The organism is Catenulispora sp. GAS73, assembly GCF_041262085.1.
Taxonomy (GTDB): domain Bacteria; phylum Actinomycetota; class Actinomycetes; order Streptomycetales; family Catenulisporaceae; genus Catenulispora.
In genome coordinates this window covers 1-56362 of the sequence record NZ_JBGCCM010000045.1, presented here as the reverse complement: position 1 = coordinate 56362, position 56362 = coordinate 1, and the positions used below count along the sequence as shown (strand labels likewise).

49 protein-coding genes and 1 pseudogene (1 of these 50 cut by a window edge) are annotated in these 56362 nt (G+C 71.1%); 28 read left to right on the top strand and 22 right to left on the bottom strand.

Going from position 1 to position 56362, the window contains the following annotated elements; genetic code table 11:
- The 7 genes from ABH935_RS43815 to yidC form a co-directional block, all read left to right on the top strand.
- Positions 1 to 4224, top strand: partial view of an FtsK/SpoIIIE domain-containing protein gene (locus tag ABH935_RS43815; RefSeq protein ID WP_370383920.1) — the 3' portion only. 189 nt of this gene lie to the left of the window's left edge; the window shows 4224 of its 4413 coding nt (coding positions 190–4413); the start codon falls outside the window, past its left edge; it ends in the stop codon at positions 4222 to 4224.
- On the top strand, positions 4224 to 4508 hold the full coding sequence (locus ABH935_RS43810; RefSeq protein ID WP_370383919.1) for a hypothetical protein: 285 nt from the start codon (positions 4224 to 4226) through the stop codon (positions 4506 to 4508). Before ABH935_RS43815 ends, ABH935_RS43810 begins: the two co-directional genes overlap by 1 nt.
- A gap of 16 nt (positions 4509 to 4524) precedes the next feature.
- Positions 4525 to 5961, top strand: coding sequence for a WXG100 family type VII secretion target (locus tag ABH935_RS43805; protein WP_370383918.1), 1437 nt, complete (start codon positions 4525 to 4527; stop codon positions 5959 to 5961).
- Between the two features lie 13 nt (positions 5962 to 5974).
- Positions 5975 to 6754: a hypothetical protein gene (locus tag ABH935_RS43800; protein ID WP_370383917.1), complete on the top strand. Its 780-nt coding sequence runs from the start codon at positions 5975 to 5977 to the stop codon at positions 6752 to 6754.
- Positions 6751 to 7431 carry a hypothetical protein gene (locus ABH935_RS43795; RefSeq protein WP_370383916.1) on the top strand — a complete coding sequence of 227 codons (681 nt, stop codon included), beginning with the start codon at positions 6751 to 6753 and terminating at the stop codon, positions 7429 to 7431. Before ABH935_RS43800 ends, ABH935_RS43795 begins: the two co-directional genes overlap by 4 nt.
- 63 nt (positions 7432 to 7494) lie before the next feature.
- Positions 7495 to 7794 (top strand): DUF6412 domain-containing protein, encoded by a 300-nt coding sequence (locus ABH935_RS43790; RefSeq protein WP_370383915.1) that lies wholly within the window; start codon positions 7495 to 7497, stop codon positions 7792 to 7794.
- An 81-nt stretch (positions 7795 to 7875) separates the two neighbouring features.
- Positions 7876 to 8661 (top strand): membrane protein insertase YidC, encoded by a 786-nt coding sequence (gene yidC / locus ABH935_RS43785; protein ID WP_370383914.1) that lies wholly within the window; start codon positions 7876 to 7878, stop codon positions 8659 to 8661.
- On the opposite strand, the gene ABH935_RS43780 is transcribed toward yidC, so the two are convergent.
- On the bottom strand, positions 8652 to 9149 hold the full coding sequence (locus ABH935_RS43780; RefSeq protein WP_370383913.1) for a DinB family protein: 498 nt from the start codon (positions 9147 to 9149) through the stop codon (positions 8652 to 8654). The genes yidC and ABH935_RS43780 overlap by 10 nt on opposite strands.
- A 168-nt stretch (positions 9150 to 9317) precedes the next feature.
- Between ABH935_RS43780 and ABH935_RS43775 the strand changes: the two genes are divergently transcribed.
- From ABH935_RS43775 to ABH935_RS43760, 4 genes are read left to right on the top strand one after another with little or no spacing between them, the layout of a single operon-like run.
- Entirely contained in the window at positions 9318 to 10280 is a 963-nt protein-coding gene (locus tag ABH935_RS43775) for a metal ABC transporter solute-binding protein, Zn/Mn family (protein ID WP_370383912.1), read from the top strand.
- A 50-nt stretch (positions 10281 to 10330) separates the two neighbouring features.
- Entirely contained in the window at positions 10331 to 11410 is a 1080-nt protein-coding gene (locus ABH935_RS43770; protein ID WP_370383949.1) for a metal ABC transporter ATP-binding protein, read from the top strand.
- The gene (locus tag ABH935_RS43765) at positions 11400 to 12302 is read left to right on the top strand and encodes a metal ABC transporter permease (protein ID WP_370383911.1); all 903 of its coding nucleotides are present in this window, start codon (positions 11400 to 11402) and stop codon (positions 12300 to 12302) included. The genes ABH935_RS43770 and ABH935_RS43765 overlap by 11 nt, the downstream gene beginning before the upstream one ends.
- Positions 12299 to 13237 (top strand): metal ABC transporter permease, encoded by a 939-nt coding sequence (locus tag ABH935_RS43760; RefSeq protein WP_370383910.1) that lies wholly within the window; start codon positions 12299 to 12301, stop codon positions 13235 to 13237. Before ABH935_RS43765 ends, ABH935_RS43760 begins: the two co-directional genes overlap by 4 nt.
- An 18-nt stretch (positions 13238 to 13255) precedes the next feature.
- On the opposite strand, the gene ABH935_RS43755 is transcribed toward ABH935_RS43760, so the two are convergent.
- Complete coding sequence (locus tag ABH935_RS43755; protein WP_370383909.1) at positions 13256 to 14278, bottom strand: nitronate monooxygenase; 1023 nt, start codon at positions 14276 to 14278, stop codon at positions 13256 to 13258.
- Between the two features lie 25 nt (positions 14279 to 14303).
- On the bottom strand, positions 14304 to 15569 hold the full coding sequence (locus ABH935_RS43750; protein WP_370383908.1) for an MFS transporter: 1266 nt from the start codon (positions 15567 to 15569) through the stop codon (positions 14304 to 14306).
- An 86-nt stretch (positions 15570 to 15655) separates the two neighbouring features.
- Between ABH935_RS43750 and ABH935_RS43745 the strand changes: the two genes are divergently transcribed.
- On the top strand, positions 15656 to 16006 hold the full coding sequence (locus tag ABH935_RS43745; protein ID WP_370383907.1) for an ArsR/SmtB family transcription factor: 351 nt from the start codon (positions 15656 to 15658) through the stop codon (positions 16004 to 16006).
- A gap of 947 nt (positions 16007 to 16953) precedes the next feature.
- Here ABH935_RS43745 and ABH935_RS43740 read toward each other — a convergent pair.
- Positions 16954 to 17460 (bottom strand): nuclear transport factor 2 family protein, encoded by a 507-nt coding sequence (locus ABH935_RS43740; protein WP_370383906.1) that lies wholly within the window; start codon positions 17458 to 17460, stop codon positions 16954 to 16956.
- Between the two features lie 100 nt (positions 17461 to 17560).
- Here ABH935_RS43740 and ABH935_RS43735 point away from each other — a divergent pair, with 100 nt between their 5' ends.
- Positions 17561 to 18118: a TetR/AcrR family transcriptional regulator gene (locus tag ABH935_RS43735; protein ID WP_370383905.1), complete on the top strand. Its 558-nt coding sequence runs from the start codon at positions 17561 to 17563 to the stop codon at positions 18116 to 18118.
- Positions 18119 to 18141: 23 nt separating this feature from the next.
- Here ABH935_RS43735 and ABH935_RS43730 read toward each other — a convergent pair whose 3' ends face one another.
- Positions 18142 to 18864, bottom strand: a complete 723-nt coding sequence (locus ABH935_RS43730; RefSeq protein WP_370383904.1) for a Type 1 glutamine amidotransferase-like domain-containing protein — start codon at positions 18862 to 18864, stop codon at positions 18142 to 18144.
- Positions 18865 to 19096: 232 nt separating this feature from the next.
- Here ABH935_RS43730 and ABH935_RS43725 point away from each other — a divergent pair, with 232 nt between their 5' ends.
- Positions 19097 to 19918: an SAM-dependent methyltransferase gene (locus tag ABH935_RS43725; RefSeq protein WP_370383903.1), complete on the top strand. Its 822-nt coding sequence runs from the start codon at positions 19097 to 19099 to the stop codon at positions 19916 to 19918.
- Positions 19919 to 20005: 87 nt separating this feature from the next.
- Here ABH935_RS43725 and ABH935_RS43720 read toward each other — a convergent pair whose 3' ends face one another.
- Complete coding sequence (locus ABH935_RS43720) at positions 20006 to 23998, bottom strand: Pls/PosA family non-ribosomal peptide synthetase (protein WP_370383902.1); 3993 nt, start codon at positions 23996 to 23998, stop codon at positions 20006 to 20008.
- Positions 23999 to 24210: 212 nt separating this feature from the next.
- Here ABH935_RS43720 and ABH935_RS43715 point away from each other — a divergent pair, with 212 nt between their 5' ends.
- A complete protein-coding gene (locus ABH935_RS43715; protein ID WP_370383901.1) occupies positions 24211 to 24984 on the top strand; it encodes a class I SAM-dependent methyltransferase in 774 nt (257 codons plus the stop codon).
- 62 nt (positions 24985 to 25046) lie between these two features.
- Positions 25047 to 26039: a zinc-binding alcohol dehydrogenase family protein gene (locus ABH935_RS43710; RefSeq protein ID WP_370383900.1), complete on the top strand. Its 993-nt coding sequence runs from the start codon at positions 25047 to 25049 to the stop codon at positions 26037 to 26039.
- 14 nt (positions 26040 to 26053) lie between these two features.
- Here the strand turns inward: ABH935_RS43710 and ABH935_RS43705 are convergent, their stop codons facing one another.
- From ABH935_RS43705 to ABH935_RS43695, 3 genes are all read right to left on the bottom strand, one after another.
- Complete coding sequence (locus ABH935_RS43705; protein ID WP_370383899.1) at positions 26054 to 27508, bottom strand: copper resistance CopC/CopD family protein; 1455 nt, start codon at positions 27506 to 27508, stop codon at positions 26054 to 26056.
- A complete protein-coding gene (locus tag ABH935_RS43700; RefSeq protein ID WP_370383898.1) occupies positions 27499 to 28038 on the bottom strand; it encodes a hypothetical protein in 540 nt (179 codons plus the stop codon). Before ABH935_RS43700 ends, ABH935_RS43705 begins: the two co-directional genes overlap by 10 nt.
- 77 nt (positions 28039 to 28115) lie before the next feature.
- A complete protein-coding gene (locus tag ABH935_RS43695; RefSeq protein WP_370383897.1) occupies positions 28116 to 28829 on the bottom strand; it encodes a hypothetical protein in 714 nt (237 codons plus the stop codon).
- A gap of 411 nt (positions 28830 to 29240) precedes the next feature.
- On the opposite strand from ABH935_RS43695, the gene ABH935_RS43690 reads away from it, so the two are divergent.
- Positions 29241 to 30149: a LysR family transcriptional regulator gene (locus ABH935_RS43690; RefSeq protein WP_370383896.1), complete on the top strand. Its 909-nt coding sequence runs from the start codon at positions 29241 to 29243 to the stop codon at positions 30147 to 30149.
- 74 nt (positions 30150 to 30223) lie between these two features.
- Here the strand turns inward: ABH935_RS43690 and ABH935_RS43685 are convergent, their stop codons facing one another.
- Positions 30224 to 30976 carry an SDR family NAD(P)-dependent oxidoreductase gene (locus tag ABH935_RS43685; protein WP_370355212.1) on the bottom strand — a complete coding sequence of 251 codons (753 nt, stop codon included), beginning with the start codon at positions 30974 to 30976 and terminating at the stop codon, positions 30224 to 30226.
- A gap of 152 nt (positions 30977 to 31128) precedes the next feature.
- On the opposite strand from ABH935_RS43685, the gene ABH935_RS43680 reads away from it, so the two are divergent.
- Positions 31129 to 32025, top strand: coding sequence for an aldo/keto reductase (locus ABH935_RS43680; protein WP_370383895.1), 897 nt, complete (start codon positions 31129 to 31131; stop codon positions 32023 to 32025).
- A 7-nt stretch (positions 32026 to 32032) separates the two neighbouring features.
- Here ABH935_RS43680 and ABH935_RS43675 read toward each other — a convergent pair whose 3' ends face one another.
- Positions 32033 to 32803 carry a TetR/AcrR family transcriptional regulator C-terminal domain-containing protein gene (locus ABH935_RS43675; protein ID WP_370383894.1) on the bottom strand — a complete coding sequence of 257 codons (771 nt, stop codon included), beginning with the start codon at positions 32801 to 32803 and terminating at the stop codon, positions 32033 to 32035.
- Between the two features lie 99 nt (positions 32804 to 32902).
- On the opposite strand from ABH935_RS43675, the pseudogene ABH935_RS43670 reads away from it, so the two are divergent.
- Positions 32903 to 33061: pseudogene (locus ABH935_RS43670) on the top strand (VOC family protein); the annotation flags it as partial.
- 100 nt (positions 33062 to 33161) lie between these two features.
- On the opposite strand, the gene ABH935_RS43665 reads toward ABH935_RS43670, so the two are convergent.
- Positions 33162 to 33863, bottom strand: coding sequence for an alpha/beta hydrolase (locus tag ABH935_RS43665; RefSeq protein WP_370383893.1), 702 nt, complete (start codon positions 33861 to 33863; stop codon positions 33162 to 33164).
- A 145-nt stretch (positions 33864 to 34008) separates the two neighbouring features.
- On the opposite strand from ABH935_RS43665, the gene ABH935_RS43660 reads away from it, so the two are divergent.
- Positions 34009 to 36765 carry an AAA family ATPase gene (locus tag ABH935_RS43660; protein WP_370383892.1) on the top strand — a complete coding sequence of 919 codons (2757 nt, stop codon included), beginning with the start codon at positions 34009 to 34011 and terminating at the stop codon, positions 36763 to 36765.
- A gap of 106 nt (positions 36766 to 36871) precedes the next feature.
- Here ABH935_RS43660 and ABH935_RS43655 read toward each other — a convergent pair whose 3' ends face one another.
- Together ABH935_RS43655 and ABH935_RS43650 are read right to left on the bottom strand one after the other, a co-directional pair.
- Positions 36872 to 37966, bottom strand: a complete 1095-nt coding sequence (locus ABH935_RS43655; RefSeq protein ID WP_370383891.1) for an ABC transporter ATP-binding protein — start codon at positions 37964 to 37966, stop codon at positions 36872 to 36874.
- 231 nt (positions 37967 to 38197) lie between these two features.
- Positions 38198 to 38620 carry a nitroreductase family deazaflavin-dependent oxidoreductase gene (locus ABH935_RS43650; RefSeq protein ID WP_370383890.1) on the bottom strand — a complete coding sequence of 141 codons (423 nt, stop codon included), beginning with the start codon at positions 38618 to 38620 and terminating at the stop codon, positions 38198 to 38200.
- A 125-nt stretch (positions 38621 to 38745) separates the two neighbouring features.
- On the opposite strand from ABH935_RS43650, the gene ABH935_RS43645 reads away from it, so the two are divergent.
- A complete protein-coding gene (locus ABH935_RS43645) occupies positions 38746 to 40257 on the top strand; it encodes an MFS transporter (RefSeq protein WP_370383889.1) in 1512 nt (503 codons plus the stop codon).
- A 13-nt stretch (positions 40258 to 40270) separates the two neighbouring features.
- On the opposite strand, the gene ABH935_RS43640 is transcribed toward ABH935_RS43645, so the two are convergent.
- The 4 genes from ABH935_RS43640 to ABH935_RS43625 all read right to left on the bottom strand — a co-directional run bounded on the left by ABH935_RS43640 (position 40271) and on the right by ABH935_RS43625 (position 43086).
- Entirely contained in the window at positions 40271 to 40723 is a 453-nt protein-coding gene (locus ABH935_RS43640; protein ID WP_370383888.1) for a MarR family winged helix-turn-helix transcriptional regulator, read from the bottom strand.
- Positions 40724 to 40809: 86 nt separating this feature from the next.
- Positions 40810 to 41253, bottom strand: a complete 444-nt coding sequence (locus ABH935_RS43635) for a universal stress protein (protein ID WP_370383887.1) — start codon at positions 41251 to 41253, stop codon at positions 40810 to 40812.
- Positions 41254 to 41399: 146 nt separating this feature from the next.
- Complete coding sequence (locus tag ABH935_RS43630; protein ID WP_370383886.1) at positions 41400 to 42110, bottom strand: TetR/AcrR family transcriptional regulator; 711 nt, start codon at positions 42108 to 42110, stop codon at positions 41400 to 41402.
- Positions 42111 to 42120: 10 nt separating this feature from the next.
- Positions 42121 to 43086, bottom strand: a complete 966-nt coding sequence (locus tag ABH935_RS43625; protein WP_370383885.1) for an aldo/keto reductase — start codon at positions 43084 to 43086, stop codon at positions 42121 to 42123.
- Positions 43087 to 43256: 170 nt separating this feature from the next.
- Between ABH935_RS43625 and ABH935_RS43620 the strand changes: the two genes are divergently transcribed.
- A complete protein-coding gene (locus ABH935_RS43620; RefSeq protein ID WP_370383884.1) occupies positions 43257 to 43769 on the top strand; it encodes a VIT family protein in 513 nt (170 codons plus the stop codon).
- Here ABH935_RS43620 and ABH935_RS43615 read toward each other — a convergent pair.
- The 3 genes from ABH935_RS43615 to ABH935_RS43605 all read right to left on the bottom strand — a co-directional run bounded on the left by ABH935_RS43615 (position 43762) and on the right by ABH935_RS43605 (position 47914).
- A complete protein-coding gene (locus ABH935_RS43615; protein WP_370383883.1) occupies positions 43762 to 44247 on the bottom strand; it encodes a hypothetical protein in 486 nt (161 codons plus the stop codon). The two genes, ABH935_RS43620 and ABH935_RS43615, sit on opposite strands and share 8 nt — an antisense overlap.
- Before the next feature lie 65 nt (positions 44248 to 44312).
- Positions 44313 to 45191: an LLM class F420-dependent oxidoreductase gene (locus ABH935_RS43610; protein ID WP_370383882.1), complete on the bottom strand. Its 879-nt coding sequence runs from the start codon at positions 45189 to 45191 to the stop codon at positions 44313 to 44315.
- A gap of 104 nt (positions 45192 to 45295) precedes the next feature.
- Positions 45296 to 47914 carry a DUF5127 domain-containing protein gene (locus ABH935_RS43605; RefSeq protein ID WP_370383881.1) on the bottom strand — a complete coding sequence of 873 codons (2619 nt, stop codon included), beginning with the start codon at positions 47912 to 47914 and terminating at the stop codon, positions 45296 to 45298.
- A 331-nt stretch (positions 47915 to 48245) separates the two neighbouring features.
- Between ABH935_RS43605 and ABH935_RS43600 the strand changes: the two genes are divergently transcribed.
- The 6 genes from ABH935_RS43600 (at position 48246) to ABH935_RS43575 (ending at position 56167) form a co-directional block, all read left to right on the top strand.
- Positions 48246 to 49298 carry a LuxR C-terminal-related transcriptional regulator gene (locus ABH935_RS43600; RefSeq protein ID WP_370383880.1) on the top strand — a complete coding sequence of 351 codons (1053 nt, stop codon included), beginning with the start codon at positions 48246 to 48248 and terminating at the stop codon, positions 49296 to 49298.
- 91 nt (positions 49299 to 49389) lie between these two features.
- The gene (locus ABH935_RS43595) at positions 49390 to 49926 is read left to right on the top strand and encodes a TIGR00730 family Rossman fold protein (RefSeq protein WP_370383879.1); all 537 of its coding nucleotides are present in this window, start codon (positions 49390 to 49392) and stop codon (positions 49924 to 49926) included.
- Between the two features lie 145 nt (positions 49927 to 50071).
- Complete coding sequence (locus ABH935_RS43590; protein WP_370383878.1) at positions 50072 to 51286, top strand: hypothetical protein; 1215 nt, start codon at positions 50072 to 50074, stop codon at positions 51284 to 51286.
- A 17-nt stretch (positions 51287 to 51303) separates the two neighbouring features.
- The gene (locus tag ABH935_RS43585) at positions 51304 to 52053 is read left to right on the top strand and encodes a DUF4239 domain-containing protein (protein WP_370383877.1); all 750 of its coding nucleotides are present in this window, start codon (positions 51304 to 51306) and stop codon (positions 52051 to 52053) included.
- Positions 52054 to 52199: 146 nt separating this feature from the next.
- The gene (locus ABH935_RS43580) at positions 52200 to 55472 is read left to right on the top strand and encodes a penicillin acylase family protein (protein WP_370383876.1); all 3273 of its coding nucleotides are present in this window, start codon (positions 52200 to 52202) and stop codon (positions 55470 to 55472) included.
- Between the two features lie 107 nt (positions 55473 to 55579).
- Positions 55580 to 56167, top strand: coding sequence for a TetR/AcrR family transcriptional regulator (locus ABH935_RS43575; RefSeq protein ID WP_370383875.1), 588 nt, complete (start codon positions 55580 to 55582; stop codon positions 56165 to 56167).
- A gap of 5 nt (positions 56168 to 56172) precedes the next feature.
- Here the strand turns inward: ABH935_RS43575 and ABH935_RS43570 are convergent.
- Positions 56173 to 56362 (bottom strand): hypothetical protein (locus tag ABH935_RS43570; protein WP_370383874.1); only part of this gene is annotated, 190 nt, incomplete at its 5' end.

Here is a 56362-nt window from a genome sequence, read left to right as displayed (position 1 = left end):
GCCGCCGGCATCCACGACGGCGCGGTGCTCTGGCTCGGCGCGCCCGGCCAGAGCAGCCAGAGCGCCGCCTCCGGCCTGGTCACCGTCCGCGCCGTCGCCGGCCTGGACAGTGGCCGGGTCTGGCACCTGAACGCCGGTGTGCACCAGATCGGCTCGGACCCCTCGTGCGCCGTTCGGCTCGGCTCGGAGCAGCCCGGCGTCGTCGCGACGGTCCGGGTGAGCCTGGACGCCTCGGTCCTCATCCGGCCGGTCGCCCTGCGCGAGCCGCCGGAGCTGGACCGCGTCCCGCTGCCAGACGCCGAGACCGCGTGGCCGGAGACCACCGCGCTGCGGATCGGCGAGAGCCGGTACGAACAGGCCGCCGTCCGCCAGCCCGATGCGATGATCGAGGTCTCGCCGGAAGGCGAATGGCTCGACTACAACCGGCCGCCGCGGCTCCTGCCGCCGCCGGACCGCACCTCCTTCCGGCTCCCCGCCGAGCCGCTCCCGGCCCGGCCGAGCCCGCTGCCGTGGATCACCGCGTTGCTGCCGGCCGGCCTCGGCCTGGTGATGATGACGGTGATGCACAACTCCAGCTATCTGCTGATGGCCGGGTTCTCGCCGGTGATGATGGTCGGCAACTGGCTCAACAGCCGCCGCACCGGCAAGATCGGCCAGCGCCGGGTCCAGGCCGAGTACGTCGAGCGGCTGGCCGCTGCCGAGCAGGACATCGGCCGCGCGATGGAGGCCGAACGCCTGCGGCTGCGGGCCTCCAGCCCCGACGCCGCCGAACTGCTGCTGATCGCCACCGGCCCGCGCAGCCGGCTGTGGGAACGGCGCCGCAGCGACCCCGACCATCTGCTGGTCCGGGTGGGCCTGGCCGATCTGGACAGCTCGGTCGTCGTCGAGCAGGTCGACGGAGCCCAGCGCACCTCGCAGTACCGCGCCGCGCACGACGCCCCGGCGGCGTTCTCCATCGCGCAGGCCGGCGTCGTCGGCGTGGCCGGACGCGGGGAATGGCCGCGGCAGATGGCCCGCTGGCTGGTCGGACAGATCGCCGTCCTGCAAAGCCCGCGCGACCTCCAGCTCTACGTTCTCACCGACCCCGCCGGCGACAGCCTGTGGGACTGGGCCACCTGGCTCCCGCACGCCCGGCCGAGCCTGGGGCAGCGAGCCCTGACCCTCGTGGGCGCGGACGCCGAGACGCTGAGCCACCGCGTCGCAGAGCTCGGAGACCTCATCGCGGCCCGGCAGCGGTCCCGGCTGGACGCCGGCGCGGGCGCGGTCCGCGCCGACCCCGACGTGGTCGTCGTCCTCGACGGCGCGCTGCGGCTGCGCGCGCTGCCCGGCGTCGTCACGGTCCTGCGCGAGGGCCCGGCCGTCGGCGTCTACAGCATCTGCGTCGACGCCGACGAGCGCACCCTGCCCGAGGAGTGCACCACGATCCTGGCCGGCGGCGTCCCCGGCCGGCCAGTCAGCCTGCGCCAGCAGCGCGCCGCGCTGATCGAGCCGATCCTCGCCGACGACGTCAGCGCCGACTGGTACCCGGTGGTCGGCCGCCGCCTGGCGCCGCTGCGCGACGTCAGCGAGGTCGCCGGCGGCGTGGCGCTGCCGGACTCGGCACGCCTGCTGGACCTGCTGGACCTGCGCGATCCGAGCCCGGCGGCGATCAGCGGACGCTGGCACGCCTCCGGCCGCAGCACCAAGGCGGTCATCGGCGCGTCCCTGGACGGCCCCTTCGCCCTGGACCTGGTCGCGCACGGCCCGCACGGCCTGGTCGCCGGGACCACCGGCTCGGGCAAGTCAGAGTTCTTGCAGAGCCTGGTCGCCTCGCTGGCGGTGGCCAACCGGCCGGACGCCATGACCTTCGTGCTCGTCGACTACAAGGGCGGCGCCGCGTTCAAGGACTGCGTCGACCTGCCGCACACCGTCGGCATGGTCACCGACCTGGACACTCACCTGGTCGAGCGCGCGCTCACCTCCCTGGGCGCCGAGCTGACGCACCGCGAGCGGCTGCTGGCCGCCGCCGGCGCCAAGGACCTGGAGGACTACCTCGACTACGCCACCAGGCGCCCCGAGCTGGCCCCGATCCCGCGGCTGCTGATCGTGATCGACGAGTTCGCCTCGATGGTCCGCGAGCTGCCGGACTTCGTCACCGGCCTGGTGAACGTCGCCCAGCGCGGCCGGTCCCTGGGCATCCACCTGATCCTGGCCACGCAGCGGCCCTCCGGCGTGGTCTCCGCCGAGATCCGCGCCAACACCAACCTGCGGGTGGCGCTGCGCGTGACCGACGCGGGGGAGAGCACCGACGTCATCGACGCCCGCGACGCCGCGAACATCTCTCAGGCCCACCCCGGCCGCGCCTACGCACGCCTCGGCCACAGCTCCCTGCTGCCCTTCCAGACCGGCCGCGTCGGCGGACGGCGCCCGAGTAAAGATCGCTCCCTCGCAGCTCCCGCACCGTTCCTGCGCCCCGTCGGCTGGCTGGACCTGGGCCGCCCGGCGCCCGAGCGGCCCGCCGCGGCCGCCGAGACCGACGTGGTCACCGACCTGTCGGTCCTGGTCTCCGCGCTGCGTCAGACCACTGATCTGCTCGGCCTGCCCGAACAGCGCCGGCCCTGGCTGCCGCCGCTGCCCGGCGCCCCGGTCGCCGAACTCGCCGCCGAACCGACCACCGCCGACTCTGGCGAGCCGGTGTTCTCCTGGGCCATCCAGGACCTCCCGGCGGCCCAGCGACAAGAGCCGGTCACCTTCGACCTGGCCACCTTCGGCCACCTGCACCTCATCGGCGCGCCCCGCTCGGGCCGGTCGCAGGCGCTGCGCACCATCGCCGCCGCCGCGGCCAGCGCGGCCTCCGTGCCCGACCTGCACCTGTACGGACTGGACTGCGGCAACGGCGCGCTGCTGCCGCTGAGCAAGTTCCCGCACTGCGGCGCGATCGTGCAGCGCTCGGAGACCGAACGCGCCTCCCGGCTGCTGAAGCGGCTGCACAGCGAGGTGATGAACCGGCAGCGGATCCTCGGCGAGGGCGGCTTCGCCGACGTGACCGAACAGCGCCAGGCCAGCGCCCCCGACGAACGGCTGCCGCACATCCTGCTGTTGCTGGACCGCTGGGAGGGCTTCATGGGCACGCTCAGCGAGCACGACAACGGCTCGCTGACCGACATCATCCACACCCTGATGCGCGAGGGCGCCAGCGTCGGCGTGCACGTGGTGATCGCCGGCGACCGCACCCTGATGTCCGGCCGGATCAGCTCCCTGACCGAGGACAAGCTGGTGCTGCGGCTGCCCGACCGCTCCGACTACTCGCTGGTCGGCCTGAACCCGCGCACCATCCCGGAGAACATGCCGCCCGGCCGCGGCTACCGCTCGACCGGCGCGGTCGAGACCCAGGTCGCGCTGGTCGCCGCCGACCCTTCCGGACCGGCCCAGGTCTCCGCGCTGCGCGCACTGGCCTCCCGGCTGAGCGAGCGCGAGGCCGATGTGCCGAAGAGCCTGCGGCCGGGGCGGATCGCGGTGCTGCCCGCGCAGCTGACCTTCGAAGAGGCCTGGGGATATTTGGAGGGCGAGCGCGATCCGAGCGAGGCGGGTCGCGGGCCGGCACAGCAGCCGTGGGCGCTGCTCGGCGTCGGCGGCGACGAGCTGGAACCGGTCGGCGCGGCGCTGTTCGAGGACCGGCCGACGTTCCTGATCGCCGGGCCCTCCGGCTCCGGCCGCAGCACGGCGCTCGCGGTGATGGCCGAATCGCTGCTGCGCACCGGCGCGGAGATCGTGATCGGCGTGCCGGGCGTGTCGCCGCTGACCGCGCTGGCCGGCCGTCCGGGCGTGCGCGGCGTGGTAAACGCCCCGGACCCGACCGAGGAGGAGCTGTCCGCGCTGCTCGACCCCGGCGAGGGCCCCGTCGCGCTGATCCTCGACGACGGCGAGGCCTGGCGCGAGTGCCGGGCCCGCGAATGGCTGCGCGCCTACGTCCGCACCGGTTCGGGCCGGCGGCGCGGCCTGGTCCTGGGCGGCGAGATCGGCTCGGTCGCGATGGGCTTCTCCGGCTGGCAGGCCGAGGTGAAGAAGAACCGGCGCGGGGCGCTGTTGTCCCCGCCGGAGCTGAGCAACGGCGACCTGGTCGGCATCCGGCTGGCCCGCTCGCAGCTGGCGCCGCGCGTGGTGCCCGGCGCCTGCCTGGTCCACCTCGGCGACGGTGTCCTCATCACCGCGCAGATTCCCACCCTGAAACCCAAGGAGGGCTGATGGCCGACCTCATCGTCCGCGACGACCTGGTGAGCCTGGTCACCGATCTCAATTCCCTGATCGGCGAGTTCGAGGGCGCGCTGGACGTCCAGAACGCGGACAAGGGCCTGTGGGGCCAGAAGAACGCCAACCTGTCCATGGGCGACTTCGCCGCCAACTGGCGCATCCACCGCGACGGGATGGTCAAGGACATGAAGTCGCTGCGGGACTCGGTCGAGAAGGTCAACCAGGCCTGGCAGCAGGCCGACCAGCAGCTGCACGACAGCCTGAACCAGCAGTCGTGAGCCGGCAGGAGGAATCATGAGCATCCGCAACCTGGGCGACTGGTCGGCGTTGGGGCTGGACTCCGACCCGGTCTACGCCGACCCGGACGCGGTGGCCGAGGCCCAGACGCACTACCAGAACGTCGCCACCACCATCGACGACGCAGTGGCCCGCCTGCAGAAGGTGATGGACGACAATTCCGAAGGACTCGTCGGCCAGTACATCGACGGCCTGCGCAAGAGCGCCGGCGATCTGCACGACAAGCTGCAGAAGGCCGGCGTCCGCTACCACGACGTCGCCGACCAGATCAAGATCTACGAGACGCCGCTGCAGACCGGCCTGGACGAGACCGCCGGAGCGCTGAACGACGCCAAGACGGCCGTCGGCGACCAGAAGCAGGCCAGCTCCATGCCGGACCCGCAGAAGGCCTCCGACGGCACCGTCACGCCGGAGGAGCAGAAGAAGGGCACTGACAAGACCAACGCCGAGAACCAGGCCAACGACGCCCTGACCGCCGCCAAGAACCGGCTCCACACCGCGCTGGACGACCTGAACACGGCCGGCAAGCGGTTCGGCGACGCCGTCAACAGCAAGAACTACAACGACGGGCTCAGCGATACCTGGAAAGACAAGATGGACGAGATCCTGGGCTGGTTCAGCAAGATCCTCGGCTACATCGGCATGGCCCTCGGCGCGATCGCGCTGCTGATCCCGGGACTGGACGTGGTGGTGCTGGCCGGGGTGGTGGTCGGCGCCGCCGCACTCATCGTGAACTCGATCCTGTACGCGGACGGCAAAGGCAGCGTGTTGGACGTGGTCTTCGGCGCGATCGGGCTGGGACTGGGATTCATCGGCATCGGCGCCTCCCAGCTCGCGAAGGGCCTGGCCTCCGACGCCAAGGCGCTGTCCGGGCTCACCGGCCGGCCGGGCGCGCCGCAGCTCGGCTTCGCCGACGAGACCTTCGGCGGGTCGCTGAACAACATCCCGCTGCGCCCCATCGGGCCGGCGCCGTCGACCATGAACGACCAGTTCCTCATCGACCCGGTGAGCAACGCGGCCTCCAAGTGGTCCCACATGTCCGACTGGTACAACAACCCGGTCGCCAACAAGGCCCTGGGCTGGCTCGGCGGCCAGCTGGGGAAGCTGCCCGGCGACTGGGGCCGGTTCGGCAGCATGATGGGCTCCCAGCCCGAGATCGGCTTCTGGGGCTCGGCCGGCAAGCAGATCGGCGACGCCTGGAACATGTGGAAGGGCCTGGGCACCAACCCGCTGAAGAGCATCGCCGACTGGGCCGGCGTGCTCGGCGGCTGGAGCGGCTACAAGGGGCTGTCCGGGGTGCTGGGCGCCGTCGGCGGCAAGATGAATCCGGCCTGGTACGTCTGGGGCGGCTTCAACGGGCTGTTCGGCCTGGGCATCGGCATCTCCTACACCGGCGGCCGGGAATCCGGCCTGATCCCCGCAGTGAACCCGTGAGGAGGCGACGGCCGTGACAGTGGACGACGAGACCGCCGAGATCACAGTGCCCTGGTTCTGGGGCGGCGTCCCCGAACCGGACGCTTCCGAAGACCGACGGCGGGCCTGGGCCGACCGCGTGGTCGCGATGTTCGCCGAATGGACCCGCGACGGCTGGGACGAACGATTCCGCGAGAGCTGGATCGCCGAGGGCGGCCTGCCTGAGGACTACCCCTTCACCGCCGAGAACGTCGGCCGCGGCATCGCGCGCTGGCTCACCGACCGCGCCGCGACCCTCCCGGACTGGCAGCGCATGGCCTGGGGCACGGCCTTCGTCCAGGGCTGGCCCCGCTGGTCCCCGGTGCCGGTGGTGGTCGAGTACCGGGCCCCGGTCGCCGACGACCCGATCTACCTGATGGAACTGGTCGGCGCGGGCTCCGGCACTTCCGCCGAGGCGGCCGCCGACGGCGTCACCGACCGGCAGATCGAATACGTCACCACGCCCTACGGCGACGGACTGCGCGTGCTCAGCGTCCAGCGCACCCCCGACCGCCTCGCCTACGGCCGCCTCGACGCGGCGATGCGGCTCGACTGGCCGGCCGACGGGGACCGGCCGGCGGCGCGCGTGGACGTTCTCCTGACCACCCGGGTGATGGACCTGCAACTGCTGGCGCTGATCGGTCCGGGCGTGGAGGGGCTGATGCAGCAGATCGCCGAGAACCCGAAGCCGATGTTCACTCCGGGCCCGGCTCCGATTCCGACTCCGGCTTCGGCTCCGACTTCGATTCCGACTCCGCAGGGGGCAGCCCGATGATCGACGTCGAACTGGTACTGCCGGCCGGCTGGGCCGTGCTGCCCACCGCCCCGGACACCGAGCGCGTGCGCAAATGGGCCATCGACGGCATCATCGCGCGCGCCCTGCCGGCGACATTGCCCCGCGACAGCGCCGAGCCCTGGCGCCGCGAACTGCGCAAGCAGCTGACCGCCGGCACCGACGAGGCGGGCCGCCAGGGCGCGCGCTGGGTGGTGCTGCCGCTGCGGGAGTTCAACGGGACGCGGATCCCGGGCTCGCTGCTGCTGACGATCCTGGAGGACCAGGATCCGCAGGACCCTGAGCAGCTGCTGGCCTCGATTCTGGACGACGCCGGGCCGGACGGCACGTGCCTGGACGTCGGCGGCGCCACCGCGGCCCGGATCTCGGCGGTGATCCGGCAGGAGATGTACGGCAGGCAGACGGCCGCGGTGCGGGTGTCGTACTACCTGCCGCATCCGGAGCGTGCCGGCGTGTGGGGGCTGGTGACGTTCTCGGTGGTGGCCGGGGAGGATGTGGAGGATCCGGTCGTGCGCGGGATCGTGTTCTTGTTCGACACGATCGTCTCCACCCTGCGCTGGGTGGAGCGCGCTGCGGCGCCTACTCAGGACGAGGTGTTGGCGATGGTCACCGCGACGGTGGAGGAGCTGGAGGGGGTGCCCGAGCCGCAGACGGCTTGATCTTGACGGGGTGCGCCACATCGAACGATCCACAGTCGCGCTCGCAGTTGTACCCTGACCTCTGTGACGCATCGAGGAGCGACCGCCGCGAGCCTGCTCGCCGCGTTCGTCACGCTCCTGGTGCTGTTCGGCGGCCAGAACACGGCCGTGCTCGTCGCGTCGGCGACCGCCCTGACGCTGCTCGCCGCCGCACTGCGGTGCAGCGCGTTCGCGGTGCTGATGGCCGGTACGACGATGGCCGCGCAGAACGCCGCCGCCGCGCGTTCCTCGCTGCGCGACACCGCGTTCCTGCCGCAACGCGATCCCGACGCGGCCGGCAAACCTCATCCACGAGCGCCGGGAATGAACCCTGTGACCGTCTGACCGGTTGTTCTTCGCACCGGCCGCACGGTCCATCTCGCTGATCTCATTCATCCGCAAGATGTTCCGAAGGGTTCGTCCTCCATGCCGTTCTACTCGTTGTTCACGCCTGCCATCGTCGCCGCGTACCACGCCGTCACGGGACTGTCGGTCATGCTCGTTCCTGTGCTCGGCGGCCTGGGACCGGCGGTGGCGATCGTCATGTTCACCGCCGCCGTCCGCCTGTGCCTGCACCCGCTGAACCGCGCGCAGATGAACGCACAGCTGGCTTCGCAGAAGGGCCGCGCCGCGCTGGCCCCGGCCGTGCAGAAGCTTCAGCGCAAGTACAAGCACGACCCGCTGCGGGCCCAGCGCGAGACCGTCGAGCTCTACCGGGCCAACGGCGTGAAGCTGGTGCCCGGGATCGGCCTCGGGCTGGTGCAGATCCCGGTGTTCTTCGTCGTGTACCGGCTGTTCGTGTCGCCGACGATCGGCGGGCACCACAACGGGCTGCTCACCGACCAGCTGTTCGGCGTCGGCCTCGGCTCCCACTTCCGCGACGCGTTCCGCGCCGCCGGCTCATCGGCCCTGCTCGGCCACGTCGCGGTCTTCGCGGTACTGCTCGCGGTGCTGGTGGCGCTCGCCACGTGGTCCTCGCGCCGGATGCGGCAGAGCACTGCGGGCGACGCCGCTGCCTTCGGCGCGCCAGCCGCCGGCGCACCGGCAGCCAGCGCGCCCACAGCCGGCGTCACGAAGCTGATGGCCCTGCTGCCGTACTTCTCGGTCCTCGGGGCGTTCGTGCTCCCACTGGCCAGCAGCCTCTACGTCGCGACCACGACCCTCTGGACGCTGGTGGAACGGCGACGCCTGCTCCAGCCGACTCAGTCCTGAACGATCCACTGCGCGCCGTCGATCAGCTCCCGCACCACATCCAGATGCCCGGCATGCGTAGCGGTCTCGGTGATGTGGTGCAGGACGATCTGCCGCACCGAATCCAACCGCCACTCACCGAACACGTACTCCGGCCACCACACAGGAGCGGCGTCGAGATCGCACTCGGCCAGCACGGCATCAGACAACGCGGCCTCCGCCCGATACCGCGCGAAGACCTCCTCAGCCCCCAGCCCAGGATCGAGCTGCCACCCGTTGGGCTCCCGCCGTTCCACCGCGGCGATGACCTCCGGATCCCGCGCGATGACCCCACGGAACCAGAAGCGCTCGTCGTCGTAGGTGAGATGACTCACCAACGCCAAGCAGGTCCACCCCGAAGGCAGAACCGGCTGCCGCAAAGCCTCCTCTCCCAACCCCTCCAGCGCCCCAAGCACATGCTCACGCTGAATACGCAGGTACCGGAGAAGATTCGCGCGCTCATCGCTCATCCGCCGAACTTTAGAGGAGCCCGCCGACGGCCGGCCCGACCGCGCCGCGCCACCTTGCCCCGTGCCCCCTTCGCCACCCACCGTGACCTTGCCAACTGGAAACGATTTTCATAAGCTTCCCCTAGCGGACTTGAAAACGGTTTTCATCATCAAGGAGGGGGGCTCACCATGACCAAGAACACCACCAAGAGCCTGAAGCGCGTCACCGGGGGTGTGCTGGCCGTCGGCGCGGCGGCGGCGCTGACCGCCGGGTGCTCGACCAAGTCGGCGGCTCCCGCGAGCCGGCCGGCAGGCGCCGTCGGGTCGTCGACGAAGATCGCGGTGGTCGCCGCCGAGAACTTCTGGGGTTCGCTCGCGCTGCAGCTCGGCGGGTCGCACGTCACCGAGACGTCGATCATCACCAACCCCGACACCGACCCGCACTCCTATGAGGCGACCCCCAACGACGCCAAGCTCATCTCCGGCGCGCAGCTGTTCATCCAGAACGGTATCGGCTACGACACCTCGTGGGCCCCCGGCCTGGTCAAGGCCAACCCCGCCTCGGGGCGCGAGGTGCTGACCGTCGGCGACGTGGTCGGGCTCAAGGACGGCGACAACCCGCACCAGTGGTACTCCCACGACAGCGTCTACAAGGTCATCGACGCGATCGTCGCCAAGTACAAGACGCTGGATCCGGCCGACGCCGCGTACTTCGACGCCCAGAAGCAGGCCTTCGAGACCACCACGCTGGCCACCTACAACCAGCTCGAATCCGACATCAAGGCCAAGTACGCCGGTGTCCCGATCGGCGCCTCGGAGTCCATCGTCTCCCCGCTGGCCGACACCCTCGGTCTGAAGATGCTCACGCCCTACTCCTTCCTCAAGGACATCTCCGAGGGCACCGACCCCTCGGTCGCGGACAAGACCGCCATCGACGGCCAGATCAAGGGCAAGCAGATCAAGGTCTACGTCTACAACTCCCAGAACTCCACGCCGGACATCGCCGCCCAGGTCGCCGAGGCCAAGGCCGCCGGTATCCCGGTGACCACCGTGACGGAGACCCTCGCACCGGCGTCCGCTACCTTCCAGGACTGGATGGTCGGGGAATTGCAGGGGCTGAAGGCGGCGCTGGCACAGGCGACGGGCCGGTAAGAACGGTAAGAAGCGCGGAGACGATGACGGCGATGGATGCGGTGGAAGCAGTGAGTACGGATACGGATACGGATTCTGAAGTGACCGCCGCAGCACCCGGCGGCGAAAACGGCGAGAACATCGCGACCGGCGAGAAGATCGCGACCCCGGAAACCCAGCTCTGCAACGCCGGCAACATCCCAGTCGCAGTCGTCGAACTCCGCGGCGCCTCCGCCGCCGTGGGCGGCCGCACCCTCTGGGGCGGCGTCGACCTCACCGTCGACTGCGGCGAGTTCGTCGCCGTCCTGGGCCCCAACGGCGTCGGCAAGTCCACCCTCGTCAAAGTCCTGCTCGGCGTCCTGCCCGCCGCCGCCGGCGAAGTCCGCGTCCTGGGCCAGCGCCCCGGCGCGGCCGGCGCGCAGATCGGCTACCTCCCGCAGCGCCGCTCCTTCGACGCCTCGCTCCGCATCCGCGGCGTCGACGTCGTCCGCCTCGGCCTGGACGGCGACCGCTGGGGCGTCCCGCTCCCCGGCACCCGCCGCTTCGGCGCCCGCCGCCGTGCCGAGCAGGAACGCGTCCGCGAGGTGATCGACCTGGTCGGCGCCTCCGCCTACGCGCACCGCGCGATCGGCGAGTGCTCCGGCGGCGAGCAGCAGCGCCTGCTGATTGCCCAGGCACTGGTCCGCCGGCCGCGGCTGCTGGTCCTCGACGAGCCCCTGGACTCCCTGGACCTGCCGAACCAGGCCTCGGTCGCGGCCCTGATCGGACGCATCTCGCGCTCCGAGGACGTCGCGGTCGTGATGGTCGCCCACGACGTGAACCCGATCCTGCCGTACCTCGACCGGGTCGTGTACCTGGCCGACGGCGGCGCCGCCTCCGGCACCCCGGAGGAGGTCATCACCACCGAGACCCTCTCGAACCTCTTCCGCACCCCGGTCGAGGTGCTGCGCGCTTCCGACGGCCGGCTGGTCGTGGTCGGCGGCCCCGAGGCGCCGGCCCTGCACGCCGACCGGCATGACGGATACGACCGGCACGACCCGCGCGCCGGCGTCCGCCGCGTCGTCGGCGCCGGCGCCGGAACCAACACCGGAAGCAGCGCCGGAACCCCGGCAACCCCCGCCCCCCGATCGGGGGCCGATGATGTCCGCTGACTCCGGCCTGTCCTGGAACCCCCTCACCGACATCAACCAGATGTGGCAGCTGGACTCGATGGTCAACGCCTACCGCGCCGGCACCATCGTCGCCGTCCTGGCCGCCGTCGTCGGCTGGTTCATGGTCCTGCGCCGCCAGACCTTCGCCGGCCACACCGTCGCCCTGGCCGGCTTCCCTGGCGCGGCGGCAGCCGTCTTCCTCGGTGTCAGCGCCTCCTGGGGCTACTTCGGCTTCTGCGTCGGCGCCGGCGCGGTGATCGCGGCGCTGGCCCGTAATGGTAAGGGCGGCGTGGCCGAGGAGTCCGCGCTGACCGGCATCGTCCAGTCCTTCACCCTCGCCTGCGGAATGCTGTTCGTGGCCCTGTACAAGGGCTTCCTCAACGGCGTCAACTCCCTGCTGTTCGGCAGCTTCCTCGGCGTCACCCCCGGAGACATCGCGGTCCTCGCGGTCGTCGCCGTCGTGGTCCTGGCCGCCATGGCGCTGATCGGACGTCCCCTGCTGTTCGCCTCCGTCGACCCCGCCGTCGCCGACGCGCGCGGCGTGCCGACCCGGGCCCTGGGCGTGCTGTTCCTGGTCCTGCTCGGCGCCACCACCGCCGAGGTCTCGCAGATCACCGGCTCGCTGTTGGTGTTCGCGCTCCTGGTGATGCCCGCCGCCACCGCGCAGCGGATCACCGCGCGCCCCGCGCTGAGCCTGATCCTTTCCGTCGTCTTCGGCCTCGCCGTGACCTGGTTCGGCCTCGGCGCGGCGTACTTCTCGCCTTACCCGATCGGGTTCTGGATCACCACGTTCGCCTTCGGGTGCTACCTCCTGGCGAACGTCTACGGCTTCGTCATCCGCTGGCGCGGCACCGGCCGCCGGCATGTCGTGGAAGTCCTGGGGGCCTCATGAGCATGTTCAGCCATCCCTTCATGATCTACGCGCTGCTCGGCGGCACCGGCATAGCGGCGGCCTGCGGCGCGGTCGGGTTCTTCCTCGTGCTGCGCGCGCAGGTCTTCACCGGCGACGCCCTGTCGCATGTCGCGTTCACCGGCGCCCTGGCCGCCCTGGCCTTCGGCGTCGACCTGCGCATCGGCCTGTTCGCCGCGACCATCGCGGTGGCCCTGCTGCTGGGCGCCCTGGGCCGCCGCGGCCGCGCCGACGACGTGGTGATCGGCAACGTCTTCGCCTGGATCCTCGGCCTCGGCGTCTTCTTCCTGACGATGTACACCACCGACCGCTCCGGCTCCGGCAACGGCTCGGCGACGATCAACGTGCTGTTCGGCTCGATCCTGGGCCTGTCGTCGAGCCAGGCGCAGACCGCGCTGTGGATCGGCGTCGGCGTGGTCGCGGTCCTGCTGGTCATCGCCCGCCCGCTGCTGTTCGCGACGCTGGACGAGGCCGTGGCCGCCGCCCGCGGCGTGCCTGTCAGGGTCCTGGGATTCGTGTTCCTGGCCCTGGTCGGCGCGGCCACCGCCGAGGCCACCCAGGCCGTCGGCGCGCTGCTGCTGCTCGGCCTGGTCGCCGCGCCGGCCGGCACCGCGCTGGTGCTCACCGACCGGCCGTTCCGCGGGCTGGGCCTGGCGATCGCGCTGGCGGTGGGGGAGATGTGGGCCGGCCTGACGCTGGCCTACTTCGTCCCGCGCATGCCGCCGAGCTTCTCGATCACCGCGGTCGCCACCGTGGTGTACGCGGCGGCCATGATCTACCGCTCGCTCAGCCGCCGGCGTGCTGTCGTGCCCACGGCCGCTACTGCCGCCGCCGCAACAGGAGTAGCCACCGGGCCGATCCCGGCGCGCGTCCGGACCGCGGAATCGGTCGCCGCCGCGGACACCGTCTCCGTCTGAGCGAGTGTCCGATCGCGGCTACAACCCCTCGGCCAGCCCCCGGATCACGGTACCCGCCGACCCTTCCCGCGCGGCCCGGAATCCAGTCCCGGCCCACAGATGCAGCCGGTCCGGATCCCCGGCCTTCGCAGCGGCCTGACGTAGCGGCCGGGTCAGGTGGTGGATCGCCGGGTAGCCGTAGGGTGCCGTGGCCTCGTGGTGGTCGATGAAGGCGTTGCGCAGGCCGCGTGCCGGGCGTCCGGTGAAGGCGTGGGTGATCGTGGTCTCGGTGAACGCCGGATTCGCGAGCGCGTCCTTGTGCGTCTGCGAGGCCCCCGATTCGTCGGTGCGCAGCAGCAGTGTCCCGACCGCGACCGCCTCGGCGCCGGCCTGAAGCAGGGCTCGTACATCCTCGCCGCCGGCAACCCCGCCGCCGGCCACGATCGGCAGCTCCACCGCCGCCCGCACCTCCCGCACCAGATCGGGCGCGCTCACCGAGGTCAGGGTCCGCAGCGGGTCGTAGGTGCCGCTGTGTCCACCGGCCGCCGGTGCCTGCACCACAAGCCCGTCGACCCCAGCGTCGCGGGCCGTCCGGGCCTCGGCCGCGGTCGTCACGGTTGCCAGCACCCGGCTCCCGACCCGGCGCAGCGCCGCGATGTCCCGGGCGTCCGGCAGCGCGAAGGTCAGCGACACCACCGGCACCGGCTCGGCCAGCAGCAGCGCCAGCTTGTCGGCCCACGCGTCATCGTCGTCGAGGACCGGGACCGGGTTCACACCGACCCCGAACCGCGCCGCCTCCGGTGCCAACTCCGCGGCGTAGGCGCGGAAGGCGGCCTCGTCGAGGGCGCCGGGCCCCGGCACGAACAGGTTCACGCCGAACGCCCCACCGAACCCCCGGACCTGCCGCACCTCCGCCGCCAGCGCCTCGGCCGTCTTGTAGCCCCCGGCCAGGAACGGAAACGCCCCGGCTCCGAGCACCGCCCCGACCAGCGCGACCGTGCTCGGCCCGCCGGCCATCGGCGCCGCCACGATCGGCAGTTCAGACTCCAGCAGCCCGGCCATGGACGCTGTCCTTTCCCGAGAGGTCTTACGTGAGATCAACCGTAACCTTCCGGGCCATCCGTGCGAGCACCACCAGCACCACCACGCACAACACCGCGGTACCCCACGCGAAGTACTGCACCGCCGTCAGCAACCCCACTCGCGTCGCCACGAACCCGACGCCCACCACCGGCACGCCGACCCCCAGGTACAGGATCACGAAGAAGCTCGACAGGACATCGGCGCGCCGATCCGCCGGCGCCACGCTGTTGATCGCGGTCAGCCCGCCGAGGAACGTCAGCCCCTGCCCGAGGCCCGCGACCACCGTCGCCCCGATCAGCAGCGCCAGCGACGACGCGCTCCCCGCGATCGCGAGCGCGATCAGCCCCACGGCCAGCAGCGGCAGCCCCGCGATCTCCAACCCCCGCGCCGAGCGTCCGTAGCCGAGCACCTGCGCCGTCGCCGAGCAGGCCAGCATCAGCGCCACCGCCGCGCCGCCGAGGAGCAGGTTCTTGCTGCCGGACAGCGTCGCGACGTACGTCGGGATCAGCGTGAGGAACAGGCCCACCACCGCGAACGCCGCGAAGCACGCCGTCCCGCTGGTCGCGAACTCCGCGCGCAGCGCCGCCGGGATCTCAGGGCGTCGCGGACGCCAGCGTGTCCGGGCGCTGTGCGCGGGCAGCGACAGGACCACCGCGACGGCCGGCACCAGCAACGCGATCTCCACCGCGAACGGCAACACCCGGGGCGCCGGCGCGTACTGCGCGAGGAACCCCGCCAGCAGCGGCCCGAACCCGAGGCCGCTGGCGGTCGCGACCGTTGATACCAACGCCGCCTTGCGTCTGTCGCCGTTCGGTTCGAGCTCTGTCAACGTCGCCGTCAGCGGACCTGTCGCGGCCCCGATCGCGACGCCCTGCAAGACGCGCCCCGCGAACAACCACCCGGTACCGGACGCCACCGCGAACACCAGCGCCCCACCCGCCGCGACGAACAGCGCCGGCAGCAGCATGACGCGGTAGCCCACAGCGTCCGCCGCCGGCCCGACCATCAGGAGGGAGGGAATCAGGACCGCGACATAGGCGGTGAAGATCAGCGTCAGGGTCAGCGGCGAGAAGCCGAAGCGCGCCTCGTAGCCCTTGTAGAGCGGCGTCGGCAGGTTCGTGCCGGTGAGCAGGACGAGGAAGGTGTACGCCGTCCCCCAGAAGCGGATCCGCTTGCCCGCCACCGACAGCGCCACCGACAACCCGCCGGCACTGCCGGTGCCCCCGACATCCGGCGCGGCACCAACGGCATGGAGACGATCGAGCGCCATGAGAGTCCTCCCGAGGCAACATGTTCGGATATCTCGAACATAGCAGATGTTCGGGAATCCTGAACATGGTGGCCTAGAATGGCCCCATGGCCAGCCGCACCGCCACCGAGCTCACCCACCCCACCCGCGCCGAGCTGCGCTTCACCGCCGTCCTGGCCGCACTGAGCGACCCGATGCGCCTGGCGATCGTCGCCCGCCTCGCCGACGTCGAGCCGGACGGCGAACTCGCCTGCGGCGTCTTCCAGCTCCCGGTCAGCAAGTCCACCCAAAGCGGCCACTTCCGCACCCTGCGCGAAGCCGGCGTCATCCGCCAACGCGACGAAGGCACCCGCCGCCTGAACCGCCTCCGCCGCACCGACCTCGACGAGCTGTTCCCCGGCCTGCTGGACCTGGCGATCCCGCAGGGGCGCGAGGTGATTGCCGGGCTTGCTGGGTGACCCGGCACCCTGCGAGGCTGTCGAACTATTGGCGAAGTCGTATTAGCGGGCGCCGCTGCTTGATGTGTGGGTGTGGGTGTGGGTGGCTGGGGTGTGGTGGGTGCGGTTTGTTGGTGGGTTTTAGGAGCTTTTTACGGCTTCGCACGGGTTTAAGAAGGATCCGCTGGGTGGCGCAGTTCGGTGGCGTGCCGCAGGTTGCGTTGGCGGCCGGCGGTGTTCGTGTCCACGACCGCGCCCCGGTCCGAGTCACTGCGCACGCGTTGCGTAGGCGGCAATCGTCGGGCGTGGTGGGCGCCAAGAGTCAAAGACAGGGCCTCCGGCGGCGCCTGCGCGGCGAGCGGCACTCGCTCCGGGGAGGGGGGGTCGCGTAGTTGGCTGCCGGACGTTGCTTGTGGTCGCCTTGTCCCGGGTTCCCCGTCGCGTCGTCGCCTGACGGAAGCAGACCGGTCCGGTGGTATCAAGTCGGATCGCACGCTGCTGTGGTGCGGTTTCGTGCGACTTGACACCACCGGCCCGGTCAGCTTGGCTACGCCCGCCGACGCGACGGGGAACCCGGGACAACCCCGCCTGTGGGAAGGGTTCCCGCGTCTTGGGCACGCCACGTCACTGCCCGAGTGGACCGTGTCCACACCACAGGCCGGGACTCGGCGACCAACACTCAAACCGCCACCGACGCGGGGGGTTGGGGATCCCTCAGGGTCTGGAGTGCCCCCGCCGGAGGCGCCTGCTCTTGACTTTCAGGCACCCACCTCACGCGGCCGCCGCCCGCCCACCTGACGCGTGCGGAGTGACACGGACCCGCGCGCGGTCGTGCCCAGCACCACCGCCAGCCGCCAGCACGACACCAGGCACGCCACCGAACTGCGCCACCCAGCGGATCCTTCTTAAACCCGCGCGAAGCCGTCAAAAAAAGCGAAGTCGTAAAGTGGCCGAGCGGCCGCTAGATATCAGGCCCCTACCTGCTCGGCCAGAGCCGCGGCCAACGCGTCCAGCTGCCCGAACGCCCGCGCGGCGCCGATGTGGTCGGTGTAGTCGCGGGCTTCGACGATCACGCCGTCGCGCACCCGCGTCACGAAGATGCATGGCCACGAGAACGGCCGCCCCGCGGTCGTCCCCACATACCGGAACTCCGTGATGACAACTTCCGGGTCGGCGGTTTCGTGCACGTGGACGTCCACGGCGGTCAGTGACTCGGCCGGGACCCGGGCGGCGGCGAAGTGCTCACGGATGCCGGCGCGGCTGAAACGCGGGTTGTCGCCGAGTGGCGCGAACGGGTGGCGGACGTCGGTGGCTTCGCCGTAGAGGGCGGCCAGGCGGTCGAGCTGTTCCTCGCGTTGTGCGGGGTCGAGGTTGCCGGAGACCAGGCGGCTCACTCCTGCGGCGACCGACCTGACGACGTCGGCCGGAGTCTGAGTCTGTACCTGCTGCGGATCCCGCGTCTGAGATTCGGACATGCTCACGCGCACCTCTTTCCGGAGTCTGGACTCCACTTACCGTACCAGAGTCCAGACTCCGGATATAGTCGTCCCGACCGCACCACGCCCGGGAGAAACCATGCGCACCGACGCCCGCCTCAACCGCGAGCGCATCCTGGCCGCGGCCGAGGAGGTCTTCAGCGAGCAGGGGAGCGCCGGGTCCACCGAGGAGGTCGCGCGGCGTGCGGGCGTGGGCATCGCCACCGTCTTCCGCAACTTCCCGACCAAGGACCAGCTGATCGAGGCGACGCTGGTCCGCACCTTCGACCGCCGCACCGAGCTGGCACGCCGACTCGCCACCGCCGACGACCCCGCCGAGGCGCTGCGCACCCTGGTCCGCACCATGATCGAGGACGGCCCGACGAAGATCGTCCTGGCCACCCTCATCACCGCCGACGGCCGCATCCCCGCCGACGCCGAGCAGGCCTCGGACCGTCTCAAGGAAGCCGTGGGCGCCGTGGTCCAGCGCGCTCAGGACGCCGACGCGATCCGTCCCGGCGTCACCGTCGACGAGGTCTACTTCCTCGTCCGCGGCCTCGCGCAGGCAGCCGCCGCGTCCCCGGTCCCCGCCGCCACGATGCGCGGCGCGATCGACGTCGTGCTCACCGGCCTCACCGGACTCGTCGGCTCAGGCTGACGCCGCAAGCTGCCGGCGCCGAATCACGCGCCCAGAAACCGCACTTCCAGCGCAGCCTCTTCGACCATGCCCTCGCTACCCCGCCGCACCGAAAACCCCCGCGCCCCCGGCCGATCCGCGACGACCTCCGCCAACTCCTCATCGACGTAGTGCAGCGCGACCCCGTCGTCGCACCCGTACCCGTCGGGCAGCGTCTGCTCCTGCACGAGCCGCTGGAACAGCGGCCGCCGCCGCTCCTCCGACTCGTAGTGCGGGCAGTACGAGCCCTTCAGCAGCCTCAGCCCGTCCGTGAACGGCCGCAGCTCCGGGCCGAACGAATCCGTCGTCCCGCCCTCGAACCAGCAGATCCCGCCGGCGCTCGACCCGAGCAGCACCACGCCGGCCTCCCAGGCCTTGCGGAACACCTCGTCGAGCCCGTGCACGCGCCACACCGCCAGCATGTTGGCCACGCTCCCGCCGCCCACGAACACCACGTCCTGCGACAGCAGCAGGTCTTCGGGGTCTGCGACGTTCGGCATCGGGAACAGCGCCAGGTGCCGCACCTCGCCCGGGGCGCCGGCGAGGCGGTCGTAGAAGCGCTGCGTGGTGGCCGGGTTGTCGCCCTCGGCGGTGTTCAGCACGCACATCTTCGGCTGCGCCTTGCCGCTGAGCCGGATCGCCTCCGCGCAGTACAACGGAAACGCCTCGCGCGGCATGAGCGCCCCGCCGCCGATCGCCAGGATGTGCTTCCGTCCGTCCGCAGCCATGGTCCCGACCGTAGCGCACCTCGAAACGGCACCTCATCGCGCCTCAAACCGTGCCCGCGACCTGCCCCGGGACCCACCCCGCACCCCGTCCCACCACCTCGCAGTTGCGCAGCGCCGGTGATCGAGGCAGGCTAGCGCGCAAAGCGGTGCCGCCGCCGAATCCTCAACGCGACGCGCCCTTCCCCCCGCTCAACTCGGCCCGTAACCCGGTGCCGCCGCTAGTTTGGTGCCCATGGACGCGATCGACGCTGCGGAGCTGGCCTTGAGTCTTCCGGACATTGACCCGTCGCAGCCCAGCCCAGCCCGTATCTACGACTTCTGGCTCGGCGGCAGCCAGAACTTCGAGGCCGACCGCGAGGCCGGCCGCCGCGCCGCCGACGCCATGCCCACCCTGGTCGGCGCGATCCGCGCCAACCGCGCCTTCCTCGGCCGCGTGGTCCGGCACCTGGCCGGCACGGTCGGCGTCAGCCAGTTCCTCGACCTGGGCTCCGGCGTGCCGACCGTGGGCAACGTGCACGAGGTCGCGATGGAGGTGAACCCCGAGGCGCGCGTGGTCTACGTCGACGTCGACCAGGTCGCCATCGCGCACTCGCGCATGCTGCTGGCGCAGACCCCCAACGCCGTCGCGATCCTGGCCGACCTGCGCCGCCCCGACAGCGTCCTGGCGCATCCGCTGCTGCGGCAGACCCTGGACCTGGCCAAGCCGGTAGCGATCCTGATGAACGCGGTCCTGCACTTCGTCCCGGACGCCGACGACCCCGCGGGCATCGTCGCGGCCTACGTCGAAGCCGCCGCCCCCGGGAGCTACCTGGCCCTGTCCCACGCCGCCCCGGACCTGGCGCACCCCGGCGAACAGCAGCAGATGCTCGACGACTACCAGCGCTCGACGCGCGTGCCGTTCATCAACCGCGAGCCCGAGGTGATCGCGAGTTGGCTGGCCGGCCTGGAGATCCAGCCGCCGGGAATCGTCACGGTCGACCAGTGGCAGCCCGAGCCGAACAGCGTCGAGACGCCGATCCTGCGCACCTACGGCGTGTTGGCGCGCAAGCCCTAGCGAGAAAGGTTTGTGGCCGGACCGGGATCCATCCCCGGCCCGGCCACAAACTGCTGTCCGCTTCCGCTGTCCGCTGACTGTTAACTGCTAACCCTCGGAATCCCAGTGCGCGACCGGATTCCCATGCCACCGCGTACCGGCCCGCAACCGATCCCCGCGCATCACCAGCGAATACGGCCCCGCCACCGCCGCGTCGTCCAGCTGCGTCCCCGGCAGCGCGATCGCGTGCGGCCCCAGCGTCGCCCCACGCCCGAGCGTCACCGTGTCCATCCGCATCAGCCGGTCCTGGAACAGATGCGTCTGCAGCACCACCCCGCGGTTGACCGTCGCGCCGTCGCCCAGCGTCACCAGGTCCGTCTCCGGCAGCCAGTGACTCTCACACCACACACCCCGCCCGATCCGCGCCCCGAGACTGCGCATCCACATGTTCATGAACGGCGTCCCGATCAGCGACGCCCCGAGCCAGGGCATCCCCACTTCCTCGATGAACGTGTCGAACAGCTCGTTGCGCCACACGAACGAGCTCCACAACGGCTTCTGCCCGACCCGGAACCGCCCCACCAGCAGCCACTTCGCCGCCGTGGTGAGCAGACACGCGACCACCCCGGCGGCCAGCAGCAGCCCCATCGCGGCCGGCAGCGCGCCGTACAACCCGAGGTTGTCGTACGCGGCCTGCACGCCTATCACCGCCAGGTCCCCGAGCAGCACCGTGATGAACAGCGGCAGCCACCGGCACAGCTCCACGAACCCGCGCGCCGCCACCAGCCGGAACGGCGGGTCGTACGTCCGCGCCGTGGACTCCCCGCCCTCCACCTGCCGCTGCACCGTGAACGCCGGCCGCCCCAGCCACGAGTCGCCCGGCGACGTGCGCGGCGGGGTGTCCGAGTGCACGCCGATCAGCGACTCGTCGGCGACCCGCCGGAACGGCCCGACCATTCCGGAGTTCCCGACGAACGCCCGCTTCCCGACGTACGCCGGCCCCAGCCGCAGCCAGCCGCCGCGGATCTCGAACGGCGCGATCAGTGTGTCGTCGGCCAGGAACGCGTGATCGTCGACCTCCATCAGGCTGGGCAGCGCCAGCACGGTCGAGGCCTCGACGCGCCGTCCGACCTTGGCGCCCAGCAGCCGCAGCCACACCGGCGTGGCCAGGCTGGCGTACAGCGGGAACAACATGACCCGCGAGGTCTCCATCAGCCGGTGCACGACCCACACGTTCCACGCCACGCGGCCGTGCGCCGCGTACACCCCCGGCACGATCTTGCGCGACAGCACCCGCACCACCAGCGCCGTCAGCAGCGCGTAGCAGACCACGGTGACCACGGTGAACGGGACCGACGACAGCAGTATCAGGTCGGCCAGGCCGCCGGGCTCGGGATGCGCGCCGCGCCACAGGTACAGGAACACCAAAGCCGGCGCCGCCGCCAGCAACGGCAGCAACTGCATCGCCGGCAGCGTGACCATGTAGACCAGGTTCCAGAACCCTGACGTGCGGTACTCCGGCGGCGGCCACTTGAACGTCGGCACGTTCTCGTCGCGCCGGGCCGGCGTCCCGTGCCACCGCTGGCCCTCCGGGACGGTCCCGGACACGCAGCTGCCGGACGCGACCTCGGCACCGGCGCCGATGTCAGCGCCGGGCATCAGCATCGACCGGGTCCCGACCGAGGCGTGCGGCCCGACCCGGATCCCGCCGACGTGCAGCAGGTCGCCCTCGATCCACCAGCCCGCGCAGTCCACCTCCGGCTCCAGCACCGCGCCGTCCCCGAACGCCGCCATGCCGGTCACCGGCGGCAGCGAGTGCAGCTGCACGTCGCGCCCGACCCGGCACCCCAGTATCCGCGCGTAGCGGGACGCCATCGGCGTGCCGGTGACCCCGGCCAGGCTGAACGCGCCGACCAGCCGCTCGGCGGTCCACAACCGCAGGTGTGTCCAGCCGCCGCGATGGTAGGAACCGGGCTGCAGGTTGTGCGTGAACACGCGCGCGCCGACGCCGCTGATGACCATGCGCGCCGGGGCGCTGCCCAGCGCCAGCCAGCCGCCGACGATCAGCCACCACGAGGTGTGCGGGGCCCACTTCACCGGCCCGATGACGTCGTCCATCGCCGCGATGCCGAGCACCCACGGTATGGCCGTGACGACGAACATGACCGCCAGCACCACGCCCTGGTACAGCCCGGCGGTCGCCGGCGTCAGGTGTACGCGGCGGTGCCGCACCCGCGGCTTGCCGGCCTGGCCGCCGGCTTGTTCGGAGGCGTCCAGGAACCGGGTCAGCTCCGGCAGTTTCGGGTGCTGGTACAGGTCTTTGACGGTGAACCCGGGGAACCGGTCGCGCATCTCGCCGACCAGCCGCGCCGCGGTGAGACTGCTGCCGCCGAGGCCGAAGAAGTCGCTGTCGGCCTCGACCGGGACGCCGAGCAACCGTTGCCACTGTTCGGCTATCCAGCCGGCGGTGCCGCCCAGGCCCGCCGCCGAACCGGCCGCGGCGGCCTCCTGACCGGGCAGGGGCCAGGGCAGGGCTTTGCGATCGACCTTGCCGGAGGTGCGCGTCGGCAGGTCGTCGACCAGCGCCAGCACCGGGACCAGCGCCGGTGGGAGCTTGTGCAGCAACAGTTCGCGCGCCGCGTTCTTGTCGAAGCCGCTTGCTGTGGCCGCGTTGCTGCCGCCGTCGGTAGAACGCTGATGCGGGATGCCGCCGGACTGACCTGCCGCGTTGTCGACGACCAGGTAGCCGACAAGCACCTGCCCGCCGGCCGGGCTGTCCTTGACCGCCGCGGCGGCCGCACGCACGCCGGGCAGCGCCTGTAACGCCGCGTCGACCTCGCCGAGCTCGATCCGGCGTCCGCCGATCTTCACCTGCTCGTCGGCGCGGCCGACGAAGATCAGGCCTTCGCGTTCGGCGCGGACCAGGTCGCCGGTGCGGTAGACGCGCCGGCTCCGTAGGGCCGGATGCGGCGCGAACTTCTCGGCGTCCTTGGCCGGATCCAGGTAGCGCGCGGTGCCGACTCCGCTGATCAGCAGCTCGCCGGTCTGGCCCCAGGGCACCGGCTGCCCCTGGTTGTCGACGACGGCCAGCTCCCAGCCGTCCAGCGGCGTGCCGATCCGCACCGGCGCTCCGGCGCGCATCAGCGAGGCGCAGGCCACGACGGTGGCCTCGGTCGGGCCGTAGGTGTTCCAGAACTCGCGCCCCGCCACGGCCAGCCGCTCGACCAGCTCCGGCGGGCACGACTCGCCGCCGACGATGAGCAGCCGCACCCGGTCCAGCGCCTCGGCGGGCCAGAGCGCGACCAGCGTCGGGACCGTCGAGACCACGGTGATGCCGCGCTCGACGAGCCACGGTCCCAGATCGGTGCCGGCCTTCACCAGCGAGCGCGGCGCCGGGACCAGGCAGGCGCCGTGCCGCCAGGCCAGCCACATCTCCTCGCAGGAGGCGTCGAAGGCGACCGAGAGCCCGGCCAGGACCCGGTCACCGGACCCCAGGGGCTGGCTCTGGACGAACAGGCGCGCCTCGGCGTCGACGAAGGCTGCAGCCGAGCGGTGCGAGACCGCGACGCCTTTGGGGCGTCCGGTGGTGCCCGAGGTGAAGATCACCCACGCGTCGTCGGCCGGCGCCGGCGGTCCCGGGCGCCGGCCGGCCGTCCCGGGCCCGGGACGGATCGCGCGGCCCTCGCCGATCACCGCGCACACCGCGGCGTCCTGCCAGATCATCTCGGCGCGCTCGTCGGGGTCGTCCACGTCGACCGGCACGTACGCGGCTCCGGCGGCGATCACCGCCAGGATCGCGATGTACAGATCGAGGGTCCCCGACGGCACGCGGACGCCGACCTTGTCGCCGGGCCCGACTCCGCGCCCGCGCAGGGTGTCGGCCAGCGTGGCGACAGCGCCGCGCAGCTCGCGGTAGGTGAGCACGGTCCCCGCCGCTTCCAGGGCGGGCGCCTCGGGGTGCTGCTGGACGGTCGCGTCGAGGACGTCGACGAGGGTCCGTGCCCGCGCAGCCTGGGCCACCGGCCAGACCGCGTGGTCCAGCGAGGCCGGCAGGATGCGCCCGAGGGGCATGGTCGTGACCGTGTCCTGGGTGGGTTGCATGAAGTTTTTCTCGAGTCGTCGTAGCCATTGATGACGTCAGGCCTGGCAGCCCTCGGGTGGCGACGCGACCGGCCATGCTGTCTCCATTATGGTCGGTCGCTAGGTAAGAACGGCGTTAAGAACAACTAAAGAGAGTAGTAGCAAACGGCGTGCGGGGGGTTCCGGCAGGTCATTGCTAGCCCCACGGGTTGAGGATCTTTGAGGAGCTTGGTGTGAGCGTGGCTTTCCCGTCCGACCGGTGGCGTTCGCGTTTGGGGACGCTTCGGCAGGTTGTCAGACAGGAGACGGTGACCCGGCAGGTCGCGGCGCACGTGCCGGATCTGCCGGCGCGCCGGGTGCTGGACATCGGGTGCGGGCAAGGGACTCAGGCCTTGTTGTTGGCTCGGCGCGGTCATTCGGTGACCGGACTGGACACCTCGGAGCAGTTGCTCGACGATTTCCGCGCCGCTTTGGATGCCGAACCTGAAGACGTCCGCGAGCGGGTCCGCCTGGTCCGAGGAGACGCGACGGAGCTCGGCTCGTTGTTCGGGCCGGGTGGCTTCGACGTGGTGTTGTGCCACGGCGTCCTGATGTATTTCGCCGATCCCGGGCCGTTGCTGGACGCGATCGCGGGGGCGGCGGCGCCGGGCGGAACCGTGTCGTTGCTGGTCCGCAACGGCGACGCGCTCGCGATGCGGCCTGGGCTGCTCGGCGATTGGGAGGCGGCGAATGCCGCTTTCGAGGGCAGCGGGTATCACAACCGGCTTGGCGTGGACGCGCGCGCGGACCGGTTGGAGGAGCTGACAGCGGAGTTGGCGCGGCGGGATTTGGCGGTGTCGCAGTGGTATGGCGTTCGCGTCTTCACCGATACCGCGGTGGACGCCGAACTGCCTGACGAGGCCACGCTGGATGCTGTGCTGGACGCCGAGGAGCGGGCCGGGCGGACCGATCCGTATCGGCACGTCGCTGCGCTGCTTCACGTGGTCGCGGTGCGGGTCGGCGCCTGATCTCGGGTCGCGGGTCTTGGACCGGGAATGATCAGCCGCCGGTGCTTCGTTGTGATCTTTTCATGAGCACCCTGCCGGCGACGATGCGCGCCCACGCCTTCAAGACCAACGGCGGTCCCGAGGTCTTCGAATCCATCGAGCTGCCGGTTCCCGGCCTGGATGATCGTAGTGTCCTGATCGAGGTCGCCTTCGCCGGCGTCAACTTCGCCGAGGTTCAGCATCGGCGTGGGGAGTTCGGGGAGCCCGACGGGCCGGGCGGCTACGACGTGCCGGGGCTGGAGGCGTCCGGGTGCGTGGTCGCGGTCGGGGATGGCGTGACCGAAGTGCGGGTGGGGGAGGAGGTCGCCGCGTATCTGCCAGCGTTCGGTGGGTATGCGCAGTTCGCGGTCACCTCCGCCGACTTCGTGCGGCCGGTCGGCGCGCTGCCGTTGGAGGTCGCGGCCGGGGTGCCGTGTGTCTACCCGACGGCTTACGGGCTGGTGTCCGACGTCGGGCGGCTGCGCGCGGGGGACAGCGTGCTGATCCACTCGGCGTCCGGCGGCGTCGGGGGCGCGGCGGCACGGATCGCCCGGGCGTCGGGGGCGCGGCACGTCTTCGGCACCGTCGGCTCCCCGGCGAAGCAGCCGGCGGGCTATGACGCGCTGTTCTCGCGCGAGGCGTTCGCCGACCAGGTGCTGGAGGCCACCGACGGCCGCGGCGTGGACCTGGTCCTGGACCCCATCGGCGGCCCGGTGCGCGCGGCGAGCCTGCAGGTGCTGGCGCCGTTCGGCCGGGTGGCGGTGTTCGGCGACCAGGGCCGGCACGACGACTGGACCGAGGACGTGTGGGCGCTGTGGAAGAACTCGCGGGCGGTCGCCGGCTACAACATCGGCGACGTGGCGCGCCGGGCCCCAGCCACGATCGGCGGGCATCTGGAGCGTGCGCTGGCGGCGCTGGCATCGGGGGAGTTGCCGTACGAGGCGCCGAGCGTAGTGCCGATCGCCGAGGTGGCCGAGGTGCACCGCGGGTTCGAGGCGGGGGAGCGGTCAGGGAAGACGGTGCTGCGGGTGGGCTGAGCTCTGTGCTCCGCCTACCGCGCCGGTGCGTTCCCAGCCAGCAACACAGCCAACAACAGCAGCACCGACGCACCGGCGAGCTCCACCACCACGTTCCGCCGCAGCGCCGCCGCACTCCCGCTGCCCCACGTCGCCACGATCCCACGCGACCCCCTGGCGACGCCGATCACGCACAGCAGGATCGCGACCTTGGCGAGCAACAGGCGGCCGTACGTGGTGTCCAGCAGGCCGCTGACACTCCCGACCTCCCGCCACGCCTGATACACCCCGGTCGCCACCAGCACCCCGACCGCCCCGAGCGCCAACCGCGAGAACCGCCGCACCGCCACCGCCACCGCCGCACCCCCACCGGCCACCAGCACCGCCACCACGAACAGCCCGCCGACCCACACCGCCATCGCCGCGACATGCAGCGTCAGAGCGACCATCGCCACCGGCGCACCACCCCCGGTCGCGGCATGCCCGGTCGCACCCCACGTGCCAGCCATCGCGACCGTGAACGCCAACGGCACCACCGGCCCCCGCGCACGCCGCAACACCGCATCCCCCACCACCGCCGCCAACGCGAGCGCGACGAGCCGCGCCATGAACGCATGCCCCTCCCGCGTGCCGAGCGTGACGGAGAGCAACGAGCGGTCGAGCAGGTGGCCAAGCGACAGCCCGCGCGCGGCGGGGGCATACGCGGCCAGCTGAATCAGGGTCCCGACGAGCAAAAGCGACCAGCCGAGCGCCGCCGGCCAGGTGGGAGTCGAGGGCGGCTCGGCTGCGGCTCCGACAACGGTGGCCGCCGAGCTGGCACTTGGGCTCACCGCGAGGTCCTCGGCGACCAGGTTTGCTCGCGCGGTAGGCGGACCGGCGGCGAGGCCTGCCGGTGCGTGCTCGGTGGCCAGGTTTGCTGTGGAGTGCTCGGTGCTCTGGATTGCTGGCGTGGCCTCGTCCCGCCGCCGATATGTGTACAGCGCCGCGACCCCGCCGACCATCGCGAGCCCCGCGAACCCGATCCACTGCCCCGCGTCGTAAACCGCGCTCGTCAAGCGATTGTGCCCGAGTCCCGCGACACTGGCCGGCACGCTCGCCGCACCCACCGCGAACATGACCGTCCCGGAGCTCGCGTGCCCGTCGTCGGCCGCCGTCACCTGCCACACCACCACGAACGTGCCGTGCCGCGCGTCCGGCGCCAGGTCCACGGCCAGGCTGTCGGCGCCGGACAGCCCGGCACGCAGCGCCCCCGCGTCCAGTCGCCGGCCGTCGGGGCCGATCACCTTCACCGCGCTGAGCTTCAGGACGATCTCCTCCGAGAATCGCAGCCCCACCTGCGTCGGCTCGCTGCCCAGGACAGCGCCCTGCGAAGGCGTCGACGCTGCCAGCTCCGCGTGCGCTGAAGCCGGTCCCGCGAACACGACGAGTGCCGCGAACACCGCGGCGCATACCGTCAGGATCCGCCGTCCGAGCGATGACTTCAGTGACATTCCCCAGCCGCCTTCCGCTTCGCGACCACCGCCGCGACGCCGGTCCGGTAGTCCGCCAGCGTCTGCGCGTCCGGCTCGAACTTCCACGCTCCGCCCTCGAAGACCACCGCGCTGCTCCCGGTCGTCGACCCCTGATGCCAGTCGACCTTCACGTCTGTCGCGGAGACGTCCGTCGCCGCGTCGATCACGTACGGCTCGCCCAAAGCCGGCCGGCACTCCGTGTTCAGCCGCACGAAGTCCGCCTCACTCAACGCCGCACGCCCCGCCGCCGACCACAGCCCCCACGCCTGCGCCCACCCGCCGCCGGACATCAGCCCGAACTCCTGCGTCGCCACCGACCTCGCCCGCACCATCGACGGCCCGGACGCCCCCGAAGCCCCAGCAGCTCCCGAAGCCCCACGCGAAGCAGACCCCCGAGACCACCCCGCCAACACCGAGTTGGCCGCGACCACCGCGACCACCACCGCCAGCAGGAACCACCACCCGGCGGCCCGGCCGCGCAATCGCAATCCGAGGCGCGCAGCGCGCATCAAACCCTCCTCTCGCCGGCTGAGAACGGGACGGCGGCCCGAAACCCCGCAGCCGCCGCCCCGCGCGACCAACCGGCTCAGTTCGTGAGCCGGTTCGTCCCGTAGTGCAGGATCATGTTCTGATTCGCACTCAGGTCCAGGTCCGCCGTGAACCGCAGCGAGTCCCGGATCTGGTTGTTCGTGATCGCCGTACTCGGCGCCCCGCCCCAGGTGTACGTGAACGTCTGCCCCGGCGCGACCTGCCGCTGGTTCAGCGGCACGTCGTGGAAGCCCAGCCGCGCGATGTAGAACGACGTCCCGTCCCCGCGCGGCACCTCCAGGTAGTCCTGCTGCGGATGCCCGTACGCCACCGACGCCGAGTACGCGTGGTTGTCAGAGCTCGAAGGCGCGCGCCAGATCAGCACCGCGCAGTCCGTGGCCAACGTCTCGGACGAGGTGTTGGTGAACGTGAACGTCCAGTTCCCGTACCACTGGTCACCGCTGAACGACACCGCCTCCGACAGGCCGACGTTGCTGCTGAACTGCGTGGTCAGCGGCTCGCTCAGGATCGGGTTGGTGCCGCTGATCGGGTGGTTCACGCCGTTGGCGCAGCGCTCCAGCGGCGAGCTGTACACCGACGGCGCGCCGCTGGGCACCGCCTGGCTGTAGGTGGCGGGCCCGGCCGCGACCGCGGAGGTCGCGGTGCTGTCGGCCGCGGCGCTGCCACCGGAGCCCAGGGCGGCGATCCCGGCCGCGACCGCGGCGGTGGCCAAGCCCGCGGCCAGGCCCCGTTTGGTGGAGATGCGTTGCATGCGGGGAGTCCTTTCATCAGGACGGTCCCGGCGGGCATGCCGGGAACCGGGGTGGTGCCGTGGCATGGCGCGGTGCCCCGAAAGCGAGCGAGGCAGAGCGCTGACAACCGCCCCCACGTCCCACGCCGGCGTCGCCGCAGCCCGCACGTCGCGTGAAAGGCGATGTAATGAAGCATCCGCATATACGAGATTTGTGATGCGGATAACCCTTCGTCATGGATGGTCTACTGCGGTGCGCGGGCCGCGTCAAGGGTTTCCGGGGCCTTGGTCTAGTCCATTAGGTCTAGACCCATGTCAGCCCCGTGAATAAACGGGCACGCCAAGGGCCCCGCAAGGGCGGCGCGCAACCCGGGCGTGTCCGTCGGTGTGTCCGTCACGCCGCCGATCCCGCCGCCGTGGTGCGATAGTCCGATGGAGTTGCGTCCGATGGAGTTGCGGGAGTTGCAGGGCTTCGTGGCGGTCGTCGAAGCCGGGAGCCTGTCGGCGGCGGCGCGGCGGCTGCACGTCAGCCAGCCGGCCTTGTCCCAGACGATCGCGGGACTGGAACGCGAACTGCGCGTCCGGCTGCTGGAGCGCAGCAGCACCGGGGTGAAGGTCACCGAGGCCGGCGGCGTGCTGCTCGGCGAGGCACGCGCCGTGCTGGCCCGCTATGAGCAGGCGCAGCGCGTCATGGCCGGCTTCACCGCGGGCGACACCGGCGGCGTCCTGCGCCTGGGGATCCCGCTGGAGTTCCCCTCGACGGTGCTCGCGCCGGCGTTGGCCGAGCTCGCCGAATCGTGTCCGAACACCCGCGTGCAGGCGCGGCACCTGTCCACCGCCGAGCAGATCACCGCGCTGCGGGCCGGGGAGTTGGACGTCGGCCTGCTGCGCGAACGCCCGGCCGGCGACGACTTCGACGCGATGCTGGTGACGCGCGAACGGCTCGGCGTGCTGCTGGCGGCCGGGCCGGCGGCGGAACTGGCCGGCGCCGACGGCGTGCCGCTGGACGCGCTGGCCGCCCTGGAGTGGCTGCCCTTCCCGCGCACCGACAGCCCGGCCTGGCACGACGAGGTCACCGCGATCCTGCGCAGCCACGGCTTGACCTTGGGCTCCGACGCCCCGCCGAACCAGCGCCTCATCGCCGAGGTCAAGCTGGCGGCGGTGACCGCGGGCCAGGCCTTCGCGCTGGCCCCGCCGGACTGGTCGCAGCCGCTGCCCGACGGGGTGGTGTGGCAGCCGTTGGCGGGCCATCCGCTGGTGCGCCGCACCTGGGCGGTCTGGCCCGCCGACTCCCGGCGCCGCGACCTGGGGCTGCTGATCGCCGCGTTCGAGCGCGGCTGATCAGCGATCACCCAGACTTACCCAGACTTACCCAGACTTACTCAGGGCACTGGCAGAGCTGTATCAGTGCTCCGTCAGACCGCGGTCCGCCCGCCATCCACCGGCAACACCACGCCCTGCACGAAGCTGGCCCCGTCCCCCACCAGGTACGCCACCGCTGCCGCGATCTCCTCCGGCGCCGCCGGACGCCCGAGGGGCGCCTCGGCCGCGAGCCCGTCCAGATTGTCGCCCATCGGTGCCGTGCCCTCGGTACGCGTCGGCCCGACGCCCACCGCGTTGACCCGCACGCCGCTCGGCCCGTACTCGGCGGCCCACGCCTTCGTCAGCAGGTTCACCGCCGCCAGGCTCGACCCGTACAGCGCCATGCCCGCCTTGCCGTAGGCGGCGACCTGCGTGCTGATGTTGACGATCGCACCCTTGCCGCGTGCGGCCATCGCCGGCGCCAGCTCCGCCACGAGGAAGAACTTCGCCTTCACGTTCAGCGCGTACAGCTCGTCGAACTGCTCCTCGGTCATCTCCGCGGTCGGCCCGAACGGGAAGGCCCCGGCGTTGTTCACCAGGATGTCCACCCGCCCGCCGCCGGCCTCGACGGCCTCGCGCGCCAGCCGTCGAACCGCCGCCGCGTCGCTCAGATCCGCGGAAATGAAATCCGCCTTTCCGCCACGTTCCCGAATACCGTTCACGACGCTGTCGCCGCGCTTCCGGTCCCGTCCGGCAACGAGAACGTGCGCCCCCTGCTCGGCCAGCGCCTTCGCGACGGCAGCCCCGATCCCGCTGGTCGCACCGGTGACCAGAGCCACGTTCCCGTCCAGGGAGTATGCAGTCATGAGAATTGCCTTTCATGGAATTCCGATGGTGACGCTTCATCGAACCCCACGCGCCATCGCACACTTCCATAGCGGCCACAGGCATTCCTTATAGCCGATATCGGCGCTGATTCTGGCTGGCGGCAGGCTCCCGCGATCTGATAGGAGTCACTGTGACTACCGCTACCCACTCTTCCGGCACCTGGCAGCTCGGCGACCGCACCGTCCACCGCCTCGGCTTCGGCGCCATGCGCCTGACCGGCACCGGCGCCTTCCACAACGGCACGCCCCGCGACCGCGGCACCTCCATCGCCGTCGTCCGCCGCGCCGTCGAACTCGGCGTGAACCACATCGACACCGCCGCGTTCTACTTCTCCGCCCTCCGCTCGGCCAACGAGATCGTCAACTCCGCGCTCGCCGCCTTCCCCGCCGACGAGGTCCTGGTCGCGACCAAGGTCGGCCCGCGCCGCGACCGCGCCGGCGGCTGGGAGGGCGCGGCCCGCCCCGAGGACCTGCGCGGCGACGTCGAGCAGAACCTGCGCGAACTCGGACGCGACCACCTGGACCTGGTCTACCTGCGCAACATGCGGTGGGACTCGCTCGCCGACCACTTCGGCGCCCTGGCCGAACTGCGCCAGGAAGGCCTGATCCGCAACCTCGGCGTCTCCTCGGTCTCGACCGCGCAACTGCACGAGGCGCGCGCCATCGCCCCGGTCGTCGCGGTGCAGAACAAGTTCGGCCTCGACGACACCGACTCGGTCGAGGTCATGCGGGCCTGCGGCGAACTGGGCATCGCCTTCGTCCCCTTCTTCGCCATCGCCGGCGCCCGCCCCGGAGCCGAGGACGCCGCGACCGCCGCCACCGGCACGGCCGAAGCCGAGGAAGACCGCGCGGCGAAAGTGGCCGAGGCCCACGGCGTCAGCCCGCAGCAGATCCGCCTGGCCTGGACCCTGGCCCAGGGCCCGCACGTCCTGGCGATCCCCGGCACCGGAGACATCGCGCACCTGGAGGCGAACATCGCCGCCGGCGCGATCCGGCTGACGCAAGAAGACCTGGAATCGCTCGGCTAAGCGACGCCTAAGCGACCAACGCCTGGAACGAATCCAGCACTCGCTCCAACCCGAACTCGTAAGCGTGGTCGGGGTCGTACGCCGCGCCGTGTGCCTCCCCGGCCGCCGACCCGACCCGCACCGCCGTGGGGTACTTCTCGGCGTCGAAAACCTTCTCCAGCAACGGCGCGTTCGCCTGCCACCACTGCCGGTCGCTCATCGCACTGTCGACCTGCGCGGCCCGGGTGTCCGCCGCGCTGCGCGCCCAGCCCTGTACGAAACCGAGCAGGTGCGTCAGACAGTCGTCCGTCTGCACGTCGCTGAGCCCCATGTCCTGGAACGCCGTGAGTTCGTGCTCGTACTTGGCCATCAACCCGGGCCCCAGCGGCGGCCGTGCCGTCGAGACCTCCGCCGCCCACGGATGCCGCTCGAACAGCTCCCGGTTCTCCTCGGCGATCGCCCGCACCCGCTCGCGCCACGGCCGGCCGGCGGTCTGCGGGCGCGGCATCGCGGCGTACGCGGTGTCCATCATCAGGTCCAGCAGCTCTGCTTTGCCCGGCACGTACGTGTACAGCGACATCGGGACCACGCCGAGCTCCTGCGCGACCCGCCGTATCGTCACCGCCTCCAGCCCCTCGGCGTCGGCGAGCGCCGTCGCCGTCGCGACCACCGCCTCCACGCTCAGCGCGCGGCGGGGTCCGCGGCGGGGTGCGGCGGTCGCGGCGGGGTCCTCGCCGGTCCGCCAGAGCACCCGCAAGGTGTGGGCCGGATCACCGGCGCTGGTTCGTTCCGTCGGCACGGGAACAATCCTCCCGCATCATGCGTTGTACGCTGTACACTGTACGTCGTACATTTTAATCGGCAGGAGGAGAACCATGCGCATCGCCGCCAGCGCCATATCGAGGACCTGGAGGGCGAGCTGGCCCGGCTGCAAGGCGAAGGCGTCGCGATCACCATGCCGCTCACCTCCGAGGAATGGGGCGAGCGGGCGTTCCAGGTCCGCGATCCCAACGGCGTGATCGTGCAGCTGGTCGACTGGAACGCCGCAGCCAACTGACAAGACCTCCTGCGGAGGGGAAAACGGCCGGGGACGGGAGCCGATCGACTCGACCCCCGCCCCCGGCCGGTCGGTGGTTCAGCCCGCCGCCGCAGCGACGTCAGCCCTCAGCCGCCACAGCCTGCTTGATCAGATCCGCCACCGCCGCCGGCCGCGACACGTACACCGAGTGACTGCTCCCCGGCACCTCGACCGTCGTCGCGCCGATCCGTTCGGCCATCGCGCGCTGCGCCGGCGGCGGGATCATCCGGTCGTCGCCGGCGACCAGGTACCACGCCGGCTTCGTGCGCCACGCCGGCTGCGACACCGCGCCGTTGAGCGCGTCCAGGCCCCACGGCACCTGCGAGTCGGCCATGAACTGTGCCTGCGGCCGCGGCAGGTCCCCGGCGAAGGAGTCCGCGAACTTCTCGCGGTCCAGGAACAGGAACCCGTCCTGCGGCGGCAGGATCGGCAGCACCGGCGCGCCCGGCGGCGGGTCGGCGATCAGCGTGCCGACGGACTCGCCCTTGTCCGGGGCGAAGGCCGTGATGTAGCACAGCGCCTTCACCTTCGGGTGGCCGCCGGCCTCGGTGATCACGGCGCCGCCGTAGGAGTGCCCCACCAGCGTCACCGGCCCGGGCATGCCCTCGATCACCCGATGCGTGGTCGCCACGTCGTCCTCCAGCGACACCGTGGCGTTCTGCACCACGCCGACGCTGTATCCGTCCGCCGTCAGCACGTCGTACACGCCCTGCCAGCCCGAGCCGTCGACGAAGCCGCCGTGCACCAGCACGACACTCCCGCGTCCCGCACCCTCGTTCATCGTTCCTCCACTGGTCCGCCGAGCCGGAACCGGCCCTGATCAGGACAGTAGGAACACGGCCGAGCCGCTCGCTCCCGTCATGTGACGTACTTTCGCACCCCGGATTTCCTGGTGATCGAATCCCGGACGGGGTTCACTGAGGGGCATGGCCGGTGATCAGCAACCCTTGGTGGGCCGCGAGACCGATCTGGCACGGCTCGGCGAGTTCGCGGCCGCCGTCCCGGACAGCGACGGATCGATGCTCCTGCTCGGGGAACCCGGAGTCGGCAAGAGCGCGCTGCTGGCCGCCGTCACCTACGCGGCCGAGGCCCGGCGTATCAGGGTCCTGTCGACGGTCGGCGTCCAGTACCGGGCACAGGTCGGCTACAGCGCCGTGCAGCGCCTGCTCACCTCGCAGCCCGAAGGCCGCGCGGCCGTCGCCGCCACCCCGGTCCTGGCCGTCGCCCTGGGCCTGCGCCGCGGCACCACCCCCGGCCACGACGCCGTCACCGACGCCGTCGTCGCCCTGGTCGCGAAGCTGTCCGCCGAGGCGCCGACGCTGCTCGTCCTGGACGACGTGCAGTGGCTGGACCGGGCCAGCGCCGACGTCCTGGGCCAGCTGGCCCGCCGCCTGTCGGTCGGCTCCGGCCTGCTGTGCGCGGCGCGCCCCGGCGACGAAGGCTTCTTCGACTCCACCGGCCTGCCGGTCCACGGGCTCGGCCCGCTCAGCGACGCCGCCGCCGAAGAACTGCTCACCCAACGCTTCCCGGCCCTGGCCCCGCGCGTCCGCCGGCGCCTGATGGCCGACGCCGAAGGCAACCCACTGGCGCTGCTGGAACTCCCCGCCGCCCTGACCGACTCCCAGCGCGGCTCCTCCCAGGCCCTGCCCACGCGCCTGCCGCTGACTCAGCGCCTGGAGTCCGCCTTCGCCTCCCGCATCAACAGCCTGCCGGCGGCCACCCGCCACCTGCTGCTCGTCGCAGCCCTCGAAGGCAGCGGCAACATGCAGGTCCTGCGCCGCGCGGTGGCCGGCCGGTGCAGCCTGAAACACCTCGCCCCGGCCGAACGCGCCCGGCTGGTCCACGTCGACGACGTCACCGGCCGCCTGGCCTTCCGGCACTCGCTGATGCGCTCAGCCGTCGTCGAACTGTCCACGAGCGACCAACGGCGCGGCGTGCACCGCGCGCTCGCCGAAGCCTGGGCCGCGGTGCCCGAACAGCGCGCCTGGCACCTCGCGCAGGCCGCGGTCGATCCCGACGAGCCGATCGCCGCCCTGCTGGAGGAGGTCGCCGACCTGGGATTCCGGCGCGGCGACGGAGTCAACGCGGTCGCCGCGCTGCTGCGCGCCGCCGACCTGACCCCGTCGGCGACCGAACGCGCCCGGCGCCTGGCCAAAGCCGCCTACGTCGGCGCACACCTCACCGGCGCCCTGCACGAGGTGCCGCGCCTGCTCGACACCGCACACCAGGTCGCACCGGACGCCGACTCCCTGGCCGCGGCCGTGGCCACCGCGACCTACCTGATGAACAGCCACGGCGACATCGACACCGCCTACCGCCTGCTCACCGGCGCCATCGCCCTGCTGCCCGAACCCTACGACGCGACCGACGTCACCCTGAGAGTGGCGCTGTCCACCCTGCTGATCGTCTGCGTCCACGGCGCGCGCCCCGAAATGTGGGCCGGCTACGACGCCCTGGTGGCCGCCAGCGTCGACGTCCCGCCGAGCCTGGAGATGCTGCGCGCCACGTTCGCCGACCCGGCGCGCGCGAAGCCCTCGGACTGGGCCCGGCTGGACGCCGCCATCGCCGAGATGTCCGGCAGCCCGGACCTGGCCCGCATCATCCGCGTCGCCACCGCCGGCGCCTTCGCCGACCGCCTCGGCGCGATGGAGGAACCGCTGCACCTGGCAGCCCGCGGCGGCCGCACCGGCGAGAACAACTTCCCGGCGATCCAGGCCTCGTTCCTGTGGGCCAGCCACGCCTTTTACACCGGCCAGTGGTCGGAGTTGCGCGAGATCGTGGGCAACGGACTGCGGCTGTGCGAGGAGCTCGACTACCCGCTGCGCTCCTGGACCGGCAAGTGGGTCCTCGGCTGCGTGTCAGCCCTCTGCGGCGAGTACGCACTGGCCACGTCCTACGCCGACGAGATGGACCGCTGGGCCGCACCGAGGCGCGCCCAAGCCGTCCGCCGCTACGCTTCGCATGTCAGAACCCTGACCGCGCTGTCGCAGAGTGAGTTCGAGAAGGCCTATCAGCATGCGAACGCGATCACCCCGGCCGGGACCTTCGCGCCGTTCGCCGGACACGCGCTGTGGGCCGTCCTGGACCTGATCGAGGCGGCGGTGCGCACCGGCCGGCGTGCCGAAGCGCTCGCGCACGTGGCAGCCGCCCGGCAAGCCGGCCTGCACACGGTGTCCCCGCGCCTGGCGATGGTCCTGACCGCCGGCGAGGCGATGGCCGCCGAGGACGACGAAGAGGCGGTCGCCGGGCTCCGCGCGGCCTCGGCCCTCGACGGCGCCGAGCGCTGGCCCTTCGACCTGGCCCGGATCCAGCTCCACTGCGGCGAGCGGCTGCGGCGTGGCCGCGCCCTGGTCCAGGCGCGCGACCAACTCGCCGCCGCCGCGCAGACCTTCGACCGGCTCGGCGCCAAGCCCTGGACCGACCGCGCCAACAAGGAGCTGCGGGCCGGCGGCCGGGCCGTGCACGTCGCGGCCGGCGAGGACGTGTCGCTGACCCCGCAGCAATGGGAGATCGCCGGCCTTGCCGCCGCCGGCCTGACCAACAAGCAGATCGCCTCGCAGCTCTACCTGTCCCCGCGGACCGTCTCGACCCACCTCTACCAGCTGTTCCCCAAGCTGGGAGTGACCTCTCGGGCTGCGCTGCGCGACGCTCTGGAACGCTTCGAAGGATTCGACCGGCCGTGAACTTACGCCGTGCACACGCTCGTGTCCGGCCAGAGCCGGCAGGCCCCAGACACGGCGAAAGCCGGGCGGTCGGGCCCGCCCGGCTCTCCCGTTCCGCATCAGCGGATCAGACCTCCAGCCGTTCGCCGGTGCTGGCCGAGAACAGGTGCGTCTCGTGGCCGTGCGGCTTGGCGTACAGGGTGTCGCCCTTCATCGGGACGGCGCGGGCGTCCACGCGCAGGATCATGTCGACGTCCTTGTCCCCGACGTGCGCGCTGGTGTAGGCGAAGGCGTCGGCGCCCAGCTCCTCGACCAGTTGGACCGTCATGGCGATGGCGCCCTCGGCGTCGCCGACGAGGTCGAAGGACTCCGGACGCACGCCGAGCGTCAGGGTCGTGGCACCGGAGGCCGTGGCCACGCCGAGCGCGTCCCGCGAGACCGGGACCACCAGGCCGTCCAGCTGCACGCCGCCGTCGACGATCGGGACCTCGACGAGGTTCATCGCCGGGGAGCCGATGAAGCCGGCCACGAAGACGTTCGCAGGCTTCTCATACATGCCGCGCGGGGTGTCGCACTGCTGGAGCAGACCGTCCTTGATGACGGCGACTCGGTCGCCCATGGTCATGGCCTCGACCTGGTCGTGGGTGACGTAGACGGTGGTGGTGCCCAGGCGGCGCTGGAGCGAGGCGATCTGGGTACGGGTCTGGACACGCAGCTTGGCGTCCAGGTTGGACAGCGGCTCGTCCATGAGGAAGACCTTGGGCTCCCGGACGATCGCGCGGCCCATGGCGACGCGCTGGCGCTGGCCGCCGGACAGCGCCTTGGGCTTGCGGCCCAGGTACTCGGTGAGCTCCAGCAGCTTCGCGGCCTCTTCCACGCGCTTGGCGATGGTGGCCTTGTCGACCTTCGCGATCTTCAGCGCGAAGCCCATGTTCTCCGCGACGGTCATGTGCGGATAGAGCGCGTAGTTCTGGAACACCATCGCGATGTCCCGGTCCTTCGGCGGAAGGTGCGTGACGTCACGATCGCCGATGAAGATGCCGCCGGAGGACACTTCCTCCAGGCCGGCGAGCATGCGCAGAGCGGTGGACTTACCGGAACCCGAGGGGCCGACCAGCACCAGGAACTCGCCGTCGGCGATGTCCAGGTTCAGCTTGTCGACCGCGGGCGAGTCCGCCCCGGGGTAGACGCAGGAAGCGTCCTGATAAACGACACCAGCCATCTCAACCTTACCCTTCTGACCGGCAGGAACGTGCCGGACGATCCGAGTCCGAGGGTCGGCGCGGGCCGCGCTGGGAGGCGCGCGCCGTTGTCTGAATGACGGTACTCCGAGATTTCGCTCTGGGAAGACTCGGAACGGTGGAGATTGCGTTTCCGCAGGTAAAAGGCGGTAAATCGCTCGATCTCCGAGAGGCGTTCTCGCCGCCGAGTCACGTGTCCCGCTCGGTGCGTCTCAGGCCCCGGGATCCGCCTTCCGCAACACCACCACCGGAATCGGCCGCCGCGTCTTGACCGCGTAGGCCCGGTATCGGTCACGGTTCCCGGCGTTGACGATGTCCCACAGGCGCGCGTAGTCGGCGTCGTCCGGCGTGCGGACGGTCGCCACGACGGGCACCCGGCGCCGCGCCACCTGGATCTCGGCTGTGGAGTCGGCGCGCAGGTTGTGCAGCCAGCCGGGCGCCTTGTCGCTGCCGCCGTTGGACGCCACGACCAGCCACGTGTCTCCGTCGCGGGCGTAGGTCAGACCGTTGGTGCGGGTCTCGCCGCTGCGCCGGCCGGTCGTGCGCAGCAGCAGGACCGGGACGCCGAGCAGGCGGTGGCCGAGCCGGCCGTCGGTGCGTTCGTAGAGCTTCTGGTGGGTGCGGAGCAGGTTCATGCCGGTCTCCGGTCTCGTTCGGCCGCTGAATGTGTGCAGTGCAAACATTACACCTTCGCGAGATAGGCAGGGAGCCTGCTATTATTGTCAGGAAACCTGCGCTTCTTCGACCATCGGGAGCACCCATGTCCGTTGCCGACAACCTCCGCGCAGGCCGGGACGACACCGCGCCCGACCTCCCGGACAACTCCGAACTCCGGGCCGAGCCCGCCGCCCCGGCCGCCCCGGCCAAGCCCGATATCGCGGCCAACCCCTACGGCCCCCGCTTCGTCGCGCCCCTCTACCTCGGCTCGGCGCTCAACCCGATCAACAGCTCGATCATCGCCACGGCCCTCGTCGCCCTGGCCGCCGCTCTGCACATCACCGTCGGCGCCACGGCGATCCTGATCTCCAGCCTCTACCTGACCAGCGCCCTGGCCCAGCCCGCAGCCGGCCGCCTCGCCGAGGAGTTCGGGCCGCGCCGGGTCTTCCTGGCGGGCATCGGGCTGGTGCTGGTGGCGGGCGTCGTCGGGTCGGTGGCCACGTCGCTGCCGGGGCTGATCGCCGCCCGCGTCCTGATCGGTGCCGGCACCTCCGCCGGCTACCCGTCGGCGATGCTGCTCATCCGGCGCCGTGCGCACCAGGCCGGCCTGCAGGCGCCGCCGCACCGCGTGCTCGGCGGCCTGGCGGTGGCCGGCGCAGCGACCGTCGCCATCGGTCCCGCGATCGGCGGCCTGCTGGTCGGCTGGCTCGGCTGGCGCACCGCGTTCTGGATCAACATCCCGTTCGCCGCGGTGGCCCTCGTGCTGACGCTGATCGGCATCGCCCCGGACGCCAAGACCGCCCCTGGTGTTGGTGGCGCCGCCCGCCCCGCCAACTCGCCCCGCGCCCTCGCCTCCCGCATCGACCTGTTCGGCATGCTCGGCTTCGGCGGCTCGCTCACCGCGCTCGTCGTGTTCCTCAACACCCTGCCACGCCTGAACTGGCCGTCGCTCGCCCTCGCCGCGATCCTGGCCGTGCTCCTCGTCGCCTGGGAACTGCGCGCCGCCCAACCGTTCCTCGACGTGCGCCTCCTGGCCTCGAACAGGGCCCTGACGCGCACCTACATACGCAACGGCCTGACACTCCTCGGCACCTACGTGATCCTCTACGGCCTCACGCAGTGGCTGGAAGCGGTACGCGGCCTGTCCGCCTACCAGGCCGGCCTGGCCCTGCTCCCCATGGGCGCCCTCTCGGCCGTCACCGCACGCATGACAGCCCGCCGCACCAAAGTTCGCATCCCGCTCCTGGCCAGCGCGGTCCTGCTGGTCGTCGGCGCGATAGCAATGCTCTTCATCAACACCGGCACCCCGATACCCGCGGTCATCGCCGCGAGCGCCGTCTTCGGCTTCACCTCCGGCGCCGGCACGGTCGCCAACCAGACCGTCCTCTACCGCGAAGCCCCCGCCGCCACCGTGGGCACCGCCTCCGGCCTCCTGCGCACCTTCGGCTACCTGGGCTCCATCGCCTCAGCCGCCATCACCGGCGTCGCCTTCCACACCCGCGTCTCCGACCCGGGCCTGCACCACGTCGCGTGGATCCTGGTCCTGATCGCCGCGGTCGTCCTGGTCATGACCGTCCTGGACCGCCACCTGGCGCGCGCCGACCGCACGCGCTAGCCGCAGTACTCTGCTACGCCTGCGCGTCCGCCAGCCGGTCCATGATCGCCGCCGCCTGATCCAGCACCCTGCGTTCCTCCAGGCCCAGCGTCGCCGAGATCGCCTTCGACAGCCACGCCTCGCGCGTCGCCGAGCTGCGCTCGATCAGCGCGCGGGCCTCCGGCGTGGCGCTGACCAGGACCTTGCGGCCGTCGCTGGGGTCCTTGCCGTCGCTGATGAGGCCGCTGGCGCGCAGGCCGGCCAGGGTCTCGGCCATCGACTGCCGGCGCACGTGCTCGGCCAGCGCCAACTCCGTCGCGGTGACCGGGCCCTGTTCGACGATGCGGTGCAGGACCGTCAGGTGCGACCAGGTGACCGGTACGTCCTCGACGATCGGGGCCTCGGAGCGCAGGCGGGCCCGCAGGCGCGTCATGGCCCGCATCAGTCCGAGGGCGGTGCCCTCGGGCGGAGGCGGTTCGCTGTTCATCGGCCCAGCTTACGGCAGCCGGGTGCGGCCGCGGGGTCTGCCGGGGCCGGTCGCCGCACTGCTCACGGCGCGGTCTGCCGCGCCGCTCACGGCACCACCGTCACCGGCCACTTCCCCGCCTTCACCAGCCGGATCGCGACCGAGCCGACGATCCGGTGCCCGGCCTTCTGCGACGCCCCGATGACCACCGCGTCGGCCCTGAGCTTGACTGCGAAGTCGCACAGGCCGTGGTACGGATCGCCCTCGCCGGTGTAGAACTCCCAGCGCGCGACGGTGCCCTCCGGCAGCCGCTCGGCCGCCTCCTCCATCTGGCGGCGCAGATCCTCGGCGGTGGTGCGGCCGACGGCGATCATCTCCGAGGCGGCCGACGGCGACACGCTGGCCGGGTAGGGCTGGATGTAGACCAGGGCCAGCTTGGCGTTCTGGCGCCGGGCCAGCCCCGCGGCGTACGCGGCGGCGCGGACCGAACTGTCGGAGCCGTCGATGCCCGCCATGATCACGAGTGGGCCGTCCGTACCCAGTTCGAACATTCTGCGGCTCCCGGGGTGTGGAGGACGGGTGAGGACGTTGTGCGCTGCTCCCTACCGAGCATACGGATCCCACACCATCCCTCTCACGCCGGAGCCCGCCCAACCGGCGCCGTTCGAAGCAGTCACCGCGACGGTCGCCGACGCGGCTATCGGCCCGTGCCGCCCCGGATCCCGTCCAGCGCCATGTCGATGGCCTCCTTCACGAACCGGTCGTTCACCGGCCCGTGCCCGTGCAGCAGCCGGTGGTAGATCGGCCCGTAGATCAGGTCCAGCGCGACCTCCATCCGTGTGCTCGCCGGAATCTCGCCGCGCTCGACGGCCCGCTGCAAAGCCGCCCGCGCCAACTCCCGCCGCGGCTCCACGAACCGCTGCCGGTACTCCGCGGCGAACACGGGATCCGCCTGCGCCGCCGCGATCAACTGTGCGATCACCGGGCCGTACGGCCGCGAAGCGATCAGCCGCGCCCACGGCCGGATCAACGAAACCAGATCACTGCGAAGCGAACCGGTGTCCCGGACCGACGGCTGCACCGCGCTCCACTCGGTGAACAACGCGTCCAGCGCCAGGCTCTCCTTGGTCGGCCACCACCGGTAGATGGTGGCCTTGCTGACCCCGGCGCGCTCGGCGACGGTGTCCATGCTCACCGCCGACAGGCCGCGGGTCAGCAACAGATCCGAGGCCGCTGCCAGGATCGCCTGATGCGCACGATGGCTGCGCGGCCGTCCTCGTTGCGGGGCGTCGGCTGCCGGACCCGCCTCCGAATCAGTGGTCGAATCAGTGGTCGAATCAGCAGCCTCGCCCGCCGTGCCTGCCGCCGCTGTGCCCGCCGTGCCCGCCGGACCCGCAGTCCCGCTCATCTCCCGCGCCTCAGGCGTCGGCGTCGGCAGCGATCTCGGCCAGGTCGTCCTCGGTCAGCTTCAGCCACACCGCGTCGATGATCGGGTCCACCTGGTCCGGGCGCCGGAACCCGGTGATCGCCCCGCTCACCGCCGGGTTCAGCAGCGTCCACGCCACCGCGACGGCCCCGGCCGACATCCCGTGCCGCTCCCCGACCGCCCGCAGCCGGTCGGCCAGCGCGAGGTTCCGCGTCAGCCGCGGCTCGGTGAACCAGTCGTCGCTCTTGCGCCAGTCGTTGTCCGGCATCGCCTCGACCCGCTCCCGCGTCATCGCGCCGGTCAGCATCCCGGAGCCCATGGGGGAGTAGACGATGACGCCGATGTCGTCCTTCAGCGCCGCCGGCAGGATCTCCGCCTCCACCTCGCGCTCGATCAGCGAGTACGGCGGCTGCAGCGTCTCCACCGGCGCGATCGCCTGAGCGCGCCGGATCTGCTCGACATTGAAGTTCGACACCCCGATGTGCCGGACCACGCCCTGCTCCTTCAGCTCGGCCATCGCGGCCCAGCCCTCCTCGACGTCGGCCTCGGGGTTCGGCCAGTGGATCTGGTACAGGTCGATGGCGTCGACCCCGAGCCGCTTCACGCTGGCCTCGGCCTCGCGCAGGATCGAGTCGCGCTTGAGGCTGTGCACGACGTGGCCGCTGCCGTCGTTCAGCAGCGAGCACTTGGTGAAGACGTACGGACGCCGCTCCAGGCCCTGCAACGCGCGGCCGACCACGCTCTCGGAGTGCCCGAAGCCGTACGCGGCGGCGGTGTCGATCCAGTTCACGCCGAGCTCCAGCGCCCGGTGGATCGCGTCGACGGACGCCTGGTCCTGCTGCGGCCCCCAGCCGAACTCCCAGTCACCGCCGCCGATGGCCCACGCGCCGAAGCCGACGCGGGTGATCGGCAGGCCGGTGGCGCCGAGCGGGACGGTGGGCAGCTGTGTGGTTTCCATGATTCCTCCGAAGTCTCCCGAAGCGTCGGTCTCAATAAAACTGTACTACCAGTTTCGTTAAGGGAACAACAGCGCCAACGTCGCTGTTACTCCCAATAACGAAACCGCGAGTTCAGTTTCTCGACACGAGATACCCGAGACGCACGCGACACGAGCGACAGGAGCAACCCATGTCCACCCTGGAGATCCTCCACCCCACCACCGGCCGCCGCTTCGACAACTCGTTCCTGCTGCAACGGGTCCAGCCCGCGATGACCGGCCTGATCGACGGCTCCTTGTCCACCCTGGCCCCGGTCTTCGCCGTCGTCTTCGCCACGCACCAGCCGATCTACGCCTTCTTCGCGGGCCTGGCCACCGCCATCGGCGCCGGCGTCAGCATGGCCTTCTCCGAGGGCCTGTCCGACGACGGCGAGAGCACCGGCCGCGGCAACCCGTTCGCCCGCGGCGCGATCACCGGCGCCGGCACCTTCCTCGGCGGCGTCCTGCACACCCTGCCGTTCCTGGTCCCGCAGTACGGCGCGGCCGTGATCGTCGCCCTGGCGACCATCGCCTTCGAACTCCTCACCCTGGCCTGGGCGCGCTCCCGCTTCTTCGGCACCGGATTCCTGCGCTCCTTCGTCGCGATCGCCCTCGGCGGCGCGATCATCACCGCGGTGAGCGCGGGGCTGGGATCGCTCAGCTGACGGCCGGCCGTTCATGCCCGCCACCGGCGGACGGGACCAGGACGTCCTGGCCGTCGCAGGCGAGCGTGACGCCCACATCGGTCACCCCGGTCTGGTCGCACGTCACGGACCGCACCGGACCGTGCCGTCCCGGCTCGACGTAGGTCTGGCTGGACTCGGTCACGCGGCAGGACTTGCCGCCGCCTTCGATCTTGAAGACGTAGTCGGTTCCGGCGTCCACGCCCTGCGCGACGATCTGGACCGCCGCGGGGTGGCAGGCTCGCGCAGCGTTGTAGAAGCAGGTCAGAGCGCCTGGCTCGGCCATGGTGACGACGGTGGAGGCGTCGACCGATCGCGCTGTCGCCGCCCCGCAGTTCGCTGCCGGCAACGTCGTACCGGCGCTGTGGTGTCCCAGCTGCGTCGCCGCGACAGCGGTGCCGGCGGCCAATACGACTACAGCGGCGCCGCTACCGAGGATGATCACCCGGGTTCGCTTCATTCTGGTCACCTCTCTCGCTCGTACCCGTCCTGGATTCGACGGGACGAAGCCGAGCTCGGTTCCCCTCATGCCACAGCAGCAGCCCCGATCTCGTGTGGCGCGTTGGCCCGCACGAACTCCTCGAACTCCTCAGCCGTCACCAGCCGGTGCCGAAAATCGGGCTGCATCGCGGCCAGCCGGTGTACGCCCAACTCCGCGTAATCGGCGACCACATCGGCGCTCAGCTTCTCCGTCGGCGTCACGGTGATCGTCAGCTCACTGAATTGCCGACCGGCCGCCTCCGCAGCGGCCCGCAGAGAGCTGACACACTCCGAAACGCGTGCCCGATCCAGCGCGAACCCGTACCACCCGGACCCGAACCGCGCCGCCCGCCGGAAAGCCGCCTCCGACTCGCCGCCGACCACCGCCGGAATCCGCTCCTGCACCGGCCGCGGATGGGCGTCGATCCCGGCGAACGAGACGTGCCGTCCGTCCATCGCCGGCGCCTTGTCGTAGAGCAGCGTCCGGATCGCCTGCAGGAACTCGTCCGCCCGCGCGCCACGTCCGCGCGGCGACACTCCTAGCGCCGCCATCTCAGGCTCCAGATATCCCACGCCGACCCCGAGCTCGAATCGGCCCCCGCTGACCGCGTCGAGCGAGGCCGCCTCTTTCGCCAGCCGCACCGGATTGTGCTGCGGCAGGATCACCACCCCGGTCCCCAGCCGCACCCTTCGCGTCACCCCGGCCACCAGCGCCAACGCGATCAGCGGATCGAGGATCGGATAGTCCGGGTCCAGCGGCGACGGCGCCTCCCGGGGGCTCGGCAGCACCATGTGCTCCGGCGCCCAGAGCGACTCGTACCCCAGCTCCTCGGCCAGGGCGCCGATCCGGCGCAGCCCCGTGGCCGTCGCGCACGGCCCCATCCCGGTCCCGAAAACTCCCACCACAGGCATCTCATCGATCACGTCCCGACGCTACGAGCGCGCCGGACCGGCGACAAGCGAGCGTTCGGCATGAACCCCATGCCGAACGCTCATACGACGGCGAACGCGACCGTCGGCCCGACCGCCTACACCAGCCGCCACAAGTGGTCCGTGGTCCCGTTGTCAGTCCACTGCGTCACCTGCGCGCTGTCGGCGGTGGAGGCCCCGGAGACGGCCATGACCAGCCCGCTGTGCACGTTCTGGATCTTCGACCACCCGCCGCCGGCGTCGAGGATCCGCCACAGGTGGTCCGGCGTCCCGTTGTCCTGGTACTGCTGCACGAACGCCCCCGCCGTCGTGCTCTGGTTGTGCACCGCCAGCACCTTGCCGCTGTTCCGGTTGACGATCCGCACCGTCCCGTCCGGATTCGGCACGACGGCCCACAGGTGGTCCGGCGTCCCGTTGTCCGTGTACTGAGTGACGTTCGTGACGTCGGCCAACGACATGTTCGTCACCGCCAGCACCTTGCCGGAGTTCTGGTTCTGGACCTTGTACCACCGCGTCCGGTCCGCCGTGACCGTCAGCGCCGGCGCGAACATCGCCCCGACCACCGGCCGGTTCTGGAACCCCTGCTGCGCCGCCGAGCTCACGTCGTACCAGTCCGAGAACGGCACCCGGTTCCCGGTCCCGTTCGCGAACCCGTACACCCCGGCTATCAGCGTGTCCCGCACCGGCTGGTCCGCCAGGAACGCGGCCGTGAACAGCTCCCAGTCCGCCTTGGTGTAGTTGTGCCGCGGGTCCAGGATCACGCCGTACGACCCGGCGTGGGACTGGTACCAGTTCGCCTCCTGCACCTTGACCCCGGTCGGCACCAGGTTCAGGCCGAGCAGCTTGTCCGGGAACCCGTTGTACTTCAGGCTCCACGTCGTCGCCGAGCCGTAGGCCAGGTCCATGTACGGACCCGACGGATCCTCGCCCTTGCTCACCCACTGGCTGATGTAGCTGCGCGCCGTGGAGTAGTACGAGGCCTGATCCGCCGCGTGGGAAGACCCGGCGATCGAGGAGACGATGCTCATCGCCCCTATCCCGACGATCCCCTTCAACGCCAGGTTCGCGCTGTGCGCGATCCAGCCGGTGAAGTCGTCCGTCTGGTTCTGGTTCGCCGGATCCAGCGCGCTGCTGACCAGATAATCAGCCCACTGCTTCAGGATCGTGTAGTGCTGCTGCGCGAACGCCGTCGCGTCCGCCGCCGGCAGCCGCTGCAGCAACGCCGCCGTCATGATCAGCATGTCGGCGGACTCCTCGACCGGCATGTCCTCCTCGTTGCCGTCGTTGTGACCGGTCGCGTTCGGATAGCTGCTGCCCAGGTCGTGCACGGCGAACGTCTTCGGCCACAGGCCGCTCTCGCTGTAGTCCAGGATCGGCTCCAGTAGCAGCTTCAGATACGACGGAGACAGGAACAGGAACCCCGGGAACCCCGGATACGTCACGTCGATCGTCGAGACGTTCCCGTCCGACGAGATCTCCTTCAGGAACGCCCACGGCGTCCCGTTGCGGTCCGCCAACTCCGTCCCGCCGAACGCCTGCCGCGTCGCCAGCGCGCACAACGCCGCGTACTGCGCGCCGACCGTTCCCCCGCCGACGGCCGCCGACGCGGTGTTCTCGATCTGCGCGTCCAACGTCTGCGCCGCCGCCAGCGCCGCCGGATAGTCCGCCAGGAACCAGTCGACCATCGCCTCCCGGCTGCTCCAGTACGTCGTCCACCACGGCGCCAGATCAGTACCCAGATACGACACCGCCGGAGTGCGCACATGGCCGATCGCCGCCACGAACAGCGCCGAAGGACTGGCCGACGTCACCGTCCCCAGATCCCGGTTCAGCCCCGCCACCGGCCAGTTGTCGTTGATGGCCCGCGGCTGGTTCTGGTCGACGGTGTCCGCCAGTACGCCGTGCGACGCCGAAGCCGTCCGCACCACAGTGTCCTGACCCAGCTGCCATGTCAGACCACCGGTATTCGACGCCGCGATCACCGACGTGCCCCACGACGCCTGGTCGCCGTGCTCGCCGAGCACCGTCGGACTGTGCGGCGTGAAGCCTATGATGACGCTGCCCGCGCCGGTCTGCTCCTGCGCCCACGTGACCTGCTGCGTGACATCGCCGTGCGCCCACTCCGCCGACACGTCCAGATGGACGTCCACGCTGTGCGCCCGGCCGTCGGCGCTCGCCGCCTGCACCGTGACGTAGCTCAGCGGCACGCACTGCCGCTGCAGGTTGTTCGGGTCCACGGGGGAGAAGAACGTCACGGTCAGATTCACCCCGGCCGCGGTGAACGTGAAGATCGACCGCGTCGCCGTCACCTGCACCGAGGTCTGCGTCATCGAGTTGGGCACGACGCTGGAGGCCGGCGCGCCGGCGAACAGATAGCCGGCACCGTCGATCCGCGCGATGCCGCAGATCGCCGTCACGTGGCCGTTCCAGAACGTCGGCCACGTCCCGACCAGGCTGTCCCCGGGCAGCCACGTGCTCAGATACGGCGAGCGCACCGCCAACGGCGTGGCCGGCGCGCGCAGCGGCGTGAACGATATGGACGACGAGGCCCGGGCGGTCTTGTCAGAGGACGAAGTCACGGCGGAGGCGCTGGAAGCGCTGCCGGCGGCACCGATCCCGCTGCCCACGGCGAGCGCCGCCAGGCCGGTGTTCCGCAGCAGGCCACGGCGGCCGACGAGTAGCCCGCCGGGGGTGGGAGTGGAGTCTGGGCTCGACACTGTGCTGTCCCTTCGCAATGCGGGCCTCGGGAGTTCGGGTCCGGATTCGGATGGTTCTCACGAGGTCCTCTTTATCAATGTCTGAGTCCAGACTCCCGCGTCCGGGACAGGTTGTGGAGCAGAATGATTCAGTGCCGTCGAAGGCTTCCCGGGCGAGGTCCCACCACCCACCCGACGACGGCCGGCTGCCGCCGCCTCACCACACCCGGTCGCCCGGGTGGATCAGAGGTCGGCCGGGGTCCTGCGAGACACAGTGATTCCTTGAGGGTGCGGGGTGACAGAGGCCAGATGGTTCACCATGTGGCTGGGAAGAACTGGAAGGAAGACGAACATGGACGGACCGTCCGGAACCGGGCCGGGGGAAGACGTCCTGGCGGCGGTCTACGCCTGGGTGGTCGCCGAGCGACGGCCGGCCGACGGGGACCTGCCGCGCATGGCCGCCGACCTCGGCCACGGCGAGGCGGAGTGCCGGCGGGCCGTCGCGATCCTGGAGGAGCGCCACGTCCTGATCCGGGACGGCGCCACGGTCGCCGCGGCCAGTCCCGACGTGGCCATCGCGGCGCTGGTCGGCCCGCGCGAGAGCGCGCACCGGCAGGCCGAGAGCGAACTGCTCGCCGAACGCGGCCGGACCGACCGGCTGCGGGCCCGCCTGGCAGCGCTGGCCCCGGTCTACTCCACAATCGTCCGTGAGGGCGCCTCGCCCGGCGTCGACGTCATCGACGACATGCACGCTGTCAGGGCCCTGATCAGCGACCTGACCGCGACCTGCGAGAGCGAGATCATGGCCTGCCAGCCCGGCGGCGGCCGGCCCCCGCGCGCCCTGGAGGACGCGCTGCCCCGGGACCTGGCGCTGCTGCGGCGCGGGATCGTGCTGCGCAGCCTGTATCAGCACACTGCGCGCTTCCACGTCCCGACCCAGGACTACGCCGAAGCCGTCCTCGCCGAGGGTTCCCAGATCCGCACCGTCGCCGAGATCCCGGGCCAGATGATCATCATGGACCAGCGGACCGCCTTCCTGCCGCACGTCCACCACGAGTTCGGCGCGATTGTTGTGCGCGAACCCTCGATCCTGGCTTACCTGTGCGCGGCGTTCGAGCAGTCCTGGAACCTCGGCACGCCCTTCCAGACCGGACCCTCGGCCGCGCGCATGGCGGTCACCGAGATCAAGTCCTCGATCCTGACGCTGATGGCCAACGGCCTCAAGGACGACGTCATCGCCAAGCGGATGGGCCTGTCCGTACGGGCCTGTCGCGGCCATATCGCCGAGCTGATGGAGACTTTCGGGGCGCGCAGCCGGTTCCAGGCCGGTGTGATCGCCGCCGGGCTGGGGCTGCTGGACGCGAAAGGGGTCGGCGGGACACCCGAGACCGGCGCCGGGCCGTGATCGGCGCCGGTCAGCCGCGATCGGCCCGTGACCGGCCGCGCACCGGTCGTGCGCTGATCACGCACCAATCGGCCGAAGGTACGGTGATCTCATGCGTATCTGTGTCTTCCTCTCCGCCGCCGACCTCGACGAGCGCTACACCGGCCCGGCCCGCGACTTCGCCGAGCTCCTCGGCAAGGGTGGCCACACGCTGGTCTGGGGCGGCTCGGACGTCGGCCTGATGAAGGTCCTCGCCGACGGCGTCCGCGCCAGCGGCGGCCGGCTGGTCGGGGTGTCGGTCGGCTTCCTGTCGGCCTCGGTGCGCGCCGAGGCCGACGAGATGGTGGTCGCCGAGGATCTCGCCGAGCGCAAGAAGCTGCTGCTGGAGAAGGCCGACGCGGTCGTGGTGATGGTCGGCGGCACCGGGACGCTGGACGAGGCCACCGAGATCCTGGAGCTGAAGAAGCACGGCCGCACCGACAAGCCGATCGTGCTGCTCAACACCGCCGGTTTCTACGACGGTCTCAAGCAGCAGTTCCGCCGCATGGAGGACGAGGGCTTCCTGCCGCTGCCGCTCGCCGATCTCGTGCACTTCTCCGACGAGCCCGCCGAGGCGCTGGCGTATCTGGACTCTGCGACACCGGCATAATGCTCTGAAGGCATTCCCGAAAGAGTGACGCCGCGTCGCCTTTCGCGGATATGTCGGTGATGCTTCTTCACGGCGGATTTTCGCCACTTTCGCCAGGTGCTCCGTCGCTGGTCATGGTCATGGCGCATTGCTACGTTGCGCCTCGATGACACCTTTGGTGAGCCCTGTCTCGATATTGTGTGCACTGCTCGGCACCCTGCCGGTGTCGGCCTTGTTCTCCGGCGCGGACTGCCGTCCTCTGGGCTTGGAGATATCGGTCACGGTGAACGGGCGCCCCGCGTCCCCCGATCCGCTGATCAGAAACGGGAACGAGGTCCGTGTCCGCTACCGGCTGACCAACACCGGCGACCAGGACGTCCAGGACGTCCACCTGGCCGCCGCGCTCGGCGAGACGATCGTCTGCCCCTCGGGCGGTGCCGACGTCCCGGAACTGGAAGAGCACGACAGCGTCGTCTGCGTCGCGGTGGTCAGTGCCGCCTCCGGGGCGCACGACGGAACGGTCACGGCGACCGGGCACTTCGGGCGCCGCTGGCCGTTCGACCAAGGCGACCGGGCCGGTGTCGGCCACGATCTCGGTGGCAGTGACCTCGGCGGCGACTGGGACGGCGGCGACTGGGACCGGTCGGTGTCGGTCTCCGCGCCGGTCGGCTACCGGGGCGTCGGCGGCCTGATCACGGCGACCGACTCGGTCTCGGTGGCGTCGACCGCGACCGGCGGCCGGGCGACCTTCGCCTACACCGTCACCAACACCGGCAACCTGCCGGTCTACGACTTCTCGCTGTCCGATCCACTCGTCCCGGCAGGCGGGATCACGTGCACCGGAACCTCGTCGGGCCTGTCGCCCGGCGCGGTCGCGCACTGCGGTGCCGTGGTGAATCTAGCTCCCGGCTCGCATCGCAGCACTCTGTCAGTCTCCGCGAGCGACCGCACGTCCACCGCCGGCTCGGACGGCGGCACCGTCCCGCCGCCCACGCTTTCGGCTTCCGCGGCGTCCGGCTTCACCGTGGTCGCGCTGCCGCCACCACCTCCGCCGCCTTCGCCGAGCCCGACACCGACTCCGACGCCGACTCCGGTTCCCCCGCCGCCGTCGACGCCACCTCCGCCGCCGACACCCACGCCTACTCCGACCCCGACGCCCACCCCCACCCCGAAGCCCACCCCGACTCCGACCGTGCGCCGCATCTCGCCCCCACCGCCGCGCCCGACCCCGCCCGCGCCGTCCCCGACGCACACGGCCATCCCGGCCCAGCCCGCTGTGGCGCACCCCCCGCGCCCGGGAGTCAAGACCTCTCTGTTCCTCCTCGTCATGATGATGCCGGCAGCCGGCGCCGCCGCGGTGCTCGCGGCGCGCCGGAAATAGACCCGCGGGAGCGGCGAATGTCCAATGTGATCAGTGGTCTGATCGTCGTGGCCGTGGCCGGCCTCATCGGCGGGCTCGGCCTTTTGGTGCGCGTCAAGGTGTTCCCGGGGAAGGAGGACGAGGAGCGCGAGGACGTCGCGGGCTACGTGACGATGATGGTCGGCGTGATGTTCGCGCTGATCCTGGCCTTGGCCCTGGTCTCGGTGTGGGAGGACAAGGACAGCGCCGAGGGCCACGTGGCGACCGAGGCGAGCAGCCTGCACGAGACCTACCTGCTCGGCGCCGCGATGCTGCCCGCCGACCAGCAGAAGATCCAGGCGGCGGCCACGGCCTACGCCGACTACGTCGTCCACACCGAGTGGCCGGCCATGCGCTCCGGCAAGGAGGTCGGCGACGACGGCTGGCAGTTGCTCACGAACCTGCGCACCTCGTTCCTGAACGCCGACGCCGCGACCCCGGCTCGCCAGGCCGTGCTCTCCGACGCCACGACACAACTGAGCAACCTGGCCGACGCACGCCGCGGACGCCTGGACGACACCGAGAAACGCATGCCGTCAGTGCTCTGGGTCGGCCTGGTCCTCGGCGGTCTGCTGACCGTCGCACTCACCTTCATCTACGGCATCGAACAACGCTTCACCCACATCGGCATGGTGATGGGACTGGCCGCGCTGATCGGGTTCATGCTGATTCTGATCTACAACCTGGACAACCCCTTCAACAAGGGCGTCGGGGCTGATACGGCGCCGTTCACCAGGTACTTCTCATGACCCAATTCTTTATCAGGAATCGATGACGATCTGGGACGGTGACAGCACCAGGTCAACTGTCCCAGTCAATCGTTCGGAAACTCTTCCGCAACGTGTTACTCGGTAGTAGCGTGCGCCGCGCCACACATCCCGGAAGGAGACCGAGCATGCACATCCGTGCCCGAACGATGGCCGCGGCGGTGACCGCGCTGGTAGTGGGCGGAGCCCTCGCGGTTCCGGCGGTGACTGCTTCGGCGGCTTCCGCGGGAGCCGTGAGGGCCAAGGCGGCGGCCGTCTCCGCCTCCGGCGCCGCCGACTACTGTCTCGGCCAGTGCAACGACATCCTGCCGCCGGGCGAGAACGGCAGCGCCACGACCGCGCAGATCCTGTGGTTCAAGGCCACCGGCAACCGTCCGGCGAACACCGACGACCAGCTCGGCAAGTACGCCAGTCTCGTGGACGGCTACACCGGCCTGACCAACGGCACGCTGGGCAACTTCTTCAACAGCTCCTCCTTCGGCGTCCCGGCCAACCAGGTCAGCAGCACCCTGAGCCCCGGCGGCCGCAGTGACGTCACCATCACCCGCGACCAGCAGGACATCCCGCACATCTACGGCACCACCCGCTCCGGCGCCGAGTACGGGGCCGGATACGCCGCGGGCCAGGACCGGCTGTGGATGATGGACGTCTTCCGGCACGTCGGCCGCGGTGAGCTGAGCGGCTTCGCCGGCGGCGCGGCCGGCAACCGGCAGCTGGAGCAGAACTTCTTCCTCAACGGCGCCTACACCGAGCCCGATCTGCAGGCCCAGGTCGACCGCGTGAAGAACAGCGGTCCGCGCGGTGCGCAGGCCTACCAGGACATGACCGACTACCTGTCCGGCCTGAACCAGTACATCGCCGACGTGAAGGCCGGCGACGACTTCCCGGGTGAGTACGACCTCACCGGCAACGCCAACATCCTCACCGGCGACGGCATCCAGAACTTCCAGCCCACCGACCTGGTGGCGATCGGCACGGTCATCGGCGCGCTGTTCGGCGCCGGCGGCGGCGACCAGGTCGCCTCCGCGCTGGTCAAGGAAGCCGCCGAGGCCAAGTACGGGGTGGCGCAGGGCGACGCGGTCTGGAACTCCTTCCGCGAGGAGAACGACCCCGAGGCGAACCTGACGCTGCACAACGGCCAGTCGTTCCCGTTCAACGGCACCCCGGCGAACCCCTCCGGCGTGGCGATGCCCGACCCGGGCTCGGTGACACCGCAGCAGATCGTCTTCGACCCCACCGGTTCGGCCGCCTCCAGCACGACCGCCTCGACGACCGCCACCGGCTCGGCCGCGGCGAAGTCGGCGACGTCCAAGGCCAACCTGAAGGCCGAGCCGGCGTTGGCCAAGCAGACGAACTCGATGGGGAACGGCGTGCTGCCGGCCGGTCTGTTCCAGACCAAGCGCGGCATGTCCAACGCCCTGGTCGTCTCCGGTCAGTACACTGACACCGGCAACCCGGTCGCGGTCTTCGGCCCGCAGACCGGATACTTCGCCCCGCAGCTGCTCATGCTGGAAGAGATTCAGGCCCCTGGCATCAGCGCCCGCGGCGCCGCCTTCGCCGGCCTGAACTTCTACGTCGAACTCGGCCGCGGCGCCGACTACTCCTGGAGCGCCACCTCGGCCGGCCAGGACATCATCGACACCTTCGCCGTGACGCTGTGCAACACCGACGGCACGCCGGCGACCAAGAACTCCAACGCCTACCTGTACAACGGCGTCTGCACGCCGATGCAGCAGATCGAGCGGGACGACTCCTGGAGCCCGACCATCGCCGACAGCACACCGGCCGGCTCGTACAAACTCATCGCGTTCCGGACCAACTTCGGCATCGTGCAGGCGCGCGCCACAGTCGGCGGTAAACCCGTCGCGTACACCTCGTTGCGCTCCACGTACCAACACGAGGTCGACACCATCGTCGGCTTCCAGATGTTCAACGACCCGAGCGTGGTGACCGGCCCGGCCGGCTTCCAGCAGGCGGCCTCGAACATCACCTACACGTTCAACTGGTTCTACGTCGACTCCCAGCACACGGCCTACTACAACTCGGGCCTGAACCCGACGCGGCCGGCCAACGACGACCCGAACCTGCCGATCGCCGCCGACGCCGCGCACCAGTGGCTGAACTGGGATCCGAGTACGAACACGGTCGCCAACACCCCGTTCGCGGCGCATCCGAACTCCGTCGACCAGAACTACTACGAGTCGTGGAACAACAAGATCGCCCTGAACTACACGACCTCCGGCTTCGGCGACGGTTCCATCTACCGCAGCAACCTGCTCGACGAGCGCATCCAGGGCCTGATTAACTCCGGCACCAAGGTCACCCGGGCCTCGCTGGCCCAGGCGATGGAGGACGCGGCCGTCACCGACCTGCGCGGTGAGAGGCTGCTGCCGGAGATCCTGCAGGTCATCGGCACGCCGACGGATCCGACGCAGGCCAGTGCCGTGGCCGAGCTGAAGACCTGGCTCGCCGACGGCGCCAAGCGCAAGGAGACCTCGGCCGGCAGCAAGACCTACGCCGACTCCGACGCCATCCGCATCATGGACGCCTGGTGGCCGCTGCTGGTGCAGGCCGAGTTCCAGCCCGGCCTGGGAGGCGACCTGTACTCGGCGATGACCGGCGTGCTCTCGGTCGACGACTCCCCGTACGGCGGCTCCGAGGCCGGCGTGTCGCACAAGGGCTCGTCGTTCCAGTCCGGCTGGTACTCCTACGTCGACAAGGATCTGCGCGGCTTGCTCGGCCAGCCGGTCCAGGGCCCGCTGGCGCAGAGCTACTGCGGCGGCGGCAACCTGACGCAGTGCCGCACCGCGCTGCTGTCCGCGCTGTCCACGGCGATCGCCACCCCGGCGACCTCCGTCTACCCGGCCGACTCGGTCTGCTCCGCCGGCGACCAGTGGTGCGCCGACTCCATCCAGCAGCACCCGCTGGGCGGCATCACCGACAACCAGAGCAACTGGCAGAACCGCCCGACCTTCCAGCAGGTCGTGCAGTACCCGGCGCACCGCGGGTCGAACGTCGCCGACCTGGCGACGCAGAGCACTGCGACAGCGTCCAGCAGCCAGTGGGGGTATCCGGCGAGCAACGCCATCACCGGCAACGGCGCCAACCGCTGGGCCAGCAACTGGGATGACAACGAGTGGCTGCAGGTGGACCTCGGCTCGGTCCGCCAGGTCGGACGCGTGATGCTCAACTGGGAGGCCGCGTACGGCAAGGCGTACGACATCGAGGTCTCCTCCGACGGCACGCACTGGCAGACCGTCTACGCCACGACCAGCGGCCACGGCGGCCAGGAAGTCGACCAGTTCCCGGCCACCACCGCGCGCTATGTACGGATGCAGGGCGTCCAACGCGGGACCGGTTGGGGTTACTCTCTGTACCAGTTCCAGGTCTACGCCCTGTAACCACCAGGACCAGCACCACTGAAAAACCCCACCTGGCCTCGCCCGGACCGCCTCGCGGTCCGGGCGAGGCCGGTCGGAGCTCCGAGCACAGAGGAATGGATCACCGCATGCCGCGAATAGCCGTCGACGAACGCCGCGAACTCCTCGTCGAGGCGGCGATCCGGGTGATGGTGCGCGACGGCGTGGCCAAGGCCACCACACGGTCGATCGTCGCGGAGGCCGGCATGGCCCTGGCCACGTTCCACTACAGCTTCCGCTCCAAGCAGGAACTGCTGGAGAACGTCATCGAGACCATCACCGCCCACACCCTCGACCTCGCCGTCGAGGTCCTCGTCGGCTCCGGCAGCGCCGAGGACAAGGTCCGCTCGGCGCTGGACACCTACTGGAGCCACGTGGTCGCCAACCCGGGGGAGCACCGCGTCACCTACGAACTGACGCAGTACGCACTACGGCACCCGGGCCTCGCCACCATCGCGAAGCGGCAGTACGAGGCCTACATCGCCGCGGCCTCAACGCTGATCGAGTCACTGGACGTGACCTGGAAGGCCCCGACGCCGGTCATCGCGCGCTACCTGATCTCGGTCATGGACGGAATGACGCTGCTGTGGCTGAACGAGGGCGACGACGCTTCGTGCCGGGCGGCGCTGGATCTGGCGGGGGATCACTTGGTGAGTTTGATTGACGCAGGGGTCTGACAGGCTCACGCTGCTGCCGAGCTGCCGAGCTGCCGAGCTGCCGAGCTGCCGAGCTGCCGAGCTGCCGAGCTGCCGAGCTGCCGAGCTGCCGAGCTGCCGAGCTGCCGAGCTGCCGAGCTGCCGAGCTGCCGAGCTGCCGAGCTGCCGAGCTGCCGAGCTGCCGAGCTGCCGAGCTGCCGAGCTGCCGAGCTGCCG

What these genes read in the sequence shown, in the direction of transcription:
- ABH935_RS43810 (WP_370383919.1), top strand. Translation starts at nt 4,224, where the DNA reads ATGGCCGACCTCATCGTCCGCGACGACCTGGTGAGCCTGGTCACCGAT.
- ABH935_RS43805 (WP_370383918.1), top strand. Translation starts at nt 4,525, where the DNA reads ATGAGCATCCGCAACCTGGGCGACTGGTCGGCGTTGGGGCTGGACTCC.
- ABH935_RS43795 (WP_370383916.1), top strand. Translation starts at nt 6,751, where the DNA reads ATGATCGACGTCGAACTGGTACTGCCGGCCGGCTGGGCCGTGCTGCCC.
- yidC (WP_370383914.1), top strand. Translation starts at nt 7,876, where the DNA reads ATGCCGTTCTACTCGTTGTTCACGCCTGCCATCGTCGCCGCGTACCAC.
- ABH935_RS43780 (WP_370383913.1), bottom strand. Translation starts at nt 9,149, where the DNA reads ATGAGCGATGAGCGCGCGAATCTTCTCCGGTACCTGCGTATTCAGCGT.
- ABH935_RS43775 (WP_370383912.1), top strand. Translation starts at nt 9,318, where the DNA reads ATGACCAAGAACACCACCAAGAGCCTGAAGCGCGTCACCGGGGGTGTG.
- ABH935_RS43765 (WP_370383911.1), top strand. Translation starts at nt 11,400, where the DNA reads ATGTCCGCTGACTCCGGCCTGTCCTGGAACCCCCTCACCGACATCAAC.
- ABH935_RS43760 (WP_370383910.1), top strand. Translation starts at nt 12,299, where the DNA reads ATGAGCATGTTCAGCCATCCCTTCATGATCTACGCGCTGCTCGGCGGC.
- ABH935_RS43755 (WP_370383909.1), bottom strand. Translation starts at nt 14,278, where the DNA reads ATGGCCGGGCTGCTGGAGTCTGAACTGCCGATCGTGGCGGCGCCGATG.
- ABH935_RS43750 (WP_370383908.1), bottom strand. Translation starts at nt 15,569, where the DNA reads ATGGCGCTCGATCGTCTCCATGCCGTTGGTGCCGCGCCGGATGTCGGG.
- ABH935_RS43745 (WP_370383907.1), top strand. Translation starts at nt 15,656, where the DNA reads ATGGCCAGCCGCACCGCCACCGAGCTCACCCACCCCACCCGCGCCGAG.
- ABH935_RS43740 (WP_370383906.1), bottom strand. Translation starts at nt 17,460, where the DNA reads ATGTCCGAATCTCAGACGCGGGATCCGCAGCAGGTACAGACTCAGACT.
- ABH935_RS43735 (WP_370383905.1), top strand. Translation starts at nt 17,561, where the DNA reads ATGCGCACCGACGCCCGCCTCAACCGCGAGCGCATCCTGGCCGCGGCC.
- ABH935_RS43730 (WP_370383904.1), bottom strand. Translation starts at nt 18,864, where the DNA reads ATGGCTGCGGACGGACGGAAGCACATCCTGGCGATCGGCGGCGGGGCG.
- ABH935_RS43725 (WP_370383903.1), top strand. Translation starts at nt 19,097, where the DNA reads ATGGACGCGATCGACGCTGCGGAGCTGGCCTTGAGTCTTCCGGACATT.
- ABH935_RS43720 (WP_370383902.1), bottom strand. Translation starts at nt 23,998, where the DNA reads ATGCAACCCACCCAGGACACGGTCACGACCATGCCCCTCGGGCGCATC.
- ABH935_RS43710 (WP_370383900.1), top strand. Translation starts at nt 25,047, where the DNA reads ATGAGCACCCTGCCGGCGACGATGCGCGCCCACGCCTTCAAGACCAAC.
- ABH935_RS43705 (WP_370383899.1), bottom strand. Translation starts at nt 27,508, where the DNA reads ATGTCACTGAAGTCATCGCTCGGACGGCGGATCCTGACGGTATGCGCC.
- ABH935_RS43700 (WP_370383898.1), bottom strand. Translation starts at nt 28,038, where the DNA reads ATGCGCGCTGCGCGCCTCGGATTGCGATTGCGCGGCCGGGCCGCCGGG.
- ABH935_RS43695 (WP_370383897.1), bottom strand. Translation starts at nt 28,829, where the DNA reads ATGCAACGCATCTCCACCAAACGGGGCCTGGCCGCGGGCTTGGCCACC.
- ABH935_RS43690 (WP_370383896.1), top strand. Translation starts at nt 29,241, where the DNA reads ATGGAGTTGCGTCCGATGGAGTTGCGGGAGTTGCAGGGCTTCGTGGCG.
- ABH935_RS43685 (WP_370355212.1), bottom strand. Translation starts at nt 30,976, where the DNA reads ATGACTGCATACTCCCTGGACGGGAACGTGGCTCTGGTCACCGGTGCG.
- ABH935_RS43665 (WP_370383893.1), bottom strand. Translation starts at nt 33,863, where the DNA reads ATGAACGAGGGTGCGGGACGCGGGAGTGTCGTGCTGGTGCACGGCGGC.
- ABH935_RS43660 (WP_370383892.1), top strand. Translation starts at nt 34,009, where the DNA reads ATGGCCGGTGATCAGCAACCCTTGGTGGGCCGCGAGACCGATCTGGCA.
- ABH935_RS43655 (WP_370383891.1), bottom strand. Translation starts at nt 37,966, where the DNA reads ATGGCTGGTGTCGTTTATCAGGACGCTTCCTGCGTCTACCCCGGGGCG.
- ABH935_RS43650 (WP_370383890.1), bottom strand. Translation starts at nt 38,620, where the DNA reads ATGAACCTGCTCCGCACCCACCAGAAGCTCTACGAACGCACCGACGGC.
- ABH935_RS43645 (WP_370383889.1), top strand. Translation starts at nt 38,746, where the DNA reads ATGTCCGTTGCCGACAACCTCCGCGCAGGCCGGGACGACACCGCGCCC.
- ABH935_RS43640 (WP_370383888.1), bottom strand. Translation starts at nt 40,723, where the DNA reads ATGAACAGCGAACCGCCTCCGCCCGAGGGCACCGCCCTCGGACTGATG.
- ABH935_RS43635 (WP_370383887.1), bottom strand. Translation starts at nt 41,253, where the DNA reads ATGTTCGAACTGGGTACGGACGGCCCACTCGTGATCATGGCGGGCATC.
- ABH935_RS43630 (WP_370383886.1), bottom strand. Translation starts at nt 42,110, where the DNA reads ATGAGCGGGACTGCGGGTCCGGCGGGCACGGCGGGCACAGCGGCGGCA.
- ABH935_RS43625 (WP_370383885.1), bottom strand. Translation starts at nt 43,086, where the DNA reads ATGGAAACCACACAGCTGCCCACCGTCCCGCTCGGCGCCACCGGCCTG.
- ABH935_RS43620 (WP_370383884.1), top strand. Translation starts at nt 43,257, where the DNA reads ATGTCCACCCTGGAGATCCTCCACCCCACCACCGGCCGCCGCTTCGAC.
- ABH935_RS43615 (WP_370383883.1), bottom strand. Translation starts at nt 44,247, where the DNA reads ATGAAGCGAACCCGGGTGATCATCCTCGGTAGCGGCGCCGCTGTAGTC.
- ABH935_RS43600 (WP_370383880.1), top strand. Translation starts at nt 48,246, where the DNA reads ATGGACGGACCGTCCGGAACCGGGCCGGGGGAAGACGTCCTGGCGGCG.
- ABH935_RS43595 (WP_370383879.1), top strand. Translation starts at nt 49,390, where the DNA reads ATGCGTATCTGTGTCTTCCTCTCCGCCGCCGACCTCGACGAGCGCTAC.
- ABH935_RS43590 (WP_370383878.1), top strand. Translation starts at nt 50,072, where the DNA reads ATGACACCTTTGGTGAGCCCTGTCTCGATATTGTGTGCACTGCTCGGC.
- ABH935_RS43585 (WP_370383877.1), top strand. Translation starts at nt 51,304, where the DNA reads ATGTCCAATGTGATCAGTGGTCTGATCGTCGTGGCCGTGGCCGGCCTC.
- ABH935_RS43580 (WP_370383876.1), top strand. Translation starts at nt 52,200, where the DNA reads ATGCACATCCGTGCCCGAACGATGGCCGCGGCGGTGACCGCGCTGGTA.
- ABH935_RS43575 (WP_370383875.1), top strand. Translation starts at nt 55,580, where the DNA reads ATGCCGCGAATAGCCGTCGACGAACGCCGCGAACTCCTCGTCGAGGCG.